We start from the raw sequence: 50,215 nt of genomic DNA, 5'->3' as shown, positions 1-50,215 counted from the left end.
GTGGCGGACGATTGGCTGCAGGCGCTGGGCATTGGGCTGTTTGCGCACGGGTTTGCGCGGGCCGATGCGCTGGCTGTGCGTGCGCTCGCTGCAGGCAGTACCGAGCCCGGCTTTTATCGGGCCAAGCGCGAAACGGCCGGGCACTGGATGCGCCATGGGCTGCCGCGGCTGCGGGCGCATCTGGCGGTTGTTGATGCTGAATTGGTGGTAGCACCAGACGGGGTTGGTGCTTTGGGCTGAAGGCGGCGCACTGGGGAGTGGCCGGGATTCCGCCCCGCCCGCCGGGGCGGAATCCCGGCAACTCCCCAGTACACCGTCCACGATCAATCGCGCAGCAGCAGCGAAGTAACGCGGTCACCGGCGGGGCTGCTGCCGTCGCGCTGCCGGGTTCTTGTGCTCAGTCCGTCTTGAATCCGCTGGCCTTGACCACCTGCGCCCAACGCTCGGTCTCGCTGCGCACCAGGGCCTGGGTGGCTTCCGCGCCGGCAGCCATCTCGGTGAAGCCGTTGTCGATGAGCCGGGCGCGAATGTCCGGCGTGCGCAGCGCGGCCAGCATCGCCTGCTCGATGGCCTGGCGCACCGGATCGGGCGTGCCGCTGGGCGCCAGGAGTGCGAACCAGGAGGTGAAGTTCAGCTGCGCGAAGCCGCTCTCGGCAAAGGTCGGCAGCTGCGGGAACAGCGGCGTGCGCTGCGCTGCGGTGGTGGCCAGCGCGCGGATCTTGCCGGTCGCCACCAGCAGCTTGGCCACCGCCGTGGAGGCGAAGCCGCCTTGCACGTCGCCGCTGGCCAAGGCGGCCGTGGCGTCGGGCCCGCTGCGGAAGTGCACCGGCTCGGCCGCGAAGCCGGCCGCGGCGGCCAGCATCTCGCCGCCGAAGTGCACCGGCGAGCCCGCGCCCAGCGTCGAGTACAGCACCGGGTGCTTGCGCGTGCGCATCAGCGCTACGTACTCGGCCACGGTCTGGGCCGGCAAGCTGGCCGGGATCAGGAACACCATGTCCGAGCCGGCAATGGTGGCCAGCCCGCTCAGCTCGCGCAGCGGGTTGTAGGGCAGCTTGCTGAAGGCCGCCGGCGCGATCGCAATGGCGCCCAGCTCGCCCAGCAGCAGCGTGTAGCCGTCGGCCGGGCTCTTGCAGACGGCCTGGGCGGCGATCTGGCCGCCAGCCCCGGGGCGGTTGTCGACCACGAAGCGCCAGCCGGTGCTGTCGCTCACTTTCTGCGTCAGCGCGCGCGCCAGCAGATCGGCCGCGGTGCCGGGCGGAAAGCCCAGCACCACGCGAATGGCGTGTTCGGGAAAGGCCGCGGCCTGCGCGCGGCCAAGGCCGGTGAACAAGGGCAGGGCGGCGGTGAGCAGGTGGCGGCGTTGCATGTGGTGCCTTCCGGTGCGCTCAGCGCGGCGGCGGCCGCGTGCCCGCGTCGATGCGGATCAGTTCGCCATTCATGTACGAACTTTCGACCAGGAAAGCCACCAGCGCGCCGAACTCGGCCGGCGTGCCCATGCGCTTGGGAAACTCCAGCGTCTCGATCAGCTTGGCCTTGATCTCGGGCGGTGCGCCGGCACCCATCGGCGTCTCGAACAGGCCCGGCGCGACGGCCAGCACGCGCACGTTGAATTGCGACAGGTCGCGCAGCATCGGCAAGGTCAGGCCGATCACGCCGGCCTTGCTGGCGGCGTAGGCGATCTGGCCCATCTGGCCTTCGATGCCGGCCAGCGACGAGGTGTTGACGATCACGCCGCGCTCGCCGGTGTCGGCATCGGGTTCGTTCTTGATCATCTCGGCGGCGGCCAGGCGCGCCACGTTGAAGGTGCCGACCAGGTTGATGTCCAGCACGCGGCGGAACTCGGCCAGCGGGTAGGGGCCCTTCTTGCTGACGGTGCGGCCCAGCGCACCGGGGATGCCGGCGCAGTTGACGCAGATGTGGATCGCACCGAAGGCCGCCAGCGCGGCGGCGATGCCTGCCTGCGCCGAAGCTTCATCGCTCACGTCGACCTGGCAGAAGATCGCCTGGTCTGGAAACTCGGCCGCCAGCGCCTGGCCGCGCGCCGCGTTCATGTCGAAGATCGCGCACCTGCCGCCGGCGGCGATGAGCTTGCGCACCGTGCCTTCGCCGAGGCCGGAGGCGCCGCCGGTGATCACGGCGGCCTTGTGTCGGATGTCCATGGAGAGTCTTTCGTTGGATAACAGTGATTCGCAGCGGCCTAAATCATCGGTCTAGTAGCCGCGGAATTCGGGCTTGCGCTTCTCGCCGAACGCGCGCCCGCCTTCGGCCGCGTCCCACGAACGCATGTGCTCGCCGGCGACCAGCTTCTCGGTCTTCACGGCCAGCTCGGCCGGCTGGCTCCAGCCGTCGTTGAGCAGCGTCTTCATGCGCGCCAGGCCGATGGGGCTCTTGCCGGCGATCTTGTCGGCCAGCGCCTGCACCTGGTCTTCCAGCTGCTCGGCCGGCACGGCGCGCGTGACCAGGCCGCACGCGACCATCTGTGCTGCGGGGAACAGCTCACCCGAGTACATCAGTAGCTTGGCCATGGCCAGGCCCACCAGGCGCGGCAGCCGCACAGTGGCGCCGCCGCCGGGCAGCGCGCCGAAATTGGCATGGGCGTCGCCGATCTTCGCGCTCTCGGCGGCGATGATGAAGTCGCACATCAGCGCCAGTTCCAGGCCGCCGCCGCAGCAGGTGCCGTTGACCGCGGCAATCACCGGCTTGGCGCAGCCCAGCAGCGCCTCTTCCATGCCGGCGGCCACCTGCAGGAAGCCGGGCTCGGGGCCGGGCTCGGCGTTCAGCGCCGGTGCATCGGTGAGGTCGGCGCCGGCGCAGAAGCCGCGTCCTTTGCCTGATACCACGATGACGCGCGTTTCGCTGCGTTCACGCAAGTCCAGCCAAGCGCTGCGCAACTCCTTCATGCAGTCGAAGGAGATGGCGTTCAGCGCCTGGGGGCGGTTGAGGTAGAGCCAGGAGACCGGCCCGCGGTGGTCGATCAGCAGGTGCTTGAAGGGCATGTGGGGTTCGCTGTCATGGGTGCGAATGCGCCAGCGGCATCGCGTCAATCCATTGTGCGAACCCGGTCGGCGGGCCGATGTCGTGTGCAAGCAGGACAGCGGCAGCGCGCCTGGCGCCCAGCGGCGCGTTCAGGCGGCAGCGCGCTCGCCGCCGCGCCGCCGCATCACCGCGGCGAACAGCTCGCGCCGCGTGGCGACGCCGAGTTTTTCGTAGGCCCGGGCGCGGTAGGTGATCACCGTGGTCGGGCGGATGTGCAGGTCGTCGGCAATGCGCTCGGCGGTGGCGCCGTCGAGGATGCGCTGCACCACCTCGCGTTCACGCAGCGTCAGCTGCGGGCACAGCTCGGCCAGCTCGTCGGTCACCGCGCCGCGGAAGTTCGATTCGCCATCGACGTCCAGCGCATAGTGCCGCGCCGCGCAGCTGGCGATCAGCGGCGCCAGGCCAACGAGGTAGTCGACATCGGTGTCGCTGAAGTTGCCGGCCGCCTCGTCGCGGTACAGGTTGACGGCCAGTGATTGCGAACGCCCGACACGCACCAGGATCGAGATGCGGTCGCCGATGCCGATGCATTCGTAACACTGCGCGCGGTAGTCGGCGTCCTCGATGTCGGCCAGGCTTTGGCGGTGCACGATCACCGGTGGCGCTTCGAAGCTGGCCGGGTAGCGGCCGATCAGGCCTTGCAGCGCATCCTTGCGGTAGAAGTCACGCGCATAGACCGAGGCGATGTTGAACACATGCCATTGATGCTGCAGGCTGGCGCCGGACACCAGGCGCGGGTTGCGATCGCCTTCGAACACCAGCATCGAACAATGGTGCGCGGCCACCTGCGCGCGCACCGTGGCCAGCACGGCCGAGGCCAGCGCGGTGCGATCCTTGCTGCCGATGGCGCCGACCACGCGCGCGGCCCCGCCGACGTCGATCGAGAGCGCCCGATCGCTCGGCCCGATAGTCCAGTGATGCATGCCCAGTCTCCATGTGGGCGGGATGCGGGTAGCACCGCCGCCAAGGGTCTTTGTTGCCCTTGATCAAGCATAGGATTGCGCGCTTGATTCAAGAACTGCCAGTCAAGCTATTCATAGAATCCAGAAAATGGATGGTTCGACATGAGTACCCCGGCGGCCTCGCTGGAACAACTGCGCGCGTTCGCCGCGGTCGTCGATGCCGGCGGCTTCTCGGCCGCGGCGCGGCAGCTGAAGCGCTCGCAGCCGGTGGTCAGCTACCTGGTGGCCAACCTGGAGGCGCATCTCGGGTTTTCCCTGTTCGAACGCGGCCGCCGCCGCCCGGTGCTGACCGAGCGCGGTGCGGCGCTGGTACCGCATGCGCGCCGCATCTGCCAGCTGTCCGACGTGATGGAGGCCAGCGCCGAGAACCTGCGCCGTGACGCCGAGAGCGCGCTGTCGCTGGCGGTCGACCCGCTGTTCCCCTGCGAGCGCCTGGGCCGCATCCTGGCCGAGTTTGCGCAGCGGCATCCTGCCGTGCCGGTGACCTTGCGCAGCCCGCCGATGGGTGCGGTGCTGGACCTGGTGCTGTCCAACGAATGCACGATGGGCATCAGCGTCATGCGTTTCAGCTGGCCCGATGCGATCGAGCCGCGCGAATTCGGCAGCGTCGATTTCCTGCCGGTGGCCGCGCCCACGCACCCCTTGGCCGGCCGCAGCACCGTGCCCAGCGAGACAGAGGTGCGCGAGCATGTGCAGCTGGTGCTGCTGGACACCGGCGAACGCACGAAGAGCCTAGCCGACTATTCGATCATGGGCCTGCACACCTGGCGTGTGACCGACCTGGCGCTGAAGCTCGCGTTGCTGCGCGCGGGCGTGGGCTGGGGCCACATGCCGCTGCACCTGGTCGCCGACGACCTGGCGCAGGGCCGCCTGGTCAAGCTGCGCATGCCAACGCTGCCCGGCGGCCAGGTGGGCTGGACGCTGATCCACCGCGCCGATTCACCACCCGGGCCGATGCGGCAGTGGCTGGCCGAGCGGCTGATTGCCTGGGACTGACACCGGGTCCTCATTCGGCACGACAGACGCACGCCCGCATCGGCCCGAGCATGCGCCGATGCTGGAGACGGGCACCACTGCCTGCCGCCATGCTGTAGGAGAGCCCTGATGGACCGCGCCCGCTACGACGACTACCTGCAATGCTTCAACCGCCGCGACTACGAAGCGGTGCTGGCGTTCTGGGCCGACGACTTCGAGATCGTCTTTGCCGGCTACCGCCTGCGCGGGCGCGAACAGATGCTGGGCTTCTACCGCTTCTTCCACCAGTACGTGGCCGAATCGGTGCACCCCAGCGCCTTCATCAGCGACGACAAGCTGCTGGTCATCGAAGCCACGGTACGGCTTGAAGCGGTGCAGACGCTAACGTCCGAAGTGGCCGCAGCCCATGGCTTCGGTCGGCTGTTCTGCCTGCCGCTGGGGCAGGTGATCGAGGTGCCGCAGTTCATCCACTACCACCTCGATGCGCAGGGCCGGTTTACCAAGGCCTTGTGTGCGGTGTTCGAGCCGCCTCACGATTGAGGCCGGGTCCGCGGAGGGCCGCATCGCCTTCAGGGCCGACTGGCGGGCAGCGCGCTGCGCACACGCGCGATCTGGCTGCCGCGCACCGAGCCGATCCAGAGTTCGTCGCCCACCGGCAGGGCCACGGTGGGCATGGTGAATTGCGCGTCGTCGCTGCGATAGAGCTCGCGCGCTGTCATCTGCGGGCTCACCACGACCACCTTGAAGCCAGCAGGGCAGTTCTGGCCCTTGTGCACGCAGGCCACCAGGCCGGCAGGGTCGGTGGCCTGGCCGGTGACGAGCACGCTGCCGTCCGGCAGACCGCGCAGGTTGTCGGGCATGAAGTCCAGGTCGAGCGCTGCGGGCTTGTCGGCCTGGCCGGCCAGCGGCACGCGCAGCAGCTGGCGCCGGGTCCAGGAGGCGACATAGGCCGAGCGCCCGTCGGGGCTGAGTTCGATGCCGTTGGGCGCCGCCAGCGCGGGCCCGGGCAGCGTGCTCCAGCCGGCCGCCGGCGTCCACTTGAGCAGGGCGCCGGTGGCCTCGCCGCGCAGCATGGCCAGCGCACCGTCCGGGCTGCTACGGTCGTACATCTTGGTGACCACGAAGCCGCCGCTGGGCAAGGCGGCCACACCGTTGGGATAGGCGTCAGCCGGCAACAGCACGCAGCCCAGCCAGCTCAGGCGTGGCGCGCCGTCGGCGAGTTCGACCTTGAAGACCTCGATCGACTCGCGTCCGCCGTGGTTGACGGCATACAGCGTGTGCACCTGGCTGCGGCTGTGCAAGTAGATGCCGTGCGGCGAAGCCTGCCGCGGGTCGGGTGGGCCAGGGCAGTCGGCATAGGTCTGGCGATCCCAGGCTGCGCTGCCGGCATTCGCCGGGTAGACCTCGCGCAGCGGAGCGCCTTGCCCGCTGACGGCATACAGCCCGCCGGCCACGGACTTGTCCAGCGACATCGAGCTGGCCAAGACCCATCCGGTCCCCGGCAGCATCACCAGGTCCTCGGGCAGTCGGGGGCCCGGAACATAGTCGAGCTGCGGCGCGGCCTGGGCCATCAGACTCGCGCACAGTGCGGCCCCCGCGGCGCAGCGGGCCAGGTTGGCGTGCCAGTAGTGATGTCGCTTGCTTGCCATCTTGTCGCCTCATCGTTGCGCTTGGGGCCGGCGGCATGTCGGTAGTGCCGGTAGTGCCGCGAACGGTAGGAGGGTCGGCGCGTCGGGTCTGTCGTGCGCAGAAAGGACAAGCGCTGCCGTTCAAGCCGGCCGCTGCATGCCCGCGGCGACGAATCCGGCGATCTCGTCGATCACACGCGCCCAGTCGGGCTGGCGGCGGCGCTGGTCGAAGAACTGCGCCACGCGCTCGCCGTAGGAGTGCGAGACGATGATCGCGCCTAACGCGCAATTGAAGCGCCAGTAGAAGGTCTCGGCATCCAGCGCCGGGCAGGCGTGTCGCATCAGCGCATTGAACAGCGCGCTGGTGTCGTAGACCACGCGGCGCATGATCTGCATGAAGGCCGGCGCCGGCTCCAGCAGCGCACGGCCGTAGAACAGGCGCGTCGTTTCGCGTTCGGCCGCGCCGCCGCCGGCCAGGATGGCCGGCTCGATCAGCGCCAGCACCAGCGTGCGCACGTCCAGCGCCAGGCCGGCGGCGAGCGCTGCTTCGCATTCATGCAGGCGTTCGAGCTGGCGCAGTTGCACCGGGCCGAAGCGGCGCTCGCAGACCTGGCGGAACAGCGCTTCCTTGCTGCCCCAGTAGTGGTGGAAGGCGCTCAGGTGCGCGCCGGCTTCGGCGGCGATCAGGCGGATCGCGGCACCCTCGTAGCCGCAACGGATGAACACCGATTCCGCGGCGGCCAGAAAGCGTTCGGCCGTCGGCCGGGTGGCGGAACCAGGGGTTTTCATGAACTCCTTGGGGATGACAGGCAGTGGCCCGGTCACCAGCCTAGCATGCGGCATTGGTACGAGCGTACCAGAGGCTTCCGGAGAGGCGAATGCCCCTTGTACCGCTGAAGATGAGCGCCGCGCAGCTGGACCGGGCGCTGGCCGCGATGGCCCGCGTGGTCGGCCGGGACCAGGTGTTCGCCGCCGAGGACGATCGCCGCAGCTACCGCGACGCCTACGGTCCCAGCCACCGCAGCGACCACCAGCCGGCCGCGGCAGTGGCGCCGCAATCGACCGAGGAGCTGCAGGCCCTGCTGCGCATCGCCAATGAGCACAAGCTGCCGCTGTGGCCGATCTCGCGCGGCAAGAACCTGGGCTACGGCGGCACCGCGCCGGTGCTCAGCGGCAGCGTGGTGCTGGACCTGAGCCGCATGAAGCGCATCCTCGAGGTCGACGTCAAGAGCAACTACTGCCTGCTCGAGCCCGGTGTGAGTTTCTTCGACCTCTACCAGCACCTCACGGACAACAAGCTGCCGCTGTGGATGTCGGTGCCGGCCAACTCCTGGGGCAGCGTGGTCGGCAATGCGCTGGAGCGCGGCATCGGCTACACGCCGTATGGCGAGCACACCGACCGCATTTGCGGCCTGGAGGTGGCCTTGCCCAGCGGCGAGCTGCTGCGCACCGGCATGGGCGCGATGAGCGGCAACAAGGCCTGGCGCAGCTACAAGTACGGCTTCGGCCCGGCCTGGGACCAGATGTTCGTGCAGTCCAATTTCGGCGTGGTCACCAAGATGGGCCTGTGGCTGATGCCCGAGCCCGAATCGACGCTGACGATGCAGTTCGAGCTCGACGAGCCGCAGGACCTGGTCTGGGCGCTGGACCTGCTGGGCGAGCTGCGCATGCGCCGCGTCATCGACAGCCACGTCACCATCGGCACGCCGCTGCGCACGGCCAGCCTGTTCACCCAGCGCAGCGAGTGGTACAGCGGCCCCGGCGCCGTACCCGATGCCGTGGTGCGCGAGATGGCCAAGAAGTACGGCGTCGGCTGGTGGACCTTCGCGATCCGCCTGTTCGGCTATGAAGAGGTCAACCAGGCCAACGCGCGCATCATCAAGGCGGCCTTCGGCAAACACAGCACGCGCGAGTTCAAGGAAAGCACCTGGCGCCGCGGCGAGCCGCTGCCGCGTGCGGCGGTGCAGGTGCCCACCACCTTCTTCCTGCAGGCCGTGAACTGGCACGGCGGGCGTGGTGGGCACATGGGCTTCTCGCCGATGCTGCCGCATGGCGGCGAGGGTGCCTACGCGCAGTACCTGCGCACCAAGCAGCGCTTCGACGAATTCGGCATCGACTACTACGGCGGCTTCACGCTGGCCGAGCGCTATGCCACCAACGTCAACATCGTGCTCTACGACCGCGACCAGCGCGACATGACCGATCGCGCCTACCGCATGATCGACCAGTTGGTGAAGGACACCGCACAGGCCGGCTACAGCGAGTACCGCGCCCACCTGAGCTTCATGGATGGCGTGGCCGAGACCTACGACTTCAACCACCATGCGATGCGGCGCCTGAACCAGACGGTGAAGGATGCGCTGGACCCCAACGGCATCCTCGCGCCGGGCAAGTCGGGCATCTGGCCGCGCCGATTTCGCGCTAGCAAGGAAACGACATGAGCGCTGTTCGCACGGGCCTGGTGCCCCTGGTGCTGGTGGCGTGCTTTGCGCAGGCGGCGCTGGCCCAGCCGGCACCCACCACAGCCGGCAAGCGCCTGTTCGACGCCCGCTGCGGCATCTGCCATGGCCGCGGCGGCACCGGCAGCTTCATGCTGGCCAAGCGCCTGGGCCAGGACAAGGCGCTGCTGGCCGAGCGGTCCGATCTCTCGGCCGACTACGTCAAGGCGATCGTGCGCAATGGCATCCTCAGCATGCCCGGCCTGACGCGTGGCGAACTGGCCGACACCGAACTCGAGGTCATCGCCGCCTACCTGGAGCGCCCGGCATCCGAACGCACGGCACGGCCGGTGGAGGCGCCCAAGTGATCCAGCGCCGGCATCTGTTGCAGGCCGGCGCCGTGGCGCTGGCCGGGCCAGCCTCTTGGCCGATGGCGGCTCCCTTGGCGCCGGGGCGGGTGACTGCGCCGGTGGGCGGGGTGCCGCCACGCCGCATCGTCTTCTTCGACGAGCGCTATGCCGACAGCTGCGCCTTCGCCCAGGCCTTCGAGGCCGACCAGGCCGTGGCCAGCGCGCAGGACGTGGCGCGTCTCTGGTACGGCGGCCTGCAGGCAGATGCACGCACCTGCAGGCTGCAGCTCGCCGGACTGACGCTGCCATCGGACCACATGCTGCTGGCCGGCTTTGCCGAGGAAGCCGGCCTGACCCTGCACTTCGAGACCTGGCACGATGGGCGCGGCCCTGCGCTGACCCACCACATCACCCGCGGCAGCTTGCCGGCGGCGCTGAGCCATGCGTTGCGACAAACACGTGGCGAGGCCAGGACCCACGGCCGACCCGCCTGGGCGCGGACCCTGGCGCTGGCGCTGCGTTCCGAGCTCAGTACCGTCGCCGTGCCGCCCGCGGCCGGTCGCATCGTGGGCGCTGCTCCCGCCGCCGACATGCCGGGCATGCTGGTGTCCTGGCTGATCGCTTGAAGGGCTGCGGCGCGGCGGCCGCCGGTACAGCGCTTCGCGGTCCCGCTGGGTCGCCGCGGCCGCCTACGGCGCGGCGATCGCGAAGAACCGGGCGTGGTCCTGGTCGAATGCACGAAAGCCGGCGACCAGCCCCTCCAGCGCTTCGCTGGCCGACCCGGCCGCCAGGAAGCGCAGCGCCAAGCGGGCGCCCTCCGCGGCATGATCGAAGTGATCGGCCTCGACACCGCCGCCATGGCCGCTGTGCACGCCCACCCAGGCATAGCAGCGGTGCGTGCCGCCGGCCAGCTCGACGGTCGAACGCAGCAGGTGCTGCACGAGGTCGTTGCGATGCAGGCGCAGGTGTTCGTCGATCAGCGAGAACTCCCGGTCCGCCAGCAGCTCGGAGCCCAGGTGGTAGCCCATCGCGGCAAAGGTCTGCGCCACGCGGCCACGCGCGGCGCTCGGTTGGCCCGCGAGTTGGCCCGCGAGTTGGCCCGTGTAACCGGCGAGCACGGCCTCGTTGACCTCGCGCAGCGCCGCCGGCTCGGCTTCGTCCAGCACCTCAGGCCCGAGGCCGAAGAAGCCCTGCATGCTGATCAGCGCGGCCTGCGCCATGCAGCGGTGCGAGTCGCGCGCCGGGTTGATGTGGTCGTCGTATTCGTCGCGTGCGGCATCGAAGAAGAAGCTGGCGATGTAATTGCTGCGGTCCGCCGTGGCGCGGGCGAAGCCGGGCTCGCGAAACAGGTCGCGGCTGTTGCCGACCAAGCTGGTCAGCGCCGCCACGCCGTTGGCAAAGCAGCCGTTCCACGATGCGTAGTGCGCGAAGAAGCGCAGCACGTCGGCACCGCTGGACAACACGGCCAGGCGCTGGCGCACCCGCAGCTCCACCGCCTCGAAGTCCACCAGCGACCGGAAGAATGCCTCGTCCAGGGTTGTGTCCATGCCTGCCTTCTCCCGTAAAACGTGACCCCCTCGGGGGCCTGCGCCGTTGTCCCCGCTAGCCAGCTAGCGGGCTGGGTTGCCGCGCGAGCTGCCGCGCTCGGCCGGCAGGTTCAGCGCCTGCACGTCCAGTGCCTGCAGGATCTCGATCAACTCCAGCGCGGTGAACGAGGCCCGCGAGTGCTTGGACATCAGGCTGCCGGCGGAGACCTTGCGGTCGCGCCCGGACACCTTTTCGGCGATCTGCGCCCAGCTCATGCCGCGTTCGGCCTTGGCGGCGTTGATGCGCCGCTTCAGCCATTCCGCCGCATCGGTTCTCGGCACCGACATCACCCGCTCCGCGCAGCAAGGTCAGAGCGTCTTCGCCAGCGCGGCCACCGACTCCGGGTCGGGCAAGTGCGCCAGCGAAGCGATCAGCGTGTCCTTGACCTGGACCAGCAGTTCATCGACCCGCGGCGCGGCCACGCCGAGCTGCTGCGCCAGGCCGAGCACATGCTGGCGTTCGGCCTCGGTCAGGTGGCCGTCGGCATAGCCGGTCATCAGGCACATCAGCACCAGTTGCTCGGCGAATTCGGTGTCGCCGCCCAGGCCGGTCAGCGCGATGCTGGCGTTCTCGGCTTCGGCCATCACCGCCGAGAAGGCCGGCATGCCCGGCTTGCGCTGCTCGTCGTAGAAGGTCTGGATCAGCGCCACTTCCTTGGGGTGCAGGCCGTCGATGCGCGCGGTCGAGAGCATGCATTCGACCAGGGCGAGCACCTGCGATTCGGGCATCGCGTCAGCTTGAATATCACTCACTGTCATCTCCTTCATGAACAAGGGTCCTGCCCGAGCGCCAGCGCCCGGGCAGGGTCAACGCCCGAGCGCAAGCGCGCGGGCCTGGTGCAACTGGGTCTGGATGTCGGCGATCGACAGGCGCCTGAAGCGCTCGGGCAGCAGCGAACGCCGGGAGGTTTCCGAGACGGCGAGCAGTTCCATGAAGCGGATCATGTCGCTCTCCTGCGGCGGCATGAAATCGTCCTTGGCCTCGCGCAAGGCCTGCAACAGCGACAAGCCCTGCCGGCGCTCGCGGAACTCCAGGCCCAGCAAGGTCAGCGCTTCCAGGTCGGCATTCGAGTAGCCGGTCAGATCGCCGCACAGCTCGGCCAGCTCGTCGGCGCTGCATTCGGCACTGGATTCGTCGGCCCGGTCATAACGCCTGATCACCGCGGCCACGACGGCGGCGCGCTCTTGCGCCGTCTCGCAGTAGAAGAACGGGATCTTGCGGTCCATGCGGCCGGGCCGCTTGATATCGGTGTCGAGCTTGTCCGGCCGATTCGTCAGCATGATGAACAGCACCAGACCGCGGTTCTCGGTGTCCGACATGAACTCCTTCAGCCGCGCGATGATGCGCGAGCTGGTGCCCTCGTCGCCGCCTTCGCCGCCGCTGTTGCCGAAGCTGCGGTCGCCTTCGTCGATCAGCACCGCAATCGGCCCCATGGCCTTGACGGTGGCCAGCACACGCTCCAGGTTCTTCTCGGTCGAGCCGACCCACTTCGAGCGGAAATTCTTGAGCGCCACCGCGGACAGCCCGGCCTCTTTCAGGAAGGCCTTGATGACGAAGGTCTTGCCGGCGCCCATCGGGCCGACGGCCAGCAGGCCCATCGGCGTCAGCTTGCTGTTGCCTTCGCGCAGGCTGCGGGCGATGTCGGCCAGCTCGCCGGTGATGTGGTTGGCACCGCCCACGGCCGACAAGCCGTGCCGGGGCTCGACGAACTCGATCAGCCCGGCACATTCCTTCTCGATCAGCTCACGCTTGCGGGCCTGGATCAGCCGCAGCACGTCGTCGTCCGGGTCGGCCGAGGGCAGCGATTTCGTCGGCTCCACCAGCTTGACGATTTCGTCGGCCGTCATGCCGGCGGTGATGCCGGCAAAGCGCTTGGCACGCTCGGCCGCGTCGGGTGCACTGCCCAGCAGCTGCAGGATCAGCTTCTCGCGCTCCTGCTCCGACATCGAGTTGTCGCCGGACGCGCGCATCAGGCTCTCGATCTGCACCGAGCGCAGCCCGGCCATGCGTTCGGCATACAGCCGCACCTGCGTGTCGCCGAGCTTGGGACCGAGGCTGCGCACCACGTCGATGCGGGTGGCCAGGTCCGGCATCGGCACCTCGATGGCCGCCACCTTCGGGTTCGACAGCAGGCCCTGGTTCAGCGAACCCAAAGTCTCGACGATGATGAAGCTGATGTTGTCCGTTGCGTTGAGCTTGCGGTCCAGCGACCAGCGGTGGAACAGCGTGCCGATCTTGCGGTCTTCGGCCGAGACGAAGCCGGCATCCTCGCCCGGCATCAAGGTATCGGCATAGGGCACGATCACCGCGGTGCCGTGGCTGCTGCGCAAGTGGCGTTCCAGGCTGTGCAGCTGCGACAGCAGATCGCCGCCCTGGTCCAGCGTGACCTTGCCCTTCAGGCACTGCACGCCGAACTCGGCCGAGACCTCGACCACGGTGGTCTTGGTCTCCTCGACGAACACGCCGGTCAGGAACTCCTTCAGGTCGAGGAACTGGCCGTTGACCAGGAAGATGTCGAACACATTGCGGTACAGCACGAAGGTCGACGCCTCGCCGGCGAGGTACTTCTCGCGCACCAGTGCAGCCCAGCGCGGCAGTGTCGCCTTGGGGTTCATGTCGCCCCCTTGGCGCTGCGCGCCGTCCCCCCGAGGGGGAATTCGCCTTTCGGGCGGCCGTTCAGGCTCATGTCGCGGCCCTCAGAGGCTCTTGCCGCTGCTGGCTTCAGCGGCCTTGGCGGCCTTCATCTGCTCCAGCTGCGCGCGGGCGGTGACCGCACCGGCGCTGCGGTTCAGGCTCTTCAGCCGCACGTCCAGGTCGGACTGGCGCAGCTCCGCGCCGAGCTTGGCTTCGGCCACGCGGCCCTTGATGTGGTCGCGCACGCCGGACAGCGCCTTGACCTCGGCATCGATCGACAGGCCGTCGAGCGATTCCTGGATGTGCAGGCGCGCTTCGGCGCTCTGGAACTTGGCGATCATGCGGTCCTTCTCGGCCTTCAGACGGTCGATCTCACCCTTGATCTCCAGCAACTGGTCCTTGGCCTCCTCGGCGTCCTTGTCGGCCTCGGTGAAATCGGCTTCCAGGTCCTTGCTGCCTTCGTCCAACGCGTTCTTCTTCTGGATCAGCACCATCGCCAGGTCGTCCTGGTTGGTGGCCAGCGCGGCGTTGAGCTGCGTGGTCACCTTGGCCAGGTCGGCCTTGGCGGTGCTCAACCGGTCTTCCAGCTCCAGCCGGCGCGCGATGATGCGGCCCGAGGCCTGCTTGAGCTTGGTGTACTTCTCGGTCATCGAGGCGATCGAGTTCTGGTACGCGATCTCCGGATGCTCCTTCTCGATGTCGGTCACCCACAGCGCGACGAACCCGGTCCAGAGGTTCCACAGGCGGCCCATGATTGCGTTGTTCGCCATGATCTTGCTACTCGCTTTCTTTGCTGACCTTCGATTCCACCGCGCTTGATCCCAAACTTGGGTCAGCGGGTGGTGCTTGCTTCACACACGATCCGGTGGCGGATCACTTCGATTGACCGACGGCACGTCGTTGCGCGCTGGCCGCAGCCTCCTGGGCCCGGGCCGGGACCGCATCATGGCGTGCCGGCCCGAGCGCATGTTCGACGTCGAGCGCCGCCTCCTCGGCCAGGCGCAGCTTGGACACCGATTCTTCGAGCATCTGGCCCAGGTTGCCGGCCCGCGGCGAGGACATCACCATCTGATAAACCTCCTCCAGCCGCACCGGCATCGAGACCAGCGAGGCTTCGAGCGCACTGCGCCGGGCTTCCATGCGCGACTGCCGGGCGATGGCCTCTTCGTAGTCTGCCTTGGCCTGGCGCAGCTGCTGTTCGTCATCGCGACCGAGGCCGCCAGCGTCGAGCCGGCGTTGCACATCGCGCAGCTTGTGGGACACCGCCGATGTCAGATCGACCTTCGCGCCGCCGCGCATCACCGCGTCGCTCAGGCACATGCGCAGGTAGTCCAGCGTCAGGTCGTCGAGCTGCTCGACCTCGCGCTCGGTGAGCGCGGTGCTGCTGTCGCCGGCCATGCGGTACAGCGAGGTCACCCTGCTGCACATCTGTGCATAACGTTCGACATGCGGGGAGCCGCCGTGCGACGCGATCTCTTGCGACAGCTGCTCGTGCCGCGCATGGCGCGCGTTCACGCGGTCGCGCTTGTCCACCCAGGCGCGGAACGGCGGCAGGCTGGGCACGATGACCAGGCCGACCAGTTCGACTGCCGCCAGCGCCAGCAGGCCGAGGCCCAGGCCGTCGGCGCCCCAGGGCAGCGACAGGCCGAGCGACACCGTCAGCAACCCCAGCGACAGGGCGGTGTTGACCGGATGCTTGAGCGCGGCCAGCCAGTAGGGGGTGCGCTGAGAGCTGCTCACACCGCCCCCGTGCCCCTGCGGAGAGTTCCGTCGGTGTTCACACCGTCACCCGCATGTTGCCCCGTCCGCCGGAGGCGCGCAGGTGGGCGACGACGCGCTCGTACATCACGCGCACGTCGGCGCCCATCAGCCACTGCTGGCTGCGCGGCTGGCGCTCGGTGATCGTGAAGTCGTCGATGATGCGCGCCGGCTGGGTCGACAACACGATCACGCGGTCGCCCAGCAGCAGCGCTTCGGTCACGTCGTGCGTGACGAACACCACCACGCAGGGGTGGGCCGCGTGCAGCCGGCACAGCAGGTCCTGCATGTTCGAGCGGGTCTGCGCGTCCAGTGCGCCGAAGGGCTCGTCCATCAGCAGCACGCGCGGCCGCAGCACCAGCGCACGCGCCAGCGCCACGCGCTGGTTCTGCCCGCCCGACAGCTGCGACGGGTACTGGTCGCGCTTGTCGGCGAGCCCCACCTCCTGCAGCATCTGGTCGACCCGCTCGGTGGCTTCCTTCGGCGGCACGCGGCGCTTCCATTCACTGAAGCCGAAGGGGTACAGGACGTTCTCGCGCACCGTCATGTCCGGGCGGTTGGCGTAGTGCTGGAAGACCATCACCGTGTCGGGGTGCGGGCCGACGCAGGCTTGGCCATCGATCTCGACCCGGCCCGAGGTCGGCGTGGCCACGTTCCACGGCCGCACGCCGCCCAGCATGCGCAGCAAGGTCGACTTGCCGCAGCCGGACGGCCCGAGCAGCATGTTGATCGAGGGTCGCTCGAACGTGAGATTGACGCTGTCGAGCACGCGCAGCATCTTGCCGTCCGGCTGCTCGTACTCCTGCACGATGTCAGTGGCCGCCACCAGCGGTTTGGCCGCCGTCTGGGCGGGCGCTGCGGCCGTCTTTCCGAGCGCTGCCGCGGTCATGCCTTGGTCTCCCACTTGAAGAAGCGTCGCTTCAGCCACATCAGCGTCTGGTAGGTGAGCAAGGCCACGCCGATGATCACGATGATGCCGGCAAACACCTGGTCGGTGGCGCTGAGCCGGCGCGCATTGGCGATCAGCTGGCCCAGACCTTCCTGGGCGTTGACGTACTCGGCCACGGTGATGTAGGTCCAGCTCACCGACACGCCGACGATCACCGCGTCCATGATGCGCGGCATCGCCAGCGGCACCAGCACCTTGGTGATGCATTCCCATTGCGTGGCGCCGATGTCCTTGGCCGCGATCATGTATTCCTCCGGCACCGAGCGCACCGCGTCGCGCACCAGCGGCGTCAGGTAGACGATGGAGCCGACGAACAGGAAGGCGATCTTCATGAATTCGCCGATGCCGAACCACATCACCATGATCGGCAGCAGGGCCGCGACCGGGGCCGAGCGGAACGGGTCGATCAGCGGCGAGAAGACCGCATTGACCTTGGGCGACGCGCCCATCAGCACGCCCAGCGGGATGCCGATCACCATCACCAGCAGCGAGGCCGCGGCGACGCGGCCGACCGACCACATCGTCGCCACCGCCAGAGGGCTCTTGCCTTCGTACCAGCCGAGGTAGGCCATGGCCTCGCCGACGGCCAGCGGCGAGGGCAGCTGGTTCTTGCTGAGCAGGCCGGAGGCCGACAGCAGCGACCAGACCAGCAGCACGGCGATCACGCTGCCAACGCCGATCAGGCGCTGCTGAGTCGCGGGCAGCGCGCGGTACGGGTTCCAGAAGTCCGTGGTCATGCTATCCGCGACCTGAGTGGCAGCGACGGTCAGCGCGCGAACACGGCCAGCCGGGTCGAGCGGTTCAGCGACCGGCACTCTTCCAGCGTCATGTCGGCGCCGCTCGGGTTGCGTTCATCGCACAGCGGCCGCGTCGAACCGTAACCGCTGACGCGCAGCCGCGCCTTCGGGATCTCCCACTGCTTTTCGAGGTAATCGGCGACGGCCTTCGCGCGCACCATCGACAGCGCCTGGTTGGCACTCGCCGAGCCCACCGAATCGGAATTGCCGCTGAGCTCGAAGTAGGCGCTGCCGTTGTTCTCGATGAAGGGCACCATCTCCTTGTCGATCACCTGCTGGGCGCGCTTGGACAGCTCGGACGAACCGGACGCGAAGGACACCGCCACCGGCTTGGTCACCGCGGCCGGAGACGCCATCGCCGTGGCGCGGCCCTGCTCGGAGAAGGTCTGCGTCGGCTGGGCCGCGACCTCGGTGGCCTTCACGTTGCGCTGCAGCGCGGCCTTGACGAAGCGGTAGTCGTAGCTGTCCTGCGGCGTGACCACCGGCGATTTCGGGTTGGCCAGCGAACCGGCCGCGCGGTAGATCTCGTCGAAACGGGCGTAGACGCGCTCGTAGTGGTTGACGCCGCCGGCCAGGCCGAGGATGCGCGCGTTGTCCGCCAGGTCGGTCCACACCAGGTTGGTGAACAAGCCCTTGACGAAGGGCTTGCCTTCCTTGGAGGCCAGGACCTTGAAGTACTCCTTGGTCGCGATCAGTGCGTCGACGGCCTGGTCGGGGTTGGCCCGCGCGGCGGTCACGCCTTCGAGCCAGCCGTCGTGGAACTTCTGGAACAGCTCCAGGTTCTCCGGCTTGGCCAGCTCGCGCTGGTCGCAGACGATCACGTCGTAGATCAGGTTGGTGGCGGTCTTGGTCGAGTAGACGACCCGCGAGCCCTTGACCTCGCGCAGCGCCAGCGACAGGTCCGGGTCCCACAGCACCGCGGCGTCGACGTTGCCGGCCACGAAGGCCGCGCGCACGCCGGCGGTGCCTTCTTCGGCCTTGATGAAGATCGTCTTCACCTGCTTCTTGGCGCGCGCCGTCATCGACGAGCTCTCGATCGCATCGATCAGCATGCCGTGCGAGGGCGTGTACTGCAGCAGCGCGACGTTCTTGCCGGCCAGGTCCTCGATCTTCTGGATCGCCGGGTCACGGGCGATCACCGCGTCGGCGCCCTGGGTGTTGTCGACGATGACGATGGCCTTGGCGTCGTGGCCCGAATTGCGCAGGTTCGGCTGCTCCTGGGCCCAGAAGTCGGACGTGCGCCAGGCGCACTGCGCGGCCTTCGATTCGAACAGCGTGGTCAGCGTCGGGATGTCGTCGTTGATGACGAACTCGATGTTGGCGCCCAGCTTGGCGTAGATCGAGCCGGGCTGCGTCTTCAGGCTGTTGCCGTTGGCCAGCAGCGCCGGCGCGTAGCCGTGGAAGCTGACCAGGCTGACGCGCAAAGGGTTGGTGGCACTGCCCAGGCGGCCGCTGGCGGTGGGCGCCTTGTCGCCCTTGCCGGGGGTCGCCGTGCCGGGCGTCGTGGCCGTGCTGCCGGTGCTGCCCTGGGGCGCCTTGCCATCGGGCGACAGCACCACCGCCGGGCCAGCGCCGCCCTTGCCGAAGCGCTCCTTCAGGAAGAAGTTCCAGCCGATGGAGGCCAGCGCCGCCAGGCCGATCAGCACCAGCAGTATCTTGGTCAGAGGACCGAGTCCATATTTCATAACGAAGCTTTCCTCAAGTCGTCTTGGCGCCGCCGAACTGCGCGATCAGTGCGTTCAACTCGCCCATGGCCTGCGCCAGGTGGCGCAGTTCGCGGTTGGCATTCTCACGCTTTGTCTGCAGCGCGCTTTCCAGCCCGGCGCCCTGCTGCGCGCCGCGGGCGATTTCGCGCGCCAGCAGGCCTTCGAGGTCGGCGATCTGGCGCCGGATCTCGGCCACCGCGGTGTCCTGGCGCTGCGTCAGCTCGCTCACCAGGGCCTGCGTCTCCTGTTCGGCCTGGTTCAGGCCGATGCGGATGGACGCGGCATGTGCTTCGATCGCGGCCACCTTGGCTGCGGCGTCACGCTGGGGGTCTTCGATGGACCAGGAGTCGTCGGCCGCATCGATGGCCTGGATGGTCTGGTGGCGCAGCGCCGGGTCCATGGCCTTCAGCCCGTCGAGCAAGCGCAGCAGCCGCTCCGCCGGGTAGGCGCAGGGCGGCACACCGGCTGCGGTGTAGACCTGCTCCAGCGTCATGCCGGTGCTTTCTTCGACCGGCGGCGCTGCGTCGGCCGCGGGGAATGCCGGCGCCTGCGCCGTGCTGCTCTCGGCGGCAGGGTCGGCATGGTGGGCGCCTGCGGGGTCGGAACCCGTGCTGCTGGTGTCCGCCCCTTCGGCCCCTGCGGCCATGTCGTCCGGATCGTCCACTCGGCGAACCAGGCCGGCTCGCTCGAGAAGATTCATCATGCCCTTCATTGTTCCCTCCCCGCGCGAATTGGCTTCGCAGCCGAAAATCCTCGCACATCGGAAAGAACTCTGTCAATCAAGCAAGCTTCGAGTCGCCTCGGAAAGATAGGGGTTCAGCAGCGGCTCACAGGAAGCCGATCGAGAACCAGGGCACGAACACCAGCAGCAGCAAGGCGATGAACAAGGCCGCCATGTGCGGCCAGACGCGCGGCATGGCGACATCCGGCGACACCCGGCCGATGGCGCAGGCGGCATAGAAGCCGACACCGAAGGGCGGTGCGAACAGGCCCAGGCCCATCGCGAAGATCACGACCATCGCGTAGTGCACCTCGTGCACGCCGACGAGCTTGGCGATCGGAAACAGCAGCGGGCCGAACAGCACGATGGCCGGGATGCCTTCCAGCAAACTGCCCAGCACGACGAAGGCCAGCGCCGAGACCAGCAGGAAGCCCATCTTGCCGCCGGGCACCGCGGTCATGATCTTTACCAGGTCCTGCGCGAAGCCCGATTGCGTCAGCGCCCAGGCCATCGCGGTGGCGCAGCCGACGATCAGCAGGATCGCGCCCGAGAGCGAGGCCGTGTCCAGCAGCATCGGATAGATGCGGCGCCAGTCGAACTGGCGGTAGATGAACAGGCCCGCCAGCACGGTGTAGAAGATGCCGATGGTCGACACCTCGGTCGCGGTGGCCACGCCTTCGACCACGGCGCTGCGAATGATCACCGGCAGGGCCAGCGCCGGCAGCGCCACCAGCAGCAGCTTGACGATGTCCTGGCGGCTGGCCCGTGTCACGCCCCGCATGTCTTCCTTGCGGGTCTGCAGCCAGACGACGAAGGCCATCAGCACCAGGCCGACCACCGCGGGAATCAGGCCGCCGATGAACAGCGCGGTGATCGACACGCCGGTGACCGAGCCGACTGTGATCAGCACGATGCTCGGCGGGATGGTCTCGGACATCGCGCCGGAGGCCGAGAGCAGGCCGATCAGATCGCCATCCTTGCTGCCGCGCTTCTTCATCTCCGGGAACAGCGCCGGCGCCACCGCGGCCATGTCAGCGGCCTTGGCGCCCGAGATGCCCGAGACGATGTACATCGCGCCCAGCAGCACGTACTGCAGGCCGCCGCGCACATGGCCGATGAGGCCGACCAGGAAGTTGATCATCGCGCGGGCCACGCCGGTCATCTCGATCAGCGCGCCGAGGAACACGAACAGCGGCACGGCCAGCAGGATCAGGTGCGACATGCCCTCCTGCACCCGGTTCGGCATGATCGACAGCGGCGTCGAGGTCGAGAACGCCAGGTAGCTCATCGTCGCCAGGCCGAAGGCAAAGGCAATCGGCACGCCGATCACGATGCAGCCGACCAGCATCACCAGGAAAAAGATCACCAGGTTCAGGTTGCCCAGGCCGGCCAGCGCCGGCGAGAGCAGCCAGAACGCCGCGCCGCCGCCGGCCACCGCCGCCGCACCGACGACGATCTGCAGCCGGCCCGGCTGCTCGATCAGCCGCGACACCGCCGTGACCAGCATCAGCACCGCGCCGACGAACACCGCGGCGGCGCGGTAGCCTTCGCTGATCTCCAGCACCGGCGTCGAGACCTCGATCTCTTCGTGCAGCCGCTCCCAGGCCGGGCCGATCAGCATCGTCAAAAAGGCCACGACCAGGCACATGCCGAAGGCGTCGACCCAGGCGCGCTTGCCAGGCGACAGGTCCTTGACGAAGGTGGTGAGTTGCATGTGGGCGCCGCGGCGCAGCGCGATGCACGAGCCCAGCATGGCCAGCCAGAGGAACAGGATGCTGGCCAGTTCATCGGTCCACGGCAGCGGCGCGTGCAGCGCATAACGCGCAAAGGCACCGCCACCGAGGATGAGGATTTCGGCCAGCACCAGCACGGCGGCGGGCACTTCGGTGATCCAGGCCAGCAGCCGGTCCAGCCGCGGGAAGGCGGCCGGCGAAGTGGTGGCAAGCGGATCGGCGGCATGTGACATCGACGGCTCCAGCAGGTGTGGCTTCAGCAGGTGGTGTGGGGCGGGGCGTTGCAGCGTGGCGGGCCGGGCTCAGATCAGGCGGCCGGCGTACTTCTCGAGCTTGCTCCACACCTCGTCGCCGTACTTGGCCTTCCATTCGGTGTAGAAGCCGGCGCTCTTCAACAGCTCGCGGAAAGGGCCCGGGTCGGGCCGGTTGAACGTGACGCCCAGCTTGCTGAGCTGGGCCTGCGCGTCCTGGTTCAGCTTGGCGATGTCTTCGCGCTGCTTCAGCGCGGCGGCGTTCAGGTGCTGGACCAGGGCCGCCTGCACTTCCTTGGGTAGTGCCTGCATCTTCTTCGCGTTGCCGAAGATGAAGTGGCCGTCCCAGGTGTGGCCGGTCAGCGAGCAGAACTTCTGCACCTCGTACAGCTTGGCGCTCTGGATCAGGGCCAGCGGGTTCTCCTGGCCGTCGACCACCTTGGTCTGCAGCGAGGAATAGAGCTCGCCGAACGGAATCGCGGTGGGCGAGGCGCCCAATGCCTTGAACATCGAGATCCAGAGCGGAATCCCGGGCACGCGGATCTTGAAACCCTTCAGGTCCTCGGGCGTGTTGATGGCCTTGCTGGACGTGGTGATGTTGCGGTAGCCGTTGTCCAGGCACTTGTCGAAGGCAAACAGGTTGACCTTGGCCAGCGCGCTGCGCACATGGGCGCCGAGTTCGCCGTCCATCGCGGCCCACACGGCGGCGTAGTCCTTGAACGCGAAAGCCACGCCATTGATGCCGGCGGTCGGCACCAGGGTCTGAAGATTGGTGCCGGCCGTCGACATGAAGTCGATGGCGCCGGCGCGGGTCTGCGAAATCATGTCCGGCTCGCTGCCGAGCTGGCTGGTCGGGTAGACCTGCAGGTCGACTTTGCCGCTGGTGTCCTTGCGGATGGCTTCGGCCGCTTCCTTGATGCGCAGGGTGCCCGGGTGGTCGGCCGGAAATGCGGTGCCGTACTTGAGCTTGATGTCGGTGCCTTGCGCCTGGGCGAAGCGGGTGGGCAGCGTGCTGGCCAGGCCGGTGGCGGCGCAGGCGGTGCCGAACTGGCGGCGATTGAGTTGGAAGGTCATGGCAAGGTCTCCTGGAGGTGGGCGCAGGCGGGGAGGGCGCTGCGGCGAGGGCAGGTCGAGGTCAGGTGCTGAGCAAGGCGGTGATGCCGCCCTGGCGCAGCGTCGAGAGGTGGGCGGCCAGGCGTGCGACGAAGGCCGCTGGCCAGGCCTCGGCGCCGAACACGGGGGCGTGGGCCAGGGCTGCCTGAACGGCATCCTGCGCTCGGCCGGCGGAGCGCAGGCGTTCGACCAGCTTCGGTGCGCCCGGGTCGCTGATCACCAGCGGCACACCGCTGTCGCTGCGGCCGGTGTCGAGGTAGTGCAACCAGGCGGCCAGCGCACGTTCGAGCTGCGGCCGCTGCACGCCGGCGGCCAGGCTTTCGCGCAGGGGGGGCAGCCAGCGCACCGGCACCTTCTGCGTGCCGTCCATCGCGATCTGCTGCGTGCGGTGCGCGAGCGCGGGGTTCCCGAAGCGCTTGAGCAGTTCGCCGCAGTAGGCCGGCACGTCGTAGCCCGGCGGCGCGGCCACGGTGGCACACAGGTCGTCTCGCATCAGCCGGCGCGCGAAGGCGCCGACCAGCGGGTGAGCCATCGCGTCCGAGACGCTGTCCAGCCCGCACAGCTGGCCCGCGTAGGCGATCGCCGAGTGCGTGCCGTTCAACAGGCGCAGCTTCATCGCCTGGTAGGGCCGCACGTCGCTGGTCAGCACCGCGCCGGCGTCTTCCCACGCCGGGCGCGGGCTGCTGAAACGGTCTTCGATGACCCACTGCGTGAAGGGCTCGCAGACGATGGCCGCTTCGTCGCGCAGGCCCAGCCGCGCGGCGACTTCGTCCAGCGAGGCCGGCGTGGCCGCGGGCACGATGCGGTCGACCATGCTGTTGGGCAGGCCGATGTCGGACTCGATGCGGCGTGCCAGGCCCGCATCGACCTGGCCGGCGTACTGCACCAGCAGTTTGCGCAGCGTGTCGCCGTTGCCGGCCATGTTGTCGCAGCAGACGATGCTCAGCGGCGCGCCCGGCGCGCGGCGCCGGATGCCGGCGGCCAGCACGCCCAGCGTGGTCTGCGGGGCCTCGGGGTGGGCGATGTCATGGCGGATGCCGGCGTCGGCCAGGTCCAGGTCGCCGGTGGCCGGGTTCTGGCTGTAGCCCTTCTCGGTGACGGTGCTGGTGACGATGGCCGTGGCCGGGTCGGCGATCGCGGCCATCACCTGCGGCAGGTCCTGCGGTGCGTACAGCGCGCCGCGCAGCGCACCGACGATGCGCGTGTGCGCCTCGCTGCCATGCCGCTCGGTGACCGAATACAGATGCCCCTGCGCCGCGAGCACCTGCGCCACGCGCGGGTCGCGCAGGCTCACGCCGACGATGCCCCAGCGCTTGTCGCCGGCGGCGATCACGGCCTCGGTGTAGAGCGCCTGGTGCGCCCGGTGGAAGGCGCCCAGGCCCAGGTGCACGATGCCCGTGGCCAGCCGGCTGCGCTCATAGGCCGGCAACACGGCAGCGCCGACGCGCAGGCTGCCCAGCTGCAAGGGCGACAGCTGCGCCATCAACGCCGCCTCTGCTGGGTCAACCGCGGATTGCACATGCACTTGTCTCCCCTCGGGTTGGCAGAATCTGCTGATGATCGTTGAACACTACCATGGTGCCATGGCGTATAACAGCATGATAGAAGCTGATTTCCGACGAAATACTCCGTGTTAACCCCTAAACACGCCTCGATATTCAACACACTACCATGGTGTAAAATGGCCACTCACAAGCCGAGCTTCCGTTCCGACATGTCCACCCGAGCCCCCGCCCGTGCCAGCGCCAGCAAAGCCGACGCTCCGCCGGCCGACGCCGCTCTGGCCACCGCGCTGGCGGGTTTCACGCTCGACCCGGCGCGTTCCTATACCGCGCAGGTGCACGACGCGCTGCAGCAGGCCATCCTGCGCGGCACGCTGCCGCCGCGCACGGCGCTGTCCGAAGCCACCATCTCGTCGCTGATCGCCGTCAGCCGCACGCCGGTGCGCGAGGCGCTGGCGCAACTGGCCGAAGAGCAGCTGGTGCTGATCTACCGCCAGGTCGGCACGCTCGTCGCGCCGGTGCGCCTGTCGCTGCTGGAAGAAGGGCGCTTCGTGCGCAGCACGCTGGAGTGCGCCAACCACGTGCAGCTGGTGCAGGGCATCACGCCGGCGCAACTGGCGGAATTCGGGCAGATCGTCGAACGCCAGCGCAGCGCTGTCGCCGGTGGGCAGATCGATCAGTTCAGCGAACTCGATGAATTGATGCACCGCCGCCTGTTCGAATTCGCCGGTCGCGAGCATGTCTGGACCATGCTGGAGCCGATCAAGCGCCAGTTCGACCGGGTGCGCTGGCTGCTGCTGGGCCACGTGGCCGGCCATGCCGACCGGGCCTTGCGCGAGCACGAGCAGATGCTGGCGCAGATGGCCGCGCGAGACGTCGCCGGGCTGGGCGCCAGCGTGGCATCGCACATCAACCACATCACCGAGCATGTCGCCGCGCTGCGGCTGCAGGCGCCGGAGAGCTACTTCGCGGACTGAGCGTCCGCCGAGGACATCACTTGAAGATCGAACGCATCCAACTCATCGTCACCTGTCCGGGCCGCAACTTCGTCACCGTCAAGGTGGTCACCGACGAAGGGGTTCACGGGCTGGGCGATGCCACGCTCAACGGGCGTGAGCTGGCTGTCAAGGCCTACCTCGAAGAGCATGTCGTGCCCTGCCTGATCGGCCGCGACCCCCGCAAGATCGAGGACATCTGGCAGTACCTCTACCGCGGTGCCTACTGGCGGCGCGGCCCGGTGACGATGACCGCGATCGCGGCGATCGACATGGCCTTGTGGGACATCCTGGGCAAGCTCGCCGGCATGCCGGTGTACCAGCTGCTGGGCGGCAAGAGCCGTGATGGCCTGATGGTCTACGGCCACGCCAACGGCCGCGACCACGCCGAAGCGGTGGACGCCGTGCAGCAGCATGTCGAACAAGGCTACAAGGCCATCCGCGTGCAGTCCGGCGTGCCGGGCCTGGCCAAGACCTATGGCGTAGGCAAGACCCAGGGCTTCTACGAGCCGGCCGAAAAAGGCCTGCCGCCCGAAGAGCCCTGGGACACCGCGCTGTACCTGCGCCACACGCCCGAGCTGTTCCGCAAGGTGCGCGAGGCGGTCGGCCCGGACGTGCACCTGCTGCACGATGCCCACCACCGGCTGACGCCGATCGAGGCCGCGCGGCTGGGCAAGTCGCTCGAACCGCACCACCTGTTCTGGATCGAGGACGCGACGCCGGCCGAGAACCAGGAGGCCTTCCGCCTGATCCGCCAGCACACCACCACGCCGCTGGCGGTGGGCGAAGTCTTCAATTCGATCTGGGACTGCAAGGACCTGATCAGCGAACAGCTGGTCGACTACATCCGCGCGACGATCGTGCATGCCGGCGGCATCAGCCACGTGCGGCGCATCGCGGACTTCGCAGCCATGCACCAGGTGCGCACCGGCTTCCACGGCGCCACCGATCTGTCGCCGGTGTGCATGGCGGCGGCAGTGAACTTCGGCCTGTGGGTGCCCAACTTCGGCATCCAGGAACTGATGCCGCACACGCCGCTCACCGACGAGGTGTTCCCGCACAACTACCGCTTCGAAGACGGTTACCTGGTGATGGACGAGGTGCCGGGCCTGGGCGTCGACATCGACGAAGCGCTGGCCGGGAAGTACCCCTACGAGCGGGCCTATTTGCCCGTCGCGCGCCTGCGCGACGGTTCGATGTGGAACTGGTAGCCAAGGAAACCATCATGTTGAGCGTTGTCGTCGAAGAACCCCGGCGCATGGCCCTGCGCGAGCGGCCGATGCCGCAACCCCAGGCGGGCGAGCTGCGCGTGCGCGTGCGCTATGCCGGCATCTGCGGCTCGGACCTGCACATATTTCATGGCCAGAACCCCTTCGTCACCTATCCGCGCGTCATCGGCCACGAGTTCGTCGGCCGTGTCGATGCGGTGGGCGAGGGCGTCAGCACCGAGCGCCTGGGCCAGACCGTGGTGGTCGACCCGGTGATCAGCTGCGGCCAGTGCCATGCCTGCCGCATCGGGCGGCAGAACGTCTGCAGCCGGTTGCAGGTCATCGGCGTTCATCGCGACGGCGGCTTCAGCGAATACGCCTGTGCGCCGGCGAAGAATGCCTACCTCATCCCGCCCGGTCTGGCGCTGCCCGGCGCGTCGGTCATCGAGCCCTTTGCGGTGGCCGCCAACGTCACCCACCGCACCGGCGTGCTGCCCAGCGACGTGGCACTGATCTACGGCGCCGGCGCGGTGGGGCTGAACCTGCTGCAGGTGCTGAAGAAGGTGCATGGCATCCGGACCTTCATCACCGACCATGTCGACGAACGCCTCGCGCTGGCGCTGGGCTGCGGCGCGGCGCCGGACGAGATCATCAACACCCGCCGCGAGCCGCTGCCCGAGGCCCTGGCCCAGCGCGGCGTGGAAGGCGGGCCGACGCTGATCTACGACGCCGTGTGCCACCCGGCCATCCTGGAAGAAGCGGTGCGCATCGCGGCGCCGGCCGGCCGCATCGGCATCCTGGGTTTTTCTCCGACGCCGTCGGCGATTCCGCAGCAGGAACTGACAAAGAAGGAGCTGACGCTGTACGCCTCGCGCCTGAACTGCGCGATGTTCCCGACGGTGATCGACTGGATCGCCCGCGGCCTGGTCGACCCCGGCCACATCGTCACCCACCAGGTCGACTTCCACGACGTGGCCGGCGCCTTCGACCTTGCCGAGCGCAACCCGCGCGAGAGCTGCAAGGTGCTGCTCGACTTCGGCACGGACGGCTGAGGGGCTTGCGACCGCCGTAGCGGCCACAGCGCCCGGATTCACGCCGGCGCGGAATTTCGCACGGGCCGCTGCACGATGTGCCGATGCAGCTTCACGCGGCCCGGCCGCCTGTCGATAGCGTTGGGACGACACGCGGCCAGGAGCCCTCATGCGCAAGTTCTTGTCGGGTCTTGCGGCCCTCATGGCCACCACCGCCCTCATGGCGCCCGTACCGGCCCGGGCCGGGACCAACGCCTGGACGGCCTTGCCCAGCCCGACCGGCAGCGCGCTGATCAACGTGATCAGCGCCCAGCCCGGCATTGCGCTGACGCGCTACGCCGCCACGCAAAGCGGCATGTACATCTCGCGCAATGGCGGCCAGAGCTGGCAGCTCAGCAACAGCGGCATCGTGCCGACGCCGGCGGGCTACTACATCGTCAACGACCTGGCGATCACCTCGACCAGCCTCTACATCGCGCCGAATTTCCTGCAGAAGAGCAGCGACGGCGGCAACTCCTGGGTCACGACCGGCTGGGTCACCGAGAACCCGCAGGCGCTGGTGCTGGCGGTTCATCCCGGCAACCCGAACACGGTTTACGCCGGGTCGAACCAGGGCGTCTACAAGTCCAGCGACGGTGCCGTCACCTGGAAGTACCTGGCCGGCAACTCGCCGGTGTATGCCTTGACGGTCGACCCGGGCAACCCCGCGGTGATCTTCCGCGCGGTGGCCTCCGGCATCTACCGGAGCACGGACGCCGGCCTCAGCTGGAGCCAGGTCAGCACGCAGCTGACCAGCGTGAGGACGCTCGTCGTCGACCCCGGCCATTCGATGACCGTCTACGCCGGCACCAACGGTTCGGGCGTCTACAAGAGCATCGACGGCGGCAGCAGCTGGCAGCCGATCAACCGCTGCCTGCCGGCGGGGCAGTGCGCGCCGCTGACGCTGGACCGGACCTGGATCAAGAACATCATCGTCGACGCCGGCACCGTCTACCTCGGCGCGACCGAGGGACTGTTCAAGTCGGTGGACGGCGGCGCCAGCTGGACCCAGGCCAACAACGGCCCGATCGGCGTGTCGGCCATGATGCTCGACCCGCTCAATGCCAACACCGTGATCGCGGCCTATGGCAACCAGCTCTACAGCTACACCTTCTCGGCGGCCAGCGACGCGGACCGCATCTTCAACTGGGCCGAGGCGAGCTACCCGCAGTATTTCGCGCCTGCTGGCGCGCCGACCCAGCTGATCTCGGGCTACCAGGCGCGCTACTACAGCGCGACGCAAAACTACGTCGGCACGCTGGATGGCCAGGTGTACGTGCACGGCGCCGTGTTCGGCGGCCTGCTCTACGTGGGTACCACGGCCCAGTTGCTGCCGCTGGCGCTGGCCGCCGGCTACTGAGGGGGCCTCAAGGCCGGGACGCCGCAGGCGGCACCCAGCGGGCCAGCGTGGCCAGCATCTCGGCGAAGCGGATCGGCTTGGCGATGTGGTCGTTCATGCCGGCCGCCAGCGCTTGCTCGCGGTCGCCGACCATCGCGTTGGCGGTCATCGCGATGACCGGCAGGTCCTGCAGCTGTGGCCGCAGTCGCAGCGCGCGTGTCGCTTCGTAGCCGTCCAGCACCGGCATCTGGCAGTCCATCAGCACGGCGTCGAATGACTGCGTTTCCAGCATGTCCAGCGCTTCCTGGCCGTTGCAGGCGATGCTGGTCTCGATGCCGGAGCGCTTCAGAACGTCCAGCGCCAGTTCGCGGTTGATGGCGTTGTCCTCGACCAGCAGCACGCGCGCGCCGCTCAGGCTGGCCTGGTGGCCGAGCCGGGCCTCATCGCGCCGCTCGCTGCGCGTGGGTTCGTGCAGCGCCAGGCCCAGCGCGGTGCCGCAGGCGTCGAACAATGTCGACGGCGTGATCGGCTTGGTCAGCAAGGCAGCGATGCTGAGCTGCCGCTCGGCCAGGCGCTGCAAGGCCTCGTCGCGCGAGAAGGCCGTGAGCATCAGCACGGTGGGCGTCGGGTGGCGCCGATGTTCATGCTGGCTCACCAGCCGTGCGCACTCCACGCCGTCCATGCCGGGCATCTTCCAGTCCAGCAGCACCAGGCCGTAGGGCTTGTCGCCGGCGTCGGCCCGTTCCACCAGGCGCAGTGCTTCCGTGCCGTCGGCGGCGGTATCGGTGACCAGGCCGAGTGCGGCGGCCATGCCGGCCAGCACTTCACGGGCGCTGGCGTTGTCGTCGACGATCAGCGCACGGGTGCCGCGCAGGCGCTCATGGCGCAGCGCGCGCGGCTGCGCGGCCGGCCCGGTCTGCAGGTTGAAGCGCAGGCTGAAGTGGAAGCGGCTGCCTTGCCCCGGCGTGCTGTCGACGGCGAGCTCGCCGCCCATCAGGTGCACCAGTTGCCGGCTGATCGCCAGGCCCAAGCCGGTGCCGCCGTGGCGGCGGCTGGTCGACGCGTCGGCCTGCGAGAACGGCTGGAACAGGCGCTGTTGCTGCTCGGCGCTCATGCCGATGCCGGTGTCGCGCAGCTCGAAGCGCAGCTGCACCCACGGACCATGGCGATCGACCACGCTGACGGCCACGGTGACCTCGCCGCGTTCGGTGAACTTGACGGCGTTGTTGCCCAGGTTCAGCAGCACCTGGCGCAGGCGCAAGGGGTCGCCCAGCAGGGCCGTCGGCAACTGCGGCGGCAGCGCGAACAGCAGTTCCAGGCCTTTGTCCTCGGCGTTCATGCCGACCAGGTTGGCCAGCTCGTCCATCACGTTGCCCAGGTCGAAGGGGATGACCTCCATGTCCAGCTTGCCGGCTTCGATCTTCGAGAAGTCGAGGATGTCGTTGATGATGCCCAGCAGCGATTCGGCGGACCGGTGCACCTTCTGCACGTAGTTCTGCTGCTGCCCGTTCAGCCCGCTTTGCAGCGCCAGCTGCGACATGCCGAGGATGGCGTTCATCGGCGTGCGGATCTCGTGGCTCATGTTCGCCAGGAACTCGCTCTTCGCGTGGTTCGCGATCTCGGCCTTTTCCATCGCGTCGACGAGTTGCGTGGTGCGCTCGCGCACCGCCTCTTCCAGGTGATCACGATGGCGGTGCAAGTCGTCGGCCGAATCGCGCAGCCGCTGCGCCATCACGTTGACGCGCGTGGCCAGCCGACCCAGTTCGTCGCCGGATTCGACCGTGCAGCGGGCATCCAGATCACCCTCGGCGATGCGGTCGACCGTGGCCTCCAGGCGCTGGATGGGTGCGCTGACCAGGCGCCGCAGCAGCACGAAGGTGGCGGCATACAGCACCACGACGATGGCGCCCACCACCCCCAGAATGGCGCGGCGGGCGGTGGCAACAGCCTGCTCGACGACGGCGCGCGTCAGCACCACGCGCACTTCGCCGATCTTCTGCGGCTGCGATGCGCCGGGCGTTGCGTACTCGATCGGCTGCACGCGCACGATCGGGTTGACCAGCTCCGCCGCTTGCGGCTTGGTCACCTCGGACACCGTGCCGTAGCCGACCGCGGTGATCTTGAACTGCGCCACCTCGGGGTTGGGCGCCAGTGCGGCGAGCTGGCTGTCGATCGCCGCACGATCGACGTTCCACAACGGGTAGGCCACCGAGCGGCTGAACAGGTCGGCAATGCGTCCGGCACGGCCCTCCAGTTCGCGGAAGCGGCGTTCGCGCTCGTACTCGATCAGCACGTAGGCCGAACCGGCCGCCACCAGCGCCACCAGGGTGGCCAGCGCCCAGACCAGCTTGGTCTGCAGCCGGGTCGCCCGCGGCATCAGGCGCATGGCCAAAGGCATGTCATGTCTTGCGCAGCAGGGGCGCCAGGGTGAACTCGTAGCGCCCGGCCCTGGGTCGGCGGACCTTCGAATAGACGCTGAAGTCCAGCGCTCCGTCCCGCTTGTAGACGGCCTGGTCGTAGTGCGCCGCCGTGTCGCGGTTGACGACCTGCATGTAATCGAGCTTCATCGACGGACCGCCATGCGCGGCGAAGTCCAGGCCGTGGTGGTAGTCGTGCAGCAGCACCATGGCCCAGGCGGCAATGAAGAAATGGCTGCCGACGCTGGCCGCCAGGCCGCCTTCGGCGATGCTGGCCAGCGCGCTCGGCCAGGCCCCGGTGCCGCCGACCAGCACGGGCGCGCCGCGGGCCTTCACTGCGCGCATCGCGCCGAGCGCCATCGAATCATTGGCCGCCCAGATGATGTTGGTCTGCGGGTAGCGCGACAGCAGCACCTTGGCCTTGCTCTCGGCGTCGACATCGCCCCAGTCGCCGAAGGCCAGCTGCAGGATCTGGCCCCGCTTGGCGTGTGCGACGAAGTCGCTGACGCCTTGCGCGCGCTCCATCGACACCGGCGTGGCGCGGTCGCCGGTGATGCCGATCACCTGCGGCTCGCGGTCGCCGAGTTGTCGATACAGCTCTTCCATCAGGCGGTATTCGGCGCGCGCCTCGTCGGTGGTCACGGTGCCGATCCAGTGGCGCATCTGCTCGCGCTCGTTGCCGATCTCGCGCCGTTGCTCCGCCGTCAGGTCGTTGTGGATCAGCAGCACCTTGACGGTCGTGCGTTCGAACAAGCGCAGCATCTGCGGTGCGGCCAGCTTCTCGTTGACGATCACCAGGTAGTCCGGCAGCACGCTGCGCTGTGCCACGCTTTCGGCCTGGCGCAGCATCAGCAGGTGGTCGCGCTCGGCGTACAGCACCTCGAGCTGCAGGCCGAAGGTCTGGGCCGAGGCCGCCATGAAGCGCGCGGCCATGTGCCAGTGCGGCCCCTTGCCGCGTTCGACCGGTTCACCGGGGTTCAGGAAGACCACGCGGGGCGGCGTGGCGGGCGGCGTGACCGGCGGCGGCACAGGCTGCGGCGCGGCGCGTCCGGCCGCGCCCAACAGGCCGGCGCCGGCAAACAGGGCAGTTCGACGATCCATGGCGCGATCTTCGCGGCTTGAGGCCGCCGAGGCGGCGGGCGGGTTCAGTGCATTGAACCACGCCCGCAGGCGCTTCACAACGCGGGTCGGCAGCCCATGTGCGGCCATCGCGGCCGGCCACCTGGAGGCTGTTGTTCGCCCGGCCGCCCCGTTGCTGATCCGCCGAAAATCAGGTCAGGCTGACCTCGGCCATCTTGAAGAACGGCGTGCTGCGCGCGCCCTTCACCAGGTTGACGCAATAGACCGTCCAGGTGTTGCCGTCGCCATGTTTGTCGACGGCAAACACCCAGCTCGGCACCATGCCCATCGCCTCGTAGCTGCATTCGTAGCGCGGCCGCGCGCCGTTGTGGAACACCTGCAGGTACTGGATGGCGCGCGCGTGTTGTGTGCCGATGGTGTTGGCCCGGTTCATCGCCCCCTGATTGCTGTTGTCGTTCGAGTGCAGCATCACCGGGCGGCCCGAATTCGGGTCCTTGGCGATCAGGAACGAGCAACCGGAAAAGGGTCCGCTGAACACCACGCGCGCGCCGTCGTCGAGTTCGATTCCGGTGCAGCAGTTCTGGCCCCATTGCAGGAAACGCAGCGGCGTCTTGACGCCCGCATTCGCTTCCTTCGACAGGGTGATGGTGCCCTTGTCGCTGTTGAGCTGCCCCACGAAGTCCAAGGGGTTGAAGCGCAGCAAACAATTGGCAAACACCGAGATCGGCATGGCATTGAAGTTCGTGCTGCCCATCGAAGGTGCCGCCTTCTTGAACACACTTGCCAGCGTATTCAGGGTGTCGAAGTTGATTCCGCTGTTGAGGTTGGGCATGTCGGACTGCATTCGTTCGAGGGACGGGGCAGTATAGAGTTGCAGGCCCGGACGCTGCAGCCATCGGAGTCCCGCACGGCGCTTGCTGCAGGCCTATGGCATCCTGGCCGCTCAGGTCGCCTGCGGCGTCATGGCGGGCTGCTGCACCTCAAGCGGCTGGCTGGGCTTGAGCAGAAACGCCGCCAGCGCCGGCAGCAGCACCAGCGCGCCGATCATGTTGAACAGGAAGCAGAAGGCCAGCAGGATGCCCATGTCGGCCTGGAACTTGATGGGCGAGCCGGCCCAGGTGGCCACGCCCACGGCCAGCGTCAGGCCGGTCAGCAGCACCACGCGGCCGGTGAACTGCAGCGCCTGGCGGTAGGCCGCGGACAAGGTCTGGCCGGCGCGCAGGTGGACCAGCACGATGCTCATCACGTAGAGCGCGTAGTCCACGCCGATGCCCACGCCGAGCGCGATCACCGGCAGCGTGGCCACCTTGACGCCGATGCCCAAACCCACCATCAGCGCTTCGGCCAGCACCGAGGTCAGCACCAGCGGCAGCACCGCGCAGACCACCGCGCGCCAGGAGCGGAAGGCCAGCAGGCACAGCACGACGACAGCGGCGTAGACCCACAGCAGCATCTCGCGGTTGGCTTCGCGCACGACGATGTTGGTGGCGGCCTCGATGCCGGCGTTGCCGGCCGCCAGCTGGAACTGCTGCTCGGCCGTGTCGTGCCGCGCGGCAAAGGCTTGCACCGCTTGCACCACGCCGTCCAGCGTCTGCGCCTTGTGGTCGGTCAGGAAGATGCGCAGCATCGACAGGCTGCAGGGCTGGTTGACCAGCGTGCGCGGCGCGAACTTGACCAGTGTGTTGATGACCGCCTGGTTCGGCACCAGCGCGGTCCACTTGGGGTTGCCCTCGGTCAGCTGGCTGGTCAGCACGCGGGTGATGAAGGCGAAGGAGTCGGTGGCCGCTACGCCGGGCAGTTGCCGCAATTGCCATTCGAGTGTGTCCACCTTTTGCAGCAGTGCGTAGTCCATGCACCGGCCTTCGGGTGAAGTGACCATCACGATGAACACGTCGCTGGCGTTGCCGTAGTGCGCGGTGACGTAGGCGTTGTCGCGGTTGTAGCGGGAGTCGGTGCGCAACTCGGGCGCGCCGGGGTCGAGGTCGCCGATCTGCAGCCCGCGGCTGACCCACCAGCCACCTAGGCCGAGCAGCAGCGCGACGGCGATCGTCGCGGCGGCCACCGGCCGTTCGGTGAAGCGGTCCAGCAGGGTCCACAGCCCCGCGCGCTGCTGGCCTTCTTCGTCGCGCAGCGAGCGCGCCGCGGCCCGCGCACTGACGCCGGTGTAGGACAGCAGGATCGGCAGCAGGATCAGGTTGGTGAAGACCAGGAAGGCCACGCCGATGCTGGCGGTCAGCGCCAGCTGCTGGATCACCGTGATCTTGATCAGCAGCAGCACCGCAAAGCCCACCGCATCGCACACCAGCGCCAGCAGGCCGGCCATGAACAGGCGGCGGAAGGTGAAGCGCGCGGCCACCAGCGGGTGCGTGCCGCGGCCGATGTCCTGCATCACGCCGTTCATCTTCTGCGCACCATGGCTCATGCCGATGGCAAACACCAGGAAGGGCACCAGCACGGTGTAGGGGTCCAGCTCGAAGCCCAGCAGCGGCAGCGCGCCCAGCAGCCACAGCACCGCCACCAGCGAGCACAGCATCACGATGGCGGTGCTGCGCACGCAGCGCGTGTACCAGAACACCATCGCGGTGGCGATGGCGATGGCCCCGGCAAAAAAGGCCAGCACCTGCGCCACGCCGTCGATCAGGTCGCCCACCACCTTGGCGAAACCGATGACGTGGATCTTGACCAGGGGACTCTCGTACTTGGCGCGCACCGCCTCGACCTTGCGCGAGAACTCGGCATAGTCCAGCGGCTTGCCGGTCTCGGTGTCGAAGTCCAGCAGCGGCACCATCAGCATGCTGGAGCGGAAGTCGGGCGCGACGATGCGGCCGATCTCACCCGAACGTTCGATGTTCAGCCGCAGCCGCGCCAGTTGTTCGGGCGAGCCGTTGTACTTCGAGTCGATGACCTGGCCTTCGTCGATGCCGACCTCGGTGATGCCGACCCAGCGCATCGTCGGCGTCCATAGCGACATCATCGACGGCCGATCGACGCCGCCGATCAGGTAGACCTCGTCGCTGATCTTGCGCAGTTGTTCCAGATAGGCGGCATCGAGGATGCTGCCCTGCGTGTGCTCGACGACGATGCGCAGCACGTTGCCCTGGCCGGCCAGGTCGACGCGGTGGGTCTTGTAGTGGCCGATGAAGGCGTGCGCGTTGGGAATCATGCGCTCGAAGCTGGCGTTGAGCTTCAGTCGTGGCAGTTGCCAGCCCAGGGCCAGCGTCAGCAGCGCGCACAGCAGCACGACGAGGCCTCGGTGGTTGAACAGCAGGCGTTCCAGGCGGCTGCCCGAAGCGGTGTCGAAGTCGTTCAGCGAGGCCACGACCTCGGGGGCCGTGGCCGGCATGGGGGGATTCATCGGGAAGCTCCGGATGCGGCGGCCACGGTGGGCTGCAGCGCGGCACGCGGCACAGTGACGATGCCGGCCACGCTGCTGGCCACCAGGCTGCCGTCAGGGGCCTCGACCAGGCCGGTCAGCGGCGCGCCCCAGGCAAAAGGCACACGTTGGAAATTCAGGCCACCGTCGGCGCTGACGAAGAGACCGCCGCCCTGGTCGAACAGCGCGATGCGGCCGTCGCGCAAGCGCAGCGAACCATTGATCGAAGCGCCGGTGGCCTGCGGGCCCAGGTTCGCGCGCTGCCAAGTGCTGCCCGCATCGGCCGTGACGAAGGCATGGCCGCGCAGGCCGTGCACCAGCACTTGGCGGTCGCTGCTGGCCAGCACGCCGAACAGGCTGCCGTCGTAAGGGGCCTTCAGTGCGCTGAAGTGGCCATCGGCCTTGCCTGATAGGTCTTCGCGCAGCACCAGGCCTTGTTCACCGACCGCCCAGCCGCTGCCGCCGGCGCGCGCCAGGCCATACAGGTGCATGCTGTTCGGGTTGTCGAAGCGGCCGCTGTCGAAGCGCCAGCTGCGCCCGCCGTCGCGGCTGTGCACGGCCAGATTGAAGGCGCCGACGATGCTGATGTCCGGCCCATCGACCCACAGGTCCAGCAGCGGCTTGTCCGGGCCGTCGTCGACCAGGCGCTGCGCCTCGTCAAGCTTGCCCTGGCCGGCCTGGGCTTGCGCCATCGCCAAAGCGGCAATGGCCTGGCCATCGAGCACGCGGGTCCAGTGCTCGCCGGCGTCTTCGCTGCGCAGCACCACGCCGAGGTGGCCGATGGCATAGCCCACCCGGGCATCGGCGAAGCGCACCGCCGTCAGCGTGGCGGAGACCGGCACTTTGGCGGCATTGCGCCAAATCTTGCCCTGGTCGTCCGACAAGGTGATGACGCCTTGTTCACCCACCGCCACCAGCCGTTCACCGGCGCGCGCCAGGCCCAACAGCAATGCGCGCTGCGGCGCCACCGCGGGTGCTGCTGCGGCTTGCAGCACAGCGGCCGTGCCGCTCAACGGTGGTGCGGGACTGGCGGTCCCAGCTGCCCATCCGGTCAGCATCAGTGCCAGGACACCGGCGCTGGCCAGCCCGATGGCGCGTGGGCGCAGGCTCCAGCTGCTCATTTCGGTTGCTCCACGAAGGGCTGGTTGTGGCCGCCAGCCGCCGCCAGAACGCGCTTCACTTCAGCGCACGCCTTGGCGTTCCAAGGACTGCGTCGTGTAGAAGTCCGCCGCCTGGGCCTTGAAGTTCATGCCGCCGGGAGCCCGGTTCATCATGTTCTGAACGTTGTAGGCCTTGGACTGCACGTTGTAGACGATGTGCTGGAAGTTGGCCATCGTCGGCACTTCGGGGTAGACCCAGGTCAGGATGTTGATGTTCTTCCAGAACTGGCCCTTGGCGTCCCACTGGTCAGTGCTGACGATGTTCCAGCTGTCCTCGTCGATGTAGAAGCGGCGCTTGGGCACGGTGTGGCGGGCGCCGGCCTTCAGCGTGGCGTCCACCACCCAGACGCGGTGCAGCTCGAAGCGCACGTGGTCGGGGTTGACGAAGTTCGGCCCCATCAGCTTGTCGAGGTCGTCGACCAGGTTGATGTTGTTGTTGTTGTAGGGCACGAACATCTCCTTCTTGCCCACCAGCTTCCAGTCGTAGCGGTCGGTCGCGCCGTTGAAGCCGTAGTTGTCGTCGAAGTTCGTGTTGCCCGAGGTGATGTTGAACGGCACGTCGTATTGCACGTTAGGAATCTTGCGCAACCGGCGCTGGCCGGTGAAGTAGGTCCAGCCCTGGGTTTCCTGGCCGATCGGGTCGGCCGGGCCGAGGATCAGCGTCTTCTCGCCGGCGGAGTAGGCCGGCGCTGTCACTTCGACGATCACCGCTCCGCGCAGCTTGCCCTCCCAGCCGTCCTGGCGCGCGGTGCCCTCGTAGTAGTAGGGGTAGGCCTCGGTGACGATGTTGGCGGTGGCCAGCGAACGCTTGCCGGCGGCCGAGACGAACCATGTCTCGGCATTGATCTGCCGGTCGGCGCCGCGCCAGGTCCACAGGTTGTTGAACATCGCCTCCAGCCCGGTCTTGGGGATGGGGAAGGGCACCGCACCCTTGTGGCCGACCACCGCCTCGTTGCTGATCTTGGCGTTGCTGGCGTTGAAGATGCAGTTGTCGGCGACGAACTTCGGCGTTGCGAACGTGCGGTGCGTCGGGTAGACGTCGATGCGGAAGCCGGGATAGTTTTTCAGCAGGTAGAGGTGGCCGTCGCTGAGCCGCGCGGCGTTGGCCTCGGCGTTGTCGGCCTTCAGCTGCAGCACCGGCTTCTCGTCGGTGAACAGCGCCGGCGGCAGGCCGGGGCGGGGGGCTTTCATCGCTCCGCTCAGGCCGCCGGTGTAGGCGGGGATGCTGCCATCCTTGTTGGCGCCTTTCTCGGCGCCGCAGGCGGTCAGCGTGCTGCCCAGTTGTTTGGCTTCGTCGGCGGTGACGGCGGCGCGCGAGGGCAGGCTCAGGGCGGCGGCCGCGCAGGCGGCCAGCAGGGTCAGGGAAGTGGGGTGCTTCATGATCGTGTCTCCAGGGATGCGGTGCGGCGCGTCAGAACGAATAGTTGAGGTTGAGCGCGATGAAGTCGCGGTCGCCGAAGGCGTTGTCCTGGTCCCTGCCGAGCTGGCGCGTGTACTGCAGCGCGCCCTTGATGCTGTTGGCATAGGTGAACTTCAGCGCCAGCGCCAGGCTGCCGCCGCGTGCCGAGCCGCCGGTGCTGGCCACGGCCGGGGTCTTGGCGTTGAAGTTGTACATGAGGGTCAGCGGCAGCGAGAGGTCGATGTCGGCCAGCGCCTGGTACCACGTGGGCTCGAAGGACAAGCCCATCTTGAGCTCGGTCTTCGAGGTCTCGGTGTTGCGCGCCGCGGCGTTGCGGGTGGTCTTCAGCAGTGTGTTGCCGCCGATTTCACCGACCAGCGAAGCAGCGTCGAAGCCCGGCAAACGAGGCAGCTGCCAGATCGTCGAGGCCTGGAAGTGCAGCGAGCGGCCGACCGCGTACACCGGGTTGTCGACAGCATCCAGCGGCACGCCCGGAAAGGCCACCAGCGCGCTCGCCAGGCTGGTCAGCGGCGTGTTGTTGCGGATCGAGACTTCGCCGGCCACGCTGGCATCGCCGACGTGGCTGGAGGTGGACACGCCGTAGACGTCGATCTTCTGCGGGTACACGAAGAAGTAGTTCGTCGGCATCATGAACGGCGGCACCGGAATCGGGTTCAGCTGCAGGATGACCTGCGGCGTCTTGTCGGTGTAGCGCAGGTAGTAGAAGCCGTAGTCGCTGCCGCTTTGCTGGTCACGGTATTTGGCTGCTATGCCGTACTGGCCTTTGCGCTCGGGCGGCTGTTGCGTGCCTTGCAGCGGCACGCCGAAGCCGGGCGCCAACATCAGGCGTTCGGCGCCGTCGAAGATCAGGTCGGCCGGGCTGAAGAAGGTGCCCGAAGGCGGCAGCCGCGTCGGCCGGAACTCCAGCTGGTAGTAGCCGGCCAGGTCCCACTTCGGCGTCAGCGCGAAGGAGGCCGAGAGCTGGTTCACCGGCATCAGGAAGTCCTTGGTCTGGATGCCCGGCACCGTCAGCACTTTGTTGACATCGGTGGGCGCCTGGCCGGCGGCGATGCCGTTGCCCGGCAGCATCAGGCTTTCGCCCCACATCAGCGTGTGGCGGCCCAGGCGGAACGACAGGTTGTGGCCGCCGATGTCGACGCCGCTGTGCACGAAGGCGTCGTAGAACTCGGCATTCGCGCCGGCCCACTTGCGGGCATAGGCGGTGAACTCGGTGTTGCTCACCGAACTTGCGTTGTAGCTCAGCGGATCGATGGCCGCGTGTGATCGGCGATAGACATGGTCATACCAGGCGGCGGCGCTGATGCGCAGGCCGGAGCTGGCCTTGTCCTTGAAGGTCAGGTCGAATTCCGACAGCAGGTCCAGCCGGTTGGTGACGATGTCGCGCTTGTCCGGGAAGGCCGCATCGCCGTCGTTGGTGTTGAGGTTGGCGGTGTAGAAGCTCGAAGGCTTGGTGGTGCGGGCGCCCAGCGTGTACTTGATCGAGTTGTCCCAGCGCAGGCTCAGGTCGTCGGTATTGATCAGCTCGGCGGCCCCTGCGGGCTGGGCCAGTGCCGCGACTGCGGCCAGCGCCAGGGCGTGGCGCAGCGGTGTGCACCGGGTGTTGCGAAGGGGCAGGTAGCTCATGGTGTCTCCATCGGTGTCGGTATCGTTGTCGGTCGTCAGACGCGCCGGGCCTGGCCGTCCCAGAAGTGCTCGCGCACCGTGCGCTTGAGCAGCTTGCCCACCGGCGAGCGCGGCAGCTGCGCCCAGGCTTCGAAACTTTTGGGCACCTGGTGGCTGGCCAGGCGCTCGCGGCACAGCGTGCGCAGCGCGGCTTCGTCGAAGCCACAGCCGGGCTTGAGTTCGACGACGGCCTTGACCGCCTCGCCCCACAGCGCATCGGGCACGCCGACCACCGCGCAGTCCTGCACGGCCGGGTGGCTCAAGAGCACACGTTCGACTTCGCTGGGGAAGACGTTGAAGCCGCCGCTGACGATCACGTCGCGCAGGCGGTCGACCAGGAACAGCCAGCCTTGTGCGTCGAGCTGGCCGATGTCACCGGTGTGGTGCCAGCCGTGGGCCGAGACGCGGGCGGTCTCTTCCGCGTTGTTCAGGTAGCCCTTCATCACCGAGGCACCGCGCACGACGACTTCACCACGCTCGCCGTGCGGCAGCAGTCGGCCTTGTTCGTCCATGATCGCGACGCGGAAGAATGGCCCGGCGCGGCCGCAGCTGGCCAGGCGCGTAAGGTCGCCGCTGGCGACGACCTCGGCATGGTCCGTGGGCGTGAAGGCGGTGACGTTGAGGCCGGTCTCGGTCTGGCCGAAAGCGGTGGTCATGACAGGGCCGAAGACTTCGCAGGCCTCGCGCACCCGCTCTGGCGCCATCGGCGCCGAGGCGTAGTTGAGGTAACGCAGCGAGCTGAAGTCGTGCGCGCGCACGTCCGGGTGGGCCAGCAGCTTGTAGATCGCGGTGGGCGGCAGGAACAGGTGGGTGACGCGGTAGGTTTCGATGGCCTGCATCACCTGCAGCGCATCGAAGCCGGGCAGCAGCACATGGGTGGCGCCCAGCGGCAGCATGGCCAGGGCCGATCCGCCTGCCGCATGCGTCATCGGCGCGGCCACCAGGTGGATCGGGTGCGGGTGCGGCTGCAGCGCCAGCGTGCCGGCGATCATCGCTTCCCAGCCGGCGCTGCTCATCATCACGCCTTTGGGCCGGCCGGTGGTGCCGCCCGAGCTGAACAGGGTGGCCAGTTCGTCGGGCGTGCCGGGTTCGTCTTCGTCGAAGGTGGCTTGCGTCGGAAGCCAGCGTTCAAAGTGCTCGTCCAATGCCACGCGCTGGCGCAGGCCCGGGCAGCGGCTGGCCAGCGTGTCGACCTGCGGCGCCACGTCGGGGCCGTAGAACAGCAGCTCGGTGCCGGTCTCGACGAGCGTGTGCACCGTGTCGTCGAGGTGGTTGCGCGTGCTCACCGGCACCCACACCGCACCGGCGCGCAGTGCGCCGATCACGCATTCGAAGGCCGCCGCCGAGTTGGCCGAGTAGATCGCCACCCGCGCGCCGCGCGCCAGGCCGTCGCGCCGCAGCGCCGCGGCAATGCGGTGGGACTGCAGCTGCACCTCGCGATACGTGCGCGAACCGGCGGCGTCGACCAGGAAGGCGCGCTCGGGCCAGCGCTCGGCCGCTTTGTCGAAGTGCTCGATGAGCCGCATGGCGTCTACTTGCCCAGCACCGTGACGCAGCAGATCGCGTCTTCGACACCGATGAAGCCGCCGCCATTGCTGGCCACGCCGATGCGGGCATGGGCCACCTGGCGCGCGCCGGCCTCGCCACGCAGCTGCAGCACCAGTTCATGGATCTGCGCCAGCCCGGTGGCGGCCACAGGATGGCCGCGTGACTGCAGGCCGCCGGAGACATTGACGGGGATGCGCCCGCCCAGCGTGGTCTCGCCGCGCTCGGCCGCTGCGGCACCGTCGCCGAAGGGCACCAGGCCCAGGTATTCGGTGTGCGCGATCTCGGCAAAAGCGCTGGCGTCGTGCACCTCGGCCACCGACACGTCGGCCGCTGTGATGCCGGCGCGTTCGTAGGCGGCCAGTGCGGCCAGGCGCACGGCGGCGTTGGCGCTGTCGTCCAGCTTGCGGCCGCTGCCGCCGCGGGTCACCGAGGCCAGCACCTTCACCGGCCGCGCCGTGGCCAGGCGCTCCAGCGCGGCGCGTGAACAGACGATGGCGGCTGCCGCGCCGTCGCTGATCGGCGAGCACATCGGCAGCGTCAGCGGCCACGAGATGACGCGTGCGGCCAGGATCTGATCGATGCTCATCGCGTTCTGGAACTGCGCCAGCGGGTTCATCGTCGAGTGGCCGTGGTTCTTGCTGGACACCGCGGCGATCTGGCGCCATGTGCTGCCGTGCTTGGCCATGTGCAGCCGCGCATTGATGGCGTAGGCGTCCATGAAGATGCTGCGCATGGCCGGGTCGATCAGCACCTCGGGCGGAATCGGCGTGGCCTCGGCCTGCGGCATGTGCGCGTCGACGAAGGCCTGCACCGCCGCCACATCCTCGGGCTGGTTGAAGGCGGCGAAGCGGCGTGCAGCGTCCTTGGTGTTGAGCTTCTCGGCGCCCACGGCCAGCGCGATGTCGCACTGGCCGGAGCCCACCTGCGTGACCGCCAGGTTCAGCGCCACCGCCGAGCCGCTGCAGGCGTCTTCCACGTTGACCATGGGCACACCGTCGAAACCCAGCGGACGCAGTGCGTGCTGTGCCTTCACGCCCATCTGGCCTTCGATCGCGGCCTGCGCGGTGTTGGCGTAGAAGATGGCCTGCACGTCGTTCGTGGCCAGGCCGGCATCGGCCAGCGCCGTCTGCACCGCGCTGCGCGCCAGCTCGGCGCAGGACTTGTCGAGGTGGCGGGTGAAGGCAGTCATGCCCACACCGACGACAAACACTTCTCTCATGGAGGCTCCAGGGGGTTCTTCGAGGCTGTGTCGAAGTATTCGCAGCCGCCCGGTCCGGCGCTGTCCTCTGCAACATCGACAGGGTTCTCCCGTGTCCTCCCCGCACAGGACGGCAGCCGCGCAGGCCGGCCGCTAAGGTGCCGTCATGCCTGTCACCCCACCCCCCGAGACCTTGGCCATGAGCATCTCCGCCGGGCTGTCGCCCGAAGACCGATTCGCCATCAAGGACCTGCTGGCCCGCTACGGCTGGGCGCTGGACACCGGCGACACCGAGGCCTTCGTCGCCTGCTTCGCGCCCGACGGCGTGATGGTCGAAGAGGTGTTCGAGGACCCCGATGTCTGGCGGGGCCGCGACGGCATCCGCCGCCTCGCCGAGCACTACCGCAGCATCCCCAACTTCCCCGGCCGCCAGCACTATTGTGATAACACGCTACTGGCGCGTCAGCCAGGCGGCGCGGTGCACGCCCGCTCGTTCGCCATGGTCACCGAATGCCAGGGCGAGCCGCCCTACCCGCTGCGCTTTTGCGGCTACTACGACGACGAGCTGGTGCAGCTGGACGGCCGCTGGTGCTTTTCCCGCCGCACCGTGCGGCTGTGGGACGGCGCCGTGCTCGAGCGCTTCCCGGGCCGCGGCGCCTACGTGCCGCGGCAGCGTCCGCCCGAGTTCCAGCTGGTGAACAAGTCGTGAAACCGATGAGCGCAGCCGATCGTTTCGCGATCGAGGACTTGTTCGCGGTGTTCCACTGGGCGCTGGACACCGGCGATGTCGAAGGCTTTGCCGACTGCTTCGTCGATGGCGGCCGCATGCGGCTGCAGAGCCAGCGCGGCGAGCTGCGCTACCGGGGCCGCGACGAGCTGATCGCGATGGCCGAAACGCTGCGCGCCTGGGACCGTTTTCCGGGCTGCCAGCACTTTGCCGGTCAGCTGCTGATCGAGCTGGACGACGACGGCCAGGCCGGCCGCGCACGTTCGTTCTGCCTGGTGGCGGAAAGCCGCGGCGAGGCGCCGTATGCGCTGCGCTTTGCCGGCCGCAGCGACGACCGGCTGCGCCGCCGCAACGGCCGCTGGTTGTTCGAAGAGCGCCAGGTGCGCCTGTGGCAGGGCGAATCGATGGTCAATCACCTGCTGCTCGTGGACGACTGACCCGCGGCGCCCCGGCGATCCCCGCCTTGTCGGCACCCCCCATCCGTGCCACCGTGCTGCGCTGAACCCTCATCCGACCCAGGAGCCCCCGCCATGTCCATCGTCATCACCGGCGCCTCCGGCCAGTTCGGCCGGCGCGCGGTCGAACAGCTGCTGCAGCGTGTGCCTGCGCCTAAGCTGGTGCTGGTCACGCGCCGCCCCGAAGCGCTGGCCGAATTTGCCGCCCAAGGCGCGCAGGTGCGGCGAGGCGACTTCAGCGACCCAGCAACGCTGGGCCCGGCCTTCGCCGGCGCGCAGCGCCTGCTGCTGATCAGCACTGACGCGGTGGGCGGCAAGCGCCTGCTGCAGCACCGTGCCGCCATCGACGCGGCGCGTGCGGCCGGTGTGCAGCATGTGGTCTACACCTCTTTCGTCGGCGCGCTGCCGGGCAACCCGGCGATCAGCGCGATCGAGCATGTGGCCACCGAGCAGATGCTGCGCGACAGCGGCATGGCCTGGACCATGCTGCGGGACAGCCAGTACAGCGAGGCGATGGCGCTGTTTGCAGCGCCCGGCGCGCTGATGTCCGGCCAGTGGCTGGCCAGCGCCGGTGAAGGCCGCATCGGCCTGGTCTCGCGCGAGGACTGCATCGCCTGCGCGGTGGCGGTGATGGCCGCGCCGCCGGGCAGCGGCCATGAGAACCAGGTCTACGACATCACCGGCCCCGAGCTGCTGAGCTACCGCGATTGCGCCGCGCTGGCGGCCGAGATCGGTGGCCGCCCTGTCGCCTACACGGTGTGCAGCGACGAGGACAAGCTGGCCTTCTTCGATGCACTGGGCGTGCCGCGCCGCATCGTCGCCGACGAGCCCATCAGCGGCCCGATCCCCTGGCCCAGCGAGGAGATGGTGAGCTTCGAGCGCGCCATCCGCGAAGGCCATTTCGCGATCCTCAGCGATGCCGTGATGAAGCTCACCGGCCGCCCACCGCGGTCGCTGCGCCAGGTGTTCGAACAGCATGCCGCGGCCATCCGCGCGGCACTGGCGCCGCAATGAAGCTCGCGCGACGACTGGCGCTGGTCACCGGCGGCGCCTCCGGTCTCGGCGAAGCCACCGTGCAGTGGTTGCTGGCTATGGACGCCTTCGTGGCCGTCATCGACAAGGACGCGACGCGGCTGCAGGCGATGCAAGGCCTGGCACCGGAGCGGCTGGCGACGGCGGCCATCGATGTGTCGGACGAAGTCGCCGTCGCCAGCTTCCTGGACGCATCGATCGCGCGCTTCGGCGAACTGCGTCTGTGCGTCAATGCGGCCGGCGTCGGCGGCCTGGGTGCCACGGCAACGCCCGAGGGGCCGCTGCCCATGGCCGAGCTGCGGCGCATCTTCGAGGTCAACCTCTTCGGCACCTTCAACGTGGCCCGGCTGGCGGCGGCCCGCATGCTGCACAACCGCCCCGAAGGCGAGGCCGATGAACGTGGCCTGATCGTCAACGTCAGCTCGATTTCGGCTTTCCAACCGCTGGAAGGTGCGGCAGCCTACTGCGCGAGCAAGGCGGCAGTGGCCGCGCTCACCCGCCCGATGGCCTATGACCTGGCCCGCCACGGCGTGCGGGTGAATGCGGTGGCGCCCGGCATCTTCGAGACGCCGATGCTCGCTTCCTTGCCGCCCGACGTGAAGCGGGACTTGGCGGCCAACGTCCCGTTTCCACAGCGCTGCGGCAAGCCCGCCGAGTTCGCCGCCGCCGTCGCCACGCTGGTCGACAACCCGTACTTCAATGGCACGGTGCTGCGCCTCGATGGGGCGGCGCGATGACGGCGTCGCCTGATGCGCCACGCACCAACGGCCCACGGGATAGCGCGAGTACCACGCTTCGTGGTCCGTTGTCGGGCGTGCGGGTGCTCGAATTCCGCGCCATCGGCCCCGCACCCTTTGCCAGCATGCTGCTGGCCGACCTGGGCGCCGAAATCCTGCAGGTGGCGCCACCCGAGCGCCGCGCCGCCGAGCTGGCGGCGCCGGCCAAAGCCGAGGACCCGCTGTGGCGCGGCCGCAGCCACCTGGCACTGGACCTGAAGGCTCCGGCCGCGCGCGACGCGTTGCTGGCGCTGCTGCCACACGTGGACGTGCTGATAGAAGGTTATCGACCCGGCGCGATGGAGCGCCTGGGCCTGGGCCCGGACGACTGCCTGGCGCACAACCCGGCACTGGTCTACGGCCGCATGACCGGCTGGGGCCAGAGCGGCCCGCTTGCCGACTTGCCCAGCCACGATCCGAACTGCCTGGCCATCACCGGCGCCTTGCATGCGATGGGCCATGCCGACCGCCCACCGCTGCCGCCGCTGAACCTGGTGGCCGACCTCGGCGGCGGTGCGCTGTACCTGGTGATGGGCGTGCTGGCGGCGCTGCTGCATGCACGAAGCAGCGGCCAGGGCCAGGTGGTCGATGCGGCGATGGTCGACGGTGTTGCCTCGCTGATGGGCATGGTCTACGCGATGCGCGCGCAAGGCCAGTGGCAGGATGAGCGCGGCGTCAACTTCCTCGATGGCAGCTGCCCCTTCGGCACCAGCTACGAAACGGCTGACTGCCAATACATGCTGGTGTGCGCCGTCGAGCCGCCGTTCTACGCCCGGCTGATCGAAGGCCTGGGCCTGGACGCTGCCGAACTGCCGGCGCAGTACGAGCGCAGCCGCTGGCCCGAACTGCGCGAACGCTTCGCAGCGGTCTTCAAGACCCGCAGCCGCGACGAATGGACCGCAGCGCTGGAGATGCTGGGCGCCTGCGTCTCGCCGGTGCTCAGCCTGGCCGAAGCGCCGCTGCACCCGCACAACCGCGCACGCGGCGTCTTCGTCGGTGATGGGCACCCGGTGCCGGCGGCGGCGCCGCGGCTGTCGGCCACACCAGCCGGCCATGCGCCGGCCACGCTGGGCGCGCCGCACGACCTGCTGCGCCGCTGGGGCGTGGCGGATCCTGCGCTGCAAGCCTTGCCGGCGGCATCCCCATGAACCCCGGCATCAACCCCGACCACGCGCTGCTGCTCGACTTCCTGCGCGCGCCACCCGGTGCGCCCTGGCCGGTGCACACCAATGCACTGGCACAGGAACTCGGCACCACGCTGATCGCCGCCGATGCCGAAGCCGGCACGCTGAGCCTGTGCTTCACGCCCGATGCCCGCTTCGTGCAGGGCAACGGGGCCGTGCAGGGCGGCATCGTCACGGCGATGCTGGACTTCGCCGCCGCCTTCGTCGTGCTGATGAAGCTGCCGCCGGAACGCGCCGCGGTGACCGCCGCGCTCGACGTGCAGTTCCTGCGCGCGGCACGCGCCGGCCGTTTTGTCGCCCACGCGCGCATCAAGCGCTTGGGCGCGACGCTGGCCTTTGCCGCGGCCGAGTTGCGCGGTGCCGATGAAGACCAGGCCTGCGCCAGCGCCAGCGCGGTGCTGCCGCTGACCCATCCGCGGCCGCAGCCGCGCAGGGACTCCGCAGGCTGAGGGACCGTGAGTGCAGCGCCGGCGCATGCGACTGCAAGACGACGGTGCCCCGGCATGCACAAGGGGTGACCGGGCTCATCGTCAGCGCTGCAACACCAGGGTCTGGTCGACGGCCCATTCGCCAATCTGTCGCCCGTGCTTCAGCCCCTTGTCGACCGCGTCGCGGAAGTGGAAGCCCACGTAGATCCTGGACTCGCCGTTCTCGTCGGCCGCCTGGTCGAAGCCGTTGAAGCTGCGCCGGACCGCATTGCCATCGTTGCAGTTGCTGCCCGCCGGCAAGCTCAGGCTGCAGGCGCTGAAGGCGATGTTGTTGCGGCCGAACACGCGCTTCATGACCTGGGCCGCCGCGGCGCCCTCGACAGCATGCGCTGACTCGTAGTCGGGAATCGGCGGCGTGGGCCGCAACGACATCCAGGCCGCGTCGGCCGTGGTGCCGGGGTTGCCGTCGTCCGCGGCCGCGCGGATGGCCGTCACCGGCCGCCAGAAGCGGTAGTGGAACTTGGTGGCGAAGCTCGCGATGTAGCCGTCGGCCAGCGCGATGTTCAGCAAGCCGAACAGGCGCGCGTTTTGCCACGGATCCAGGTTCTGCGTCGCGCTCACGCCGCGGGCAATGCGGTTCCACGCCAGTGGCGAGCTCTCTACCCAGAACAGCGCGATCTCGGTCTGCTCGGCACTGCGTGCGCTCGGCGCGCTCACGCCGTCGCTGCCGAGCCGGCGCACTTCTTCGACGTCCGCGGCGTACTTGCGGCAGCCGTCGGCGTTGTTCAGAGGCTTGCCGCCGCAATCGACCGCCAGGGGCGGCCCGGGACGGAACTGTTCCGCGCTGCGCAGTGCGAACGGGCTCACCTGTCCCCACCCCGCGGCGAAGGCAATCGGCGGCGAGCCCGGCGTGAAGCGCCACTCGCCGGGTGCGGTGCCCTGCGGAAAGTTCGGATCGACGAGCGGCGTATCCGAACCGTCGTTGGCACGGCGCGCGATGATCGCGGCGGCGGCCGCCTGGCCGAGGGCGATGCCCTGCGACTTGGCCGTCCCGTCGGCGATCGCGGCGAGCGCACTGGCGTAGTCGGCCTCGGCGCGCGCGATGCCGCCGCTGGCGCACTGTGGCGGGAAGGGCGCGCCGATGAGCCCGATCTGGCTCACCAGCACATCCCGCGCGGCGGCGGCCACCGCGGCCTCTGGCGAGGTGCCGGCGGGGGCCACCGCGTCGTAGGCATAGGGATCCGAACGGCGCTGGATGGCGTTGAGCGCGTCGTGCACCGCGAGGTGCAGCATGGCGTACAGGCGCGACTCGTGCAGCGGATCATCGCTGGGCGCGATGCAGGCGGCCAGCGCCGCGGCGCCGGCGTTGGCGTTCCAGTCGGTGACGGCGTCTGCGTGAACCGAGCCGGGTGCGGCGCACAGGCTCAGCACGCCGAGGGAGATCGAAGACAGTGCCTGTTTCACTTTCAACTCCTCGCGCCGCGACCGGCGGCGCTGGGTGCAAGCTTCGGCGCATGCCGATGGACCGGCGAGCACTTCAGCGACGGGTGCTGCAAAGCGGGGTGCGGGAGCGGTCGGAGACCCCCGGCGCCGCTGGGCCGCGTTGCGTCGCGATGAGCGGGCAGGGTCGGTTTCGTCGGCCGCTTCGACCACTTCGCACCCCGACTTGACCCTTCCGTCGTCGCGCGGCCCGCCGTACGATGCGCCCGGGGGGAAGATCGCACCAGGATCCGTCCGACCATGAGCGCAGCAATCGAACAGGGCTATTGGCAACGCGTGCGCGCCGGCCTGAACTGGCCCGCCTTCGGCACGGTCATCCTGCTCGCCTGGCTCGTCTCCACACAAGTCCTGTTCCAGCCCCACCTGTTCGACATGTGGGAGTTGCCCGACATCGCCCAAGGCTGGGTCAACTACTTCGGCGAGGTGTCGGTCATCGGCATGCTGATGTGGCTGTCGGTGGCGGCCGCCGAGCAATGTCGGCTCAGCAAGGCTCTGGCGCGCGGTGCACTGCTCGCCACGGCCATCGTCGCGCCGGTGCTGCTGGCAGTCTGGCTGATCACCTGGCAGTACTCGGGCCAGTGGTGGCCGGCCGCGCCCCTGGCGGTGCTCGGCGAGACCCTGAAGTACTCGATGCTCGGCGCCTTCGTCTACGCGGCACGCGCGCTGCAGCACCACGCCCAGCGTGCCAACGCGCAGGCCTTGGCGGTCGACGCCGCGCGGCGCGAGCTCGAGCGCGAAGCGTCCGAGGCGCAGCTGCAGCTGCTGCAAGCGCAGATCGAGCCGCACTTCCTCTTCAACACGCTGGCCAACGTGCGGCGGCTGTATCGCAAGCACCCTGCCGCCGGCGCGCAGACCATCGACAACCTGATGACCTACCTGCGTGCCGCGCTGCCGCAGGTGCGGCGCGCCGAGTCGACGCTGGGTGAAGAGTTCGATCTGGCGCAGGCCTATCTGCAGCTCTTTCAGGTGCGCATGGGGCCGCGTTTGCGCTTCACCCTGGATCTGCCGCCTGCATTGCGCGGCCTGCGCTTTCCACCCATGGTGCTGGTGACGCTGGCCGAGAACGCGATCAAGCACGGCTTGGCACCGGCCGACCTGGGCGGCACGGTGCAGCTCAGCGCTCGACGGATCGGCGGGACGCTCGAGGTCAGCGTCGCCGACGATGGGGTGGGCTTCGGCGCCGACACCGGCGGCCACGGCGTGGGGCTGGTGAACATTCGCCGCCAGCTGTCCGCGCGCTTCGGCGAGCAATCGTCGCTGTCTCTGGAGCAGCGTGAAAGCGGCGGTGTGATCGCGCGGCTGACGCTGCCGTGCGGCGACGCGCCGCGAGATGCGCTGTCCCGCGCGGCGGATGCACTGCGGGCATGAGGATGCCGGTCATGGCGCCTATGCCGAGGCGGGTCCTGCCGCCCGAGCCTGCCGCACGGCCGGTGCCGGCATCGGGCTGGCGAATCCAGTTCGCGATCGTGTCCGGACTGCAGTTGGCGCACCTGCTGTTCGAGT

46 protein-coding genes are annotated in these 50,215 nt (G+C 68.8%); 17 read left to right on the top strand and 29 right to left on the bottom strand.

Annotated elements, in window-relative coordinates:
- On the top strand, positions 1–240 hold a 240-nt coding region (locus tag VLK61_RS19540; protein ID WP_325423294.1), incomplete at its 5' end, for an acyl-CoA dehydrogenase C-terminal domain-containing protein.
- Positions 241–397: 157 nt separating this feature from the next.
- Here the strand turns inward: VLK61_RS19540 and VLK61_RS19535 are convergent.
- From VLK61_RS19535 to VLK61_RS19520, 4 genes are all read right to left on the bottom strand, one after another.
- Positions 398–1,366, bottom strand: a complete 969-nt coding sequence (locus VLK61_RS19535; protein WP_325423293.1) for a Bug family tripartite tricarboxylate transporter substrate binding protein — start codon at positions 1,364–1,366, stop codon at positions 398–400.
- A 19-nt stretch (positions 1,367–1,385) separates the two neighbouring features.
- Positions 1,386–2,159, bottom strand: a complete 774-nt coding sequence (locus VLK61_RS19530; protein ID WP_325423292.1) for an SDR family NAD(P)-dependent oxidoreductase — start codon at positions 2,157–2,159, stop codon at positions 1,386–1,388.
- Between the two features lie 51 nt (positions 2,160–2,210).
- Positions 2,211–2,996, bottom strand: a complete 786-nt coding sequence (locus VLK61_RS19525) for an enoyl-CoA hydratase/isomerase family protein (protein WP_325423291.1) — start codon at positions 2,994–2,996, stop codon at positions 2,211–2,213.
- 129 nt (positions 2,997–3,125) lie between these two features.
- A complete protein-coding gene (locus VLK61_RS19520; RefSeq protein ID WP_325423290.1) occupies positions 3,126–3,959 on the bottom strand; it encodes a helix-turn-helix transcriptional regulator in 834 nt (277 codons plus the stop codon).
- A gap of 141 nt (positions 3,960–4,100) precedes the next feature.
- Here VLK61_RS19520 and VLK61_RS19515 point away from each other — a divergent pair, with 141 nt between their 5' ends.
- Positions 4,101–4,994: a LysR family transcriptional regulator gene (locus tag VLK61_RS19515; RefSeq protein WP_325423289.1), complete on the top strand. Its 894-nt coding sequence runs from the start codon at positions 4,101–4,103 to the stop codon at positions 4,992–4,994.
- Positions 4,995–5,102: 108 nt separating this feature from the next.
- Positions 5,103–5,513, top strand: coding sequence for a nuclear transport factor 2 family protein (locus VLK61_RS19510; protein WP_325423288.1), 411 nt, complete (start codon positions 5,103–5,105; stop codon positions 5,511–5,513).
- A gap of 29 nt (positions 5,514–5,542) precedes the next feature.
- Here the strand turns inward: VLK61_RS19510 and VLK61_RS19505 are convergent, their stop codons facing one another.
- Positions 5,543–6,622 carry an SMP-30/gluconolactonase/LRE family protein gene (locus VLK61_RS19505; protein ID WP_325423287.1) on the bottom strand — a complete coding sequence of 360 codons (1,080 nt, stop codon included), beginning with the start codon at positions 6,620–6,622 and terminating at the stop codon, positions 5,543–5,545.
- A gap of 120 nt (positions 6,623–6,742) precedes the next feature.
- Positions 6,743–7,390, bottom strand: a complete 648-nt coding sequence (locus tag VLK61_RS19500) for a TetR/AcrR family transcriptional regulator (RefSeq protein ID WP_325423286.1) — start codon at positions 7,388–7,390, stop codon at positions 6,743–6,745.
- 89 nt (positions 7,391–7,479) lie between these two features.
- Between VLK61_RS19500 and VLK61_RS19495 the strand changes: the two genes are divergently transcribed.
- From VLK61_RS19495 to VLK61_RS19485, 3 genes are all read left to right on the top strand, one after another.
- The gene (locus tag VLK61_RS19495; RefSeq protein ID WP_325423285.1) at positions 7,480–9,042 is read left to right on the top strand and encodes an FAD-binding oxidoreductase; all 1,563 of its coding nucleotides are present in this window, start codon (positions 7,480–7,482) and stop codon (positions 9,040–9,042) included.
- Positions 9,039–9,407 (top strand): c-type cytochrome, encoded by a 369-nt coding sequence (locus VLK61_RS19490; RefSeq protein ID WP_325423284.1) that lies wholly within the window; start codon positions 9,039–9,041, stop codon positions 9,405–9,407. The genes VLK61_RS19495 and VLK61_RS19490 overlap by 4 nt, the downstream gene beginning before the upstream one ends.
- A 62-nt stretch (positions 9,408–9,469) precedes the next feature.
- The gene (locus VLK61_RS19485) at positions 9,470–10,015 is read left to right on the top strand and encodes a hypothetical protein (RefSeq protein WP_325423283.1); all 546 of its coding nucleotides are present in this window, start codon (positions 9,470–9,472) and stop codon (positions 10,013–10,015) included.
- Between the two features lie 63 nt (positions 10,016–10,078).
- On the opposite strand, the gene VLK61_RS19480 is transcribed toward VLK61_RS19485, so the two are convergent.
- The 13 genes from VLK61_RS19480 to VLK61_RS19420 form a co-directional block, all read right to left on the bottom strand.
- Positions 10,079–10,936 (bottom strand): hypothetical protein, encoded by an 858-nt coding sequence (locus VLK61_RS19480; protein ID WP_325423282.1) that lies wholly within the window; start codon positions 10,934–10,936, stop codon positions 10,079–10,081.
- Positions 10,937–10,999: 63 nt separating this feature from the next.
- Positions 11,000–11,263 carry a DUF6471 domain-containing protein gene (locus VLK61_RS19475; RefSeq protein ID WP_325423281.1) on the bottom strand — a complete coding sequence of 88 codons (264 nt, stop codon included), beginning with the start codon at positions 11,261–11,263 and terminating at the stop codon, positions 11,000–11,002.
- 21 nt (positions 11,264–11,284) lie between these two features.
- Positions 11,285–11,728: a hypothetical protein gene (locus VLK61_RS19470; protein WP_325423280.1), complete on the bottom strand. Its 444-nt coding sequence runs from the start codon at positions 11,726–11,728 to the stop codon at positions 11,285–11,287.
- A gap of 54 nt (positions 11,729–11,782) precedes the next feature.
- Positions 11,783–13,591, bottom strand: coding sequence for an ATP-binding protein (locus VLK61_RS19465; protein WP_325423279.1), 1,809 nt, complete (start codon positions 13,589–13,591; stop codon positions 11,783–11,785).
- An 81-nt stretch (positions 13,592–13,672) separates the two neighbouring features.
- Positions 13,673–14,380, bottom strand: coding sequence for a PspA/IM30 family protein (locus VLK61_RS19460; protein WP_325423278.1), 708 nt, complete (start codon positions 14,378–14,380; stop codon positions 13,673–13,675).
- Between the two features lie 103 nt (positions 14,381–14,483).
- Positions 14,484–15,350 carry a hypothetical protein gene (locus tag VLK61_RS19455; protein ID WP_325423277.1) on the bottom strand — a complete coding sequence of 289 codons (867 nt, stop codon included), beginning with the start codon at positions 15,348–15,350 and terminating at the stop codon, positions 14,484–14,486.
- 37 nt (positions 15,351–15,387) lie between these two features.
- A complete protein-coding gene (locus VLK61_RS19450; protein ID WP_325423276.1) occupies positions 15,388–16,257 on the bottom strand; it encodes an ABC transporter ATP-binding protein in 870 nt (289 codons plus the stop codon).
- Complete coding sequence (locus VLK61_RS19445) at positions 16,254–17,054, bottom strand: ABC transporter permease (RefSeq protein WP_325423275.1); 801 nt, start codon at positions 17,052–17,054, stop codon at positions 16,254–16,256. Before VLK61_RS19445 ends, VLK61_RS19450 begins: the two co-directional genes overlap by 4 nt.
- 29 nt (positions 17,055–17,083) lie before the next feature.
- Positions 17,084–18,799, bottom strand: a complete 1,716-nt coding sequence (locus VLK61_RS19440) for a phosphate ABC transporter substrate-binding/OmpA family protein (protein ID WP_325423274.1) — start codon at positions 18,797–18,799, stop codon at positions 17,084–17,086.
- A gap of 13 nt (positions 18,800–18,812) precedes the next feature.
- Positions 18,813–19,520 carry a methyl-accepting chemotaxis protein gene (locus tag VLK61_RS19435; RefSeq protein WP_325423273.1) on the bottom strand — a complete coding sequence of 236 codons (708 nt, stop codon included), beginning with the start codon at positions 19,518–19,520 and terminating at the stop codon, positions 18,813–18,815.
- Positions 19,521–19,647: 127 nt separating this feature from the next.
- On the bottom strand, positions 19,648–21,507 hold the full coding sequence (locus VLK61_RS19430) for a TRAP transporter large permease subunit (protein ID WP_325423272.1): 1,860 nt from the start codon (positions 21,505–21,507) through the stop codon (positions 19,648–19,650).
- Positions 21,508–21,576: 69 nt separating this feature from the next.
- A complete protein-coding gene (locus VLK61_RS19425; protein WP_325423271.1) occupies positions 21,577–22,599 on the bottom strand; it encodes a TRAP transporter substrate-binding protein in 1,023 nt (340 codons plus the stop codon).
- Between the two features lie 61 nt (positions 22,600–22,660).
- The gene (locus VLK61_RS19420) at positions 22,661–24,121 is read right to left on the bottom strand and encodes a mannitol dehydrogenase family protein (RefSeq protein ID WP_325423295.1); all 1,461 of its coding nucleotides are present in this window, start codon (positions 24,119–24,121) and stop codon (positions 22,661–22,663) included.
- Between the two features lie 231 nt (positions 24,122–24,352).
- On the opposite strand from VLK61_RS19420, the gene VLK61_RS19415 reads away from it, so the two are divergent.
- The 4 genes from VLK61_RS19415 to VLK61_RS19400 all read left to right on the top strand — a co-directional run bounded on the left by VLK61_RS19415 (position 24,353) and on the right by VLK61_RS19400 (position 28,773).
- Positions 24,353–25,117 carry a GntR family transcriptional regulator gene (locus VLK61_RS19415; protein WP_325423270.1) on the top strand — a complete coding sequence of 255 codons (765 nt, stop codon included), beginning with the start codon at positions 24,353–24,355 and terminating at the stop codon, positions 25,115–25,117.
- 20 nt (positions 25,118–25,137) lie between these two features.
- On the top strand, positions 25,138–26,346 hold the full coding sequence (gene manD, locus VLK61_RS19410; RefSeq protein ID WP_325423269.1) for a D-mannonate dehydratase ManD: 1,209 nt from the start codon (positions 25,138–25,140) through the stop codon (positions 26,344–26,346).
- A 14-nt stretch (positions 26,347–26,360) separates the two neighbouring features.
- Positions 26,361–27,395 (top strand): Zn-dependent oxidoreductase, encoded by a 1,035-nt coding sequence (locus tag VLK61_RS19405; protein WP_325423268.1) that lies wholly within the window; start codon positions 26,361–26,363, stop codon positions 27,393–27,395.
- A 148-nt stretch (positions 27,396–27,543) separates the two neighbouring features.
- On the top strand, positions 27,544–28,773 hold the full coding sequence (locus VLK61_RS19400; RefSeq protein ID WP_325423267.1) for a WD40/YVTN/BNR-like repeat-containing protein: 1,230 nt from the start codon (positions 27,544–27,546) through the stop codon (positions 28,771–28,773).
- 7 nt (positions 28,774–28,780) lie between these two features.
- On the opposite strand, the gene VLK61_RS19395 is transcribed toward VLK61_RS19400, so the two are convergent.
- The 9 genes from VLK61_RS19395 to VLK61_RS19355 all read right to left on the bottom strand — a co-directional run bounded on the left by VLK61_RS19395 (position 28,781) and on the right by VLK61_RS19355 (position 42,631).
- The gene (locus VLK61_RS19395) at positions 28,781–31,150 is read right to left on the bottom strand and encodes a response regulator (protein WP_325423266.1); all 2,370 of its coding nucleotides are present in this window, start codon (positions 31,148–31,150) and stop codon (positions 28,781–28,783) included.
- 1 nt (position 31,151) lies between these two features.
- Positions 31,152–32,270, bottom strand: coding sequence for an ABC transporter substrate-binding protein (locus tag VLK61_RS19390; RefSeq protein WP_325423265.1), 1,119 nt, complete (start codon positions 32,268–32,270; stop codon positions 31,152–31,154).
- A gap of 169 nt (positions 32,271–32,439) precedes the next feature.
- On the bottom strand, positions 32,440–33,081 hold the full coding sequence (locus VLK61_RS19385; protein ID WP_325423264.1) for a hypothetical protein: 642 nt from the start codon (positions 33,079–33,081) through the stop codon (positions 32,440–32,442).
- 111 nt (positions 33,082–33,192) lie between these two features.
- A complete protein-coding gene (locus tag VLK61_RS19380; RefSeq protein ID WP_325423263.1) occupies positions 33,193–35,604 on the bottom strand; it encodes an efflux RND transporter permease subunit in 2,412 nt (803 codons plus the stop codon).
- The gene (locus VLK61_RS19375; RefSeq protein ID WP_325423262.1) at positions 35,601–36,743 is read right to left on the bottom strand and encodes a WD40/YVTN/BNR-like repeat-containing protein; all 1,143 of its coding nucleotides are present in this window, start codon (positions 36,741–36,743) and stop codon (positions 35,601–35,603) included. Before VLK61_RS19375 ends, VLK61_RS19380 begins: the two co-directional genes overlap by 4 nt.
- A 60-nt stretch (positions 36,744–36,803) precedes the next feature.
- Positions 36,804–38,162 (bottom strand): DUF1329 domain-containing protein, encoded by a 1,359-nt coding sequence (locus VLK61_RS19370; protein WP_325423261.1) that lies wholly within the window; start codon positions 38,160–38,162, stop codon positions 36,804–36,806.
- A 31-nt stretch (positions 38,163–38,193) separates the two neighbouring features.
- A complete protein-coding gene (locus tag VLK61_RS19365) occupies positions 38,194–39,825 on the bottom strand; it encodes a DUF1302 domain-containing protein (protein ID WP_325423260.1) in 1,632 nt (543 codons plus the stop codon).
- Positions 39,826–39,860: 35 nt separating this feature from the next.
- Positions 39,861–41,390 (bottom strand): class I adenylate-forming enzyme family protein, encoded by a 1,530-nt coding sequence (locus VLK61_RS19360; RefSeq protein WP_325423259.1) that lies wholly within the window; start codon positions 41,388–41,390, stop codon positions 39,861–39,863.
- Positions 41,391–41,395: 5 nt separating this feature from the next.
- Positions 41,396–42,631 carry a thiolase family protein gene (locus VLK61_RS19355; RefSeq protein WP_325423258.1) on the bottom strand — a complete coding sequence of 412 codons (1,236 nt, stop codon included), beginning with the start codon at positions 42,629–42,631 and terminating at the stop codon, positions 41,396–41,398.
- A 145-nt stretch (positions 42,632–42,776) separates the two neighbouring features.
- On the opposite strand from VLK61_RS19355, the gene VLK61_RS19350 reads away from it, so the two are divergent.
- From VLK61_RS19350 to VLK61_RS19325, 6 genes are all read left to right on the top strand, one after another.
- Entirely contained in the window at positions 42,777–43,319 is a 543-nt protein-coding gene (locus tag VLK61_RS19350) for a nuclear transport factor 2 family protein (RefSeq protein ID WP_325423257.1), read from the top strand.
- Between the two features lie 5 nt (positions 43,320–43,324).
- The gene (locus tag VLK61_RS19345) at positions 43,325–43,774 is read left to right on the top strand and encodes a nuclear transport factor 2 family protein (protein ID WP_325423256.1); all 450 of its coding nucleotides are present in this window, start codon (positions 43,325–43,327) and stop codon (positions 43,772–43,774) included.
- A gap of 93 nt (positions 43,775–43,867) precedes the next feature.
- Positions 43,868–44,806, top strand: a complete 939-nt coding sequence (locus tag VLK61_RS19340) for an SDR family oxidoreductase (protein WP_325423255.1) — start codon at positions 43,868–43,870, stop codon at positions 44,804–44,806.
- Positions 44,803–45,561: an SDR family NAD(P)-dependent oxidoreductase gene (locus VLK61_RS19335; protein ID WP_325423254.1), complete on the top strand. Its 759-nt coding sequence runs from the start codon at positions 44,803–44,805 to the stop codon at positions 45,559–45,561. Before VLK61_RS19340 ends, VLK61_RS19335 begins: the two co-directional genes overlap by 4 nt.
- 77 nt (positions 45,562–45,638) lie before the next feature.
- Positions 45,639–46,748, top strand: a complete 1,110-nt coding sequence (locus VLK61_RS19330) for a CaiB/BaiF CoA transferase family protein (RefSeq protein WP_325423253.1) — start codon at positions 45,639–45,641, stop codon at positions 46,746–46,748.
- The gene (locus VLK61_RS19325; protein WP_325423252.1) at positions 46,745–47,233 is read left to right on the top strand and encodes a PaaI family thioesterase; all 489 of its coding nucleotides are present in this window, start codon (positions 46,745–46,747) and stop codon (positions 47,231–47,233) included. Before VLK61_RS19330 ends, VLK61_RS19325 begins: the two co-directional genes overlap by 4 nt.
- Positions 47,234–47,314: 81 nt before the next feature.
- Here VLK61_RS19325 and VLK61_RS19320 read toward each other — a convergent pair whose 3' ends face one another.
- A complete protein-coding gene (locus VLK61_RS19320) occupies positions 47,315–48,985 on the bottom strand; it encodes a vanadium-dependent haloperoxidase (protein ID WP_325423251.1) in 1,671 nt (556 codons plus the stop codon).
- Here VLK61_RS19320 and VLK61_RS19315 point away from each other — a divergent pair.
- Positions 48,953–50,080: a sensor histidine kinase gene (locus tag VLK61_RS19315; protein ID WP_325423250.1), complete on the top strand. Its 1,128-nt coding sequence runs from the start codon at positions 48,953–48,955 to the stop codon at positions 50,078–50,080. The genes VLK61_RS19320 and VLK61_RS19315 overlap by 33 nt on opposite strands.
- Positions 50,081–50,215: the final 135 nt, after the last annotated feature.

This window comes from Aquabacterium sp., assembly GCF_035476535.1.
Lineage (GTDB): Bacteria > Pseudomonadota > Gammaproteobacteria > Burkholderiales > Burkholderiaceae_C > Pseudaquabacterium.
The sequence above is the reverse complement of the archived record's forward strand: the minus strand, read 5'-3'. Positions and strand labels throughout refer to the sequence as shown.

Bases quoted from the DNA above. Each gene is read 5' to 3' on its own strand.
- VLK61_RS19435 (WP_325423273.1), bottom strand. From the start codon at position 19,520: ATGAATCTTCTCGAGCGAGCCGGCCTGGTTCGCCGAGTGGACGATCCG.
- VLK61_RS19500 (WP_325423286.1), bottom strand. From the start codon at position 7,390: ATGAAAACCCCTGGTTCCGCCACCCGGCCGACGGCCGAACGCTTTCTG.
- VLK61_RS19510 (WP_325423288.1), top strand. From the start codon at position 5,103: ATGGACCGCGCCCGCTACGACGACTACCTGCAATGCTTCAACCGCCGC.
- VLK61_RS19385 (WP_325423264.1), bottom strand. From the start codon at position 33,081: ATGCCCAACCTCAACAGCGGAATCAACTTCGACACCCTGAATACGCTG.
- VLK61_RS19360 (WP_325423259.1), bottom strand. From the start codon at position 41,390: ATGCGGCTCATCGAGCACTTCGACAAAGCGGCCGAGCGCTGGCCCGAG.
- VLK61_RS19370 (WP_325423261.1), bottom strand. From the start codon at position 38,162: ATGAAGCACCCCACTTCCCTGACCCTGCTGGCCGCCTGCGCGGCCGCC.
- VLK61_RS19345 (WP_325423256.1), top strand. From the start codon at position 43,325: ATGAGCGCAGCCGATCGTTTCGCGATCGAGGACTTGTTCGCGGTGTTC.
- VLK61_RS19420 (WP_325423295.1), bottom strand. From the start codon at position 24,121: ATGGCGCAGCTGTCGCCCTTGCAGCTGGGCAGCCTGCGCGTCGGCGCT.
- VLK61_RS19465 (WP_325423279.1), bottom strand. From the start codon at position 13,591: ATGAACCCCAAGGCGACACTGCCGCGCTGGGCTGCACTGGTGCGCGAG.
- VLK61_RS19325 (WP_325423252.1), top strand. From the start codon at position 46,745: ATGAACCCCGGCATCAACCCCGACCACGCGCTGCTGCTCGACTTCCTG.
- VLK61_RS19450 (WP_325423276.1), bottom strand. From the start codon at position 16,257: ATGACCGCGGCAGCGCTCGGAAAGACGGCCGCAGCGCCCGCCCAGACG.
- VLK61_RS19390 (WP_325423265.1), bottom strand. From the start codon at position 32,270: ATGGATCGTCGAACTGCCCTGTTTGCCGGCGCCGGCCTGTTGGGCGCG.
- VLK61_RS19425 (WP_325423271.1), bottom strand. From the start codon at position 22,599: ATGACCTTCCAACTCAATCGCCGCCAGTTCGGCACCGCCTGCGCCGCC.
- VLK61_RS19505 (WP_325423287.1), bottom strand. From the start codon at position 6,622: ATGGCAAGCAAGCGACATCACTACTGGCACGCCAACCTGGCCCGCTGC.
- VLK61_RS19375 (WP_325423262.1), bottom strand. From the start codon at position 36,743: ATGAGCAGCTGGAGCCTGCGCCCACGCGCCATCGGGCTGGCCAGCGCC.
- VLK61_RS19525 (WP_325423291.1), bottom strand. From the start codon at position 2,996: ATGCCCTTCAAGCACCTGCTGATCGACCACCGCGGGCCGGTCTCCTGG.
- VLK61_RS19485 (WP_325423283.1), top strand. From the start codon at position 9,470: ATGGCGGCTCCCTTGGCGCCGGGGCGGGTGACTGCGCCGGTGGGCGGG.
- VLK61_RS19355 (WP_325423258.1), bottom strand. From the start codon at position 42,631: ATGAGAGAAGTGTTTGTCGTCGGTGTGGGCATGACTGCCTTCACCCGC.
- VLK61_RS19475 (WP_325423281.1), bottom strand. From the start codon at position 11,263: ATGTCGGTGCCGAGAACCGATGCGGCGGAATGGCTGAAGCGGCGCATC.
- VLK61_RS19535 (WP_325423293.1), bottom strand. From the start codon at position 1,366: ATGCAACGCCGCCACCTGCTCACCGCCGCCCTGCCCTTGTTCACCGGC.
- VLK61_RS19415 (WP_325423270.1), top strand. From the start codon at position 24,353: ATGTCCACCCGAGCCCCCGCCCGTGCCAGCGCCAGCAAAGCCGACGCT.
- VLK61_RS19395 (WP_325423266.1), bottom strand. From the start codon at position 31,150: ATGCCTTTGGCCATGCGCCTGATGCCGCGGGCGACCCGGCTGCAGACC.
- VLK61_RS19440 (WP_325423274.1), bottom strand. From the start codon at position 18,799: ATGAAATATGGACTCGGTCCTCTGACCAAGATACTGCTGGTGCTGATC.
- VLK61_RS19515 (WP_325423289.1), top strand. From the start codon at position 4,101: ATGAGTACCCCGGCGGCCTCGCTGGAACAACTGCGCGCGTTCGCCGCG.
- VLK61_RS19315 (WP_325423250.1), top strand. From the start codon at position 48,953: ATGAGCGCAGCAATCGAACAGGGCTATTGGCAACGCGTGCGCGCCGGC.
- VLK61_RS19350 (WP_325423257.1), top strand. From the start codon at position 42,777: ATGCCTGTCACCCCACCCCCCGAGACCTTGGCCATGAGCATCTCCGCC.
- VLK61_RS19445 (WP_325423275.1), bottom strand. From the start codon at position 17,054: ATGACCACGGACTTCTGGAACCCGTACCGCGCGCTGCCCGCGACTCAG.
- VLK61_RS19495 (WP_325423285.1), top strand. From the start codon at position 7,480: ATGCCCCTTGTACCGCTGAAGATGAGCGCCGCGCAGCTGGACCGGGCG.
- VLK61_RS19520 (WP_325423290.1), bottom strand. From the start codon at position 3,959: ATGCATCACTGGACTATCGGGCCGAGCGATCGGGCGCTCTCGATCGAC.
- VLK61_RS19490 (WP_325423284.1), top strand. From the start codon at position 9,039: ATGAGCGCTGTTCGCACGGGCCTGGTGCCCCTGGTGCTGGTGGCGTGC.
- VLK61_RS19400 (WP_325423267.1), top strand. From the start codon at position 27,544: ATGCGCAAGTTCTTGTCGGGTCTTGCGGCCCTCATGGCCACCACCGCC.
- VLK61_RS19530 (WP_325423292.1), bottom strand. From the start codon at position 2,159: ATGGACATCCGACACAAGGCCGCCGTGATCACCGGCGGCGCCTCCGGC.
- VLK61_RS19405 (WP_325423268.1), top strand. From the start codon at position 26,361: ATGTTGAGCGTTGTCGTCGAAGAACCCCGGCGCATGGCCCTGCGCGAG.
- VLK61_RS19430 (WP_325423272.1), bottom strand. From the start codon at position 21,507: ATGTCACATGCCGCCGATCCGCTTGCCACCACTTCGCCGGCCGCCTTC.
- VLK61_RS19380 (WP_325423263.1), bottom strand. From the start codon at position 35,604: ATGAATCCCCCCATGCCGGCCACGGCCCCCGAGGTCGTGGCCTCGCTG.
- VLK61_RS19340 (WP_325423255.1), top strand. From the start codon at position 43,868: ATGTCCATCGTCATCACCGGCGCCTCCGGCCAGTTCGGCCGGCGCGCG.
- VLK61_RS19335 (WP_325423254.1), top strand. From the start codon at position 44,803: ATGAAGCTCGCGCGACGACTGGCGCTGGTCACCGGCGGCGCCTCCGGT.
- VLK61_RS19480 (WP_325423282.1), bottom strand. From the start codon at position 10,936: ATGGACACAACCCTGGACGAGGCATTCTTCCGGTCGCTGGTGGACTTC.
- VLK61_RS19460 (WP_325423278.1), bottom strand. From the start codon at position 14,380: ATGGCGAACAACGCAATCATGGGCCGCCTGTGGAACCTCTGGACCGGG.
- VLK61_RS19365 (WP_325423260.1), bottom strand. From the start codon at position 39,825: ATGAGCTACCTGCCCCTTCGCAACACCCGGTGCACACCGCTGCGCCAC.